This window comes from Rubripirellula lacrimiformis, assembly GCF_007741535.1.
In the GTDB taxonomy this organism is placed as follows: Bacteria; Planctomycetota; Planctomycetia; order Pirellulales; family Pirellulaceae; genus Rubripirellula; species Rubripirellula lacrimiformis.
Window position 1 is genome coordinate 1,268,773 of record NZ_CP036525.1, and the last position, 57,671, is coordinate 1,326,443.

35 protein-coding genes and 1 riboswitch (2 of these 36 only partly in view) are annotated in these 57,671 nt (G+C 57.8%); of the genes, 18 read left to right on the forward strand and 17 right to left on the reverse strand.

Features of this window, described 5'->3' with window-relative positions; genetic code table 11:
- The 4 genes in view from K227x_RS04460 to gatA are tightly spaced (at most 58 nt apart) and all read right to left on the reverse strand, a layout consistent with a single transcriptional unit that may run on beyond the window.
- On the reverse strand, positions 1-682 hold the 5' portion of the coding sequence (locus tag K227x_RS04460; protein WP_145168274.1) for a hypothetical protein. 152 nt of this gene lie to the left of the window's left edge; the window shows 682 of its 834 coding nt (coding positions 1-682); its start codon is at positions 680-682; its stop codon lies beyond the left edge, outside the window.
- A complete protein-coding gene (locus K227x_RS04465) occupies positions 679-1,176 on the reverse strand; it encodes a hypothetical protein (RefSeq protein WP_145168276.1) in 498 nt (165 codons plus the stop codon). Before K227x_RS04465 ends, K227x_RS04460 begins: the two co-directional genes overlap by 4 nt.
- Positions 1,177-1,183: 7 nt before the next feature.
- A complete protein-coding gene (gene gatB / locus K227x_RS04470; RefSeq protein ID WP_145168278.1) occupies positions 1,184-2,665 on the reverse strand; it encodes an Asp-tRNA(Asn)/Glu-tRNA(Gln) amidotransferase subunit GatB in 1,482 nt (493 codons plus the stop codon).
- Positions 2,666-2,723: 58 nt separating this feature from the next.
- Positions 2,724-4,208 (reverse strand): Asp-tRNA(Asn)/Glu-tRNA(Gln) amidotransferase subunit GatA, encoded by a 1,485-nt coding sequence (gene gatA / locus K227x_RS04475; RefSeq protein ID WP_145168281.1) that lies wholly within the window; start codon positions 4,206-4,208, stop codon positions 2,724-2,726.
- 275 nt (positions 4,209-4,483) lie between these two features.
- On the opposite strand from gatA, the gene K227x_RS04480 reads away from it, so the two are divergent.
- Positions 4,484-5,305: a dienelactone hydrolase family protein gene (locus tag K227x_RS04480; protein WP_145168283.1), complete on the forward strand. Its 822-nt coding sequence runs from the start codon at positions 4,484-4,486 to the stop codon at positions 5,303-5,305.
- Between the two features lie 6 nt (positions 5,306-5,311).
- On the opposite strand, the gene K227x_RS04485 is transcribed toward K227x_RS04480, so the two are convergent.
- The 3 genes from K227x_RS04485 to mnmG form a co-directional block, all read right to left on the reverse strand.
- Positions 5,312-6,541, reverse strand: coding sequence for a sensor histidine kinase (locus tag K227x_RS04485; protein ID WP_218933771.1), 1,230 nt, complete (start codon positions 6,539-6,541; stop codon positions 5,312-5,314).
- A 113-nt stretch (positions 6,542-6,654) separates the two neighbouring features.
- On the reverse strand, positions 6,655-7,242 hold the full coding sequence (locus K227x_RS04490; RefSeq protein WP_218933772.1) for a response regulator: 588 nt from the start codon (positions 7,240-7,242) through the stop codon (positions 6,655-6,657).
- 612 nt (positions 7,243-7,854) lie between these two features.
- On the reverse strand, positions 7,855-9,672 hold the full coding sequence (gene mnmG / locus K227x_RS04495; protein ID WP_145168289.1) for a tRNA uridine-5-carboxymethylaminomethyl(34) synthesis enzyme MnmG: 1,818 nt from the start codon (positions 9,670-9,672) through the stop codon (positions 7,855-7,857).
- Positions 9,673-9,845: 173 nt separating this feature from the next.
- On the opposite strand from mnmG, the gene K227x_RS04500 reads away from it, so the two are divergent.
- Both K227x_RS04500 and holA read left to right on the forward strand, forming a co-directional pair.
- Complete coding sequence (locus K227x_RS04500) at positions 9,846-12,197, forward strand: hypothetical protein (protein WP_145168291.1); 2,352 nt, start codon at positions 9,846-9,848, stop codon at positions 12,195-12,197.
- A 309-nt stretch (positions 12,198-12,506) separates the two neighbouring features.
- The gene (holA, locus tag K227x_RS04505; protein WP_145168293.1) at positions 12,507-13,550 is read left to right on the forward strand and encodes a DNA polymerase III subunit delta; all 1,044 of its coding nucleotides are present in this window, start codon (positions 12,507-12,509) and stop codon (positions 13,548-13,550) included.
- A 20-nt stretch (positions 13,551-13,570) separates the two neighbouring features.
- On the opposite strand, the gene K227x_RS04510 is transcribed toward holA, so the two are convergent.
- A complete protein-coding gene (locus K227x_RS04510; RefSeq protein ID WP_218933773.1) occupies positions 13,571-15,070 on the reverse strand; it encodes an alpha/beta hydrolase family protein in 1,500 nt (499 codons plus the stop codon).
- A gap of 396 nt (positions 15,071-15,466) precedes the next feature.
- Positions 15,467-15,698: riboswitch (cobalamin riboswitch) on the forward strand.
- A 261-nt stretch (positions 15,699-15,959) separates the two neighbouring features.
- On the opposite strand from K227x_RS04510, the gene K227x_RS04515 reads away from it, so the two are divergent.
- Complete coding sequence (locus tag K227x_RS04515) at positions 15,960-16,838, forward strand: PEP-CTERM sorting domain-containing protein (protein WP_145168297.1); 879 nt, start codon at positions 15,960-15,962, stop codon at positions 16,836-16,838.
- A gap of 714 nt (positions 16,839-17,552) precedes the next feature.
- Positions 17,553-17,885: an ArsR/SmtB family transcription factor gene (locus K227x_RS04520; protein WP_145168299.1), complete on the forward strand. Its 333-nt coding sequence runs from the start codon at positions 17,553-17,555 to the stop codon at positions 17,883-17,885.
- 19 nt (positions 17,886-17,904) lie between these two features.
- Here K227x_RS04520 and K227x_RS04525 read toward each other — a convergent pair whose 3' ends face one another.
- The 3 genes from K227x_RS04525 to K227x_RS04535 are packed head-to-tail and all read right to left on the reverse strand — an operon-like array spanning position 17,905 to position 21,681.
- A complete protein-coding gene (locus tag K227x_RS04525) occupies positions 17,905-18,843 on the reverse strand; it encodes an ABC transporter ATP-binding protein (RefSeq protein ID WP_145168301.1) in 939 nt (312 codons plus the stop codon).
- Positions 18,844-18,876: 33 nt separating this feature from the next.
- Entirely contained in the window at positions 18,877-21,279 is a 2,403-nt protein-coding gene (locus tag K227x_RS04530) for a hypothetical protein (RefSeq protein ID WP_218933774.1), read from the reverse strand.
- 57 nt (positions 21,280-21,336) lie between these two features.
- Positions 21,337-21,681, reverse strand: a complete 345-nt coding sequence (locus K227x_RS04535; protein ID WP_145168305.1) for a MazG nucleotide pyrophosphohydrolase domain-containing protein — start codon at positions 21,679-21,681, stop codon at positions 21,337-21,339.
- 202 nt (positions 21,682-21,883) lie between these two features.
- Between K227x_RS04535 and K227x_RS04540 the strand changes: the two genes are divergently transcribed.
- Together K227x_RS04540 and K227x_RS04545 are read left to right on the forward strand one after the other, a co-directional pair.
- On the forward strand, positions 21,884-23,032 hold the full coding sequence (locus K227x_RS04540; protein ID WP_145168307.1) for a sulfotransferase family protein: 1,149 nt from the start codon (positions 21,884-21,886) through the stop codon (positions 23,030-23,032).
- Between the two features lie 42 nt (positions 23,033-23,074).
- Entirely contained in the window at positions 23,075-24,334 is a 1,260-nt protein-coding gene (locus K227x_RS04545; RefSeq protein ID WP_246146502.1) for a 3-keto-disaccharide hydrolase, read from the forward strand.
- 165 nt (positions 24,335-24,499) lie between these two features.
- Here K227x_RS04545 and K227x_RS04550 read toward each other — a convergent pair whose 3' ends face one another.
- Together K227x_RS04550 and K227x_RS04555 are read right to left on the reverse strand one after the other, a co-directional pair.
- Positions 24,500-34,354, reverse strand: a complete 9,855-nt coding sequence (locus K227x_RS04550) for a tetratricopeptide repeat protein (protein ID WP_246146503.1) — start codon at positions 34,352-34,354, stop codon at positions 24,500-24,502.
- Between the two features lie 166 nt (positions 34,355-34,520).
- A complete protein-coding gene (locus K227x_RS04555) occupies positions 34,521-35,927 on the reverse strand; it encodes a pyridoxal phosphate-dependent decarboxylase family protein (RefSeq protein ID WP_145168311.1) in 1,407 nt (468 codons plus the stop codon).
- A 274-nt stretch (positions 35,928-36,201) separates the two neighbouring features.
- Between K227x_RS04555 and K227x_RS04560 the strand changes: the two genes are divergently transcribed.
- The 5 genes from K227x_RS04560 to K227x_RS04580 all read left to right on the forward strand — a co-directional run bounded on the left by K227x_RS04560 (position 36,202) and on the right by K227x_RS04580 (position 44,565).
- Positions 36,202-37,215, forward strand: coding sequence for an AAA family ATPase (locus K227x_RS04560; RefSeq protein WP_145168313.1), 1,014 nt, complete (start codon positions 36,202-36,204; stop codon positions 37,213-37,215).
- 79 nt (positions 37,216-37,294) lie between these two features.
- Positions 37,295-38,176, forward strand: a complete 882-nt coding sequence (locus K227x_RS04565) for a DUF58 domain-containing protein (protein ID WP_145168315.1) — start codon at positions 37,295-37,297, stop codon at positions 38,174-38,176.
- A 2-nt stretch (positions 38,177-38,178) separates the two neighbouring features.
- Positions 38,179-40,143 (forward strand): vWA domain-containing protein, encoded by a 1,965-nt coding sequence (locus K227x_RS04570; protein WP_145168317.1) that lies wholly within the window; start codon positions 38,179-38,181, stop codon positions 40,141-40,143.
- The gene (locus K227x_RS04575) at positions 40,140-42,857 is read left to right on the forward strand and encodes a VWA domain-containing protein (protein WP_246146505.1); all 2,718 of its coding nucleotides are present in this window, start codon (positions 40,140-40,142) and stop codon (positions 42,855-42,857) included. Before K227x_RS04570 ends, K227x_RS04575 begins: the two co-directional genes overlap by 4 nt.
- A gap of 262 nt (positions 42,858-43,119) precedes the next feature.
- Positions 43,120-44,565: a hypothetical protein gene (locus K227x_RS04580; RefSeq protein WP_246146507.1), complete on the forward strand. Its 1,446-nt coding sequence runs from the start codon at positions 43,120-43,122 to the stop codon at positions 44,563-44,565.
- A 145-nt stretch (positions 44,566-44,710) separates the two neighbouring features.
- Here K227x_RS04580 and K227x_RS04585 read toward each other — a convergent pair whose 3' ends face one another.
- Together K227x_RS04585 and ispH are read right to left on the reverse strand one after the other, a co-directional pair.
- Positions 44,711-45,430: a hypothetical protein gene (locus K227x_RS04585; protein WP_145168320.1), complete on the reverse strand. Its 720-nt coding sequence runs from the start codon at positions 45,428-45,430 to the stop codon at positions 44,711-44,713.
- Between the two features lie 89 nt (positions 45,431-45,519).
- The gene (ispH, locus tag K227x_RS04590; protein WP_145168322.1) at positions 45,520-46,467 is read right to left on the reverse strand and encodes a 4-hydroxy-3-methylbut-2-enyl diphosphate reductase; all 948 of its coding nucleotides are present in this window, start codon (positions 46,465-46,467) and stop codon (positions 45,520-45,522) included.
- 31 nt (positions 46,468-46,498) lie between these two features.
- On the opposite strand from ispH, the gene hpnC reads away from it, so the two are divergent.
- From hpnC to K227x_RS04615, 5 genes are all read left to right on the forward strand, one after another.
- The gene (gene hpnC / locus K227x_RS04595) at positions 46,499-47,458 is read left to right on the forward strand and encodes a squalene synthase HpnC (RefSeq protein WP_246146509.1); all 960 of its coding nucleotides are present in this window, start codon (positions 46,499-46,501) and stop codon (positions 47,456-47,458) included.
- A gap of 126 nt (positions 47,459-47,584) precedes the next feature.
- Positions 47,585-48,610, forward strand: a complete 1,026-nt coding sequence (locus tag K227x_RS04600; RefSeq protein ID WP_145168324.1) for a phytoene/squalene synthase family protein — start codon at positions 47,585-47,587, stop codon at positions 48,608-48,610.
- A gap of 5 nt (positions 48,611-48,615) precedes the next feature.
- A complete protein-coding gene (gene hpnE / locus K227x_RS04605; protein ID WP_145168326.1) occupies positions 48,616-50,172 on the forward strand; it encodes a hydroxysqualene dehydroxylase HpnE in 1,557 nt (518 codons plus the stop codon).
- A 90-nt stretch (positions 50,173-50,262) separates the two neighbouring features.
- Positions 50,263-52,764, forward strand: coding sequence for an FAD-dependent oxidoreductase (locus K227x_RS04610; protein ID WP_145168328.1), 2,502 nt, complete (start codon positions 50,263-50,265; stop codon positions 52,762-52,764).
- Between the two features lie 294 nt (positions 52,765-53,058).
- Positions 53,059-54,006 carry a PEP-CTERM sorting domain-containing protein gene (locus K227x_RS04615; RefSeq protein ID WP_218933775.1) on the forward strand — a complete coding sequence of 316 codons (948 nt, stop codon included), beginning with the start codon at positions 53,059-53,061 and terminating at the stop codon, positions 54,004-54,006.
- 136 nt (positions 54,007-54,142) lie between these two features.
- Here the strand turns inward: K227x_RS04615 and K227x_RS04620 are convergent, their stop codons facing one another.
- Positions 54,143-55,747 carry a glycine--tRNA ligase gene (locus tag K227x_RS04620; RefSeq protein ID WP_145177271.1) on the reverse strand — a complete coding sequence of 535 codons (1,605 nt, stop codon included), beginning with the start codon at positions 55,745-55,747 and terminating at the stop codon, positions 54,143-54,145.
- 268 nt (positions 55,748-56,015) lie between these two features.
- Positions 56,016-56,735 (reverse strand): tetratricopeptide repeat protein, encoded by a 720-nt coding sequence (locus K227x_RS04625; protein ID WP_246146510.1) that lies wholly within the window; start codon positions 56,733-56,735, stop codon positions 56,016-56,018.
- Positions 56,736-57,511: 776 nt separating this feature from the next.
- Here K227x_RS04625 and K227x_RS04630 point away from each other — a divergent pair.
- Positions 57,512-57,671, forward strand: partial view of a GEVED domain-containing protein gene (locus K227x_RS04630; RefSeq protein ID WP_145168334.1) — the 5' end (the start) only. 16,061 nt of this gene lie beyond the right edge of the window; 160 of the gene's 16,221 nt are visible here — the first part of the coding sequence; its start codon is at positions 57,512-57,514; its stop codon lies off the right edge, out of view.

Genomic DNA, 57,671 nt, shown 5'->3' on the forward strand with positions numbered 1-57,671 from the left:
CCCAGCGGGCTGGCAACATCCATAATCCGAGTCCTGCGACCGTTTCGACGATGATCACTTTTCGGCTGTACCAGGTCGCGACCTCGCGGAGTGTTTCCGCCGTCAGGTTGTCGCGTAGCAAATTGAACAGCCAGAAGTCGCGGTTGCGGAAATAGATGTCAAAGAACACTTCCCCCGACCAGTATTCGCCGGTCCATTTGCCCGCCGCACCGCCCAGCAGGATCATCGACAAGATCAGCCGCGATAAGAATGCGGCGCGACGCAAAAACGCATCGGCATCGGTGGAGGTCATCCCCGCGATGTACCACAGCGACCAAAGCGCGGTCCACCAAGTGGTGACAAACGTCATGTCGTTGTAGCTGCCCTGATGGATGCACAGAACCGTGCTGCCCAGAAGCGTCACCGCGCCGCACACGAGTTGTAGCGGGCGACTGGCTGTCACGATGTTCAAAACGATTGCCGCGCACGTGGCCATGAACGCAGCGATCAGGACATTGGTGGACTGCATCGCATCAGGAAAGAAGTCATCGCGCAGCGGAATCCGCCGGTACACTTCCATGGCAGCGACAAAATAGCTGATCTTCCATAGCAGGCCCGCCAGCATGCCTAGCTGCACGACGCGGTGAGCCAGTACAACGCGATCGAACGTCAGCGGCGGTGGTTCAGGGATTGCGTCCGTCATCGCGCCGCCTGATCTGGCAATCGGACAATCACGTAGCCGCCCTTGTGATCACCGTCCGGATCGGCATGAATGCGAGTCTGGATGGATTGGCCACGGTAGGACGAATTCAAAGTGAACCAGCGGTCGGTCCCGTCTTTCAGATTTCGATAGCGCGAGCTTACGAAGGTGATGATGCGAAACGGAAAGTGGTTGATGTAGCGCCGCGATCCGGAGGTGGCAGGGCTGATCTCACCAAGCGGATTTTCTAAGATCGGGTCGACGAAGCCCGGCGGAATGTTGGTCACTTCGACTTGGTTGGCGAAGTTGTACATCGTCGGGATCGGAAACTGGGTCACCCAGCAGGCGAACGACGAGGATCGGAGATGAAACCGATGCATGGTGGCCGACGCGATCGCGGGGACCCACGGCATCAGCACTAACCAGATCGAAATCGCGACGACGAACATCACGATCGCGATGAACCCGTAGTCGCGGTTTCGTGCGGCGTCGTTCATAGCGTGCTTACATCGCTTGCAGTAATTTGATCAACGTTTCGCGAACCACTTGTGGGTTCGCATTGGGGTTTCTTTTCTTGGCTTGGCCGATCAGGGATCCAACGGCTTGTTGCTTGCCGCCCTTAAAGTCTTCGACGACTTGCGGGTTGGCATCAAGCAATTCTTTGCAAAGTGATTCAAGTTCGTTGTCATCGACCGATTCGATCCCCAATGCCGTGATAGCCGCTTCGACTGTCACCTGATGTTCGATCATGTGGGCGAAAACGTCACGGGCGCGAGTGTTGTCAATTTCGCCTTTGGAAACCCGTCGCAGCAGTTCGCCCAATTCGTCGGCCGACACCGGGAACTGGTCGATATCGATTTCGCGGTCCTTGATCGTTCGCATCACATCCTGTTGGATCCACGAACTGGTGCGTTTCCCGTCGCCCGACTTGGTTCCGGCGGTTTCAAAGTATGCGATCAAGGCAGGACCTTGATTGACGATCACGTCGGCATCGTAGGGTTTGATTCCGTATTGGTTTTCCAAGCGAACTCGCAGCGCCGCTGGCAATTCGCCCAGGCTGGCACGAGCCGCTTCGATTCGATCGGCTGGCAAACGGATCGGCAGCAAGTCGGGATCGGGGAAGTAACGGTAATCGGCCGATTCTTCTTTTTCGCGTTGCAGGAATGTCTTGCCCGCGCCGTCGTCCCAGCCGCGAGTCGTCTTGGTTTCGTCTTCGATCGTCTTGCCTGTGTCTTCCCACAAATCGTATTGTCGGTCCACTTCGTGTTCGATCGCACGCTCGACGGCGCGGAACGAGTTCATGTTTTTGACTTCGACGATTGGCGTGGCGATCTTTTTGCCATCAACTTCGATATGCAAGTTCACGTTCGCGTCGACTCGCAAACTGCCTTCCTGCATTTCACAGTCCGAGATGCCCAGGTGAGTCATCCGCAGTTTCAGTTCTTGCAAATAAGCCTTGGCTTCGGCGCTGGAACGCAAATCGGGCTGGCTGACGATTTCCAGTAGCGGCGTGCCACAACGGTTCAGGTCGATCCGCGTGTCACCGCGTCCGGCCGCTTCGTCATGCATGCTCTTGCCCGCGTCTTCTTCTAAGTGAGCGCGGATGATGCCGATGTGACGGGTTTTTTCCGGGTTGGCCGGGTCAGGAATTTCCAGGAATCCATCGGCACAGATCGGCAAGTCGAACTGGCTGATCTGATATCCCTTGGGGAGGTCCGGATAGAAATATTGTTTGCGGTCCCACTTGGTCATCGGTGGGATCGAGCAATCGATTGCTAGCCCCGCGCGGATCGACAGCTCGATCGCCGCGTCGTTCATCACCGGCAAAGCACCCGGCAATCCCAGGCAGACCGGGCAGACCTGAGTGTTGGGGGCGGCGCCAAAGGTGGTGCTGCATCCGCAAAACAGTTTGGTTTCGGTCTTCAACTGGACGTGGACTTCCAGCCCGATCACCGTCGTCGTGGGATAGCCGTTGGAAAGCGTCATGTTGGGTTCGGTGGTAGAAAGCGGTTGGGTGGATGATTGCCAGTGACGGTGTCGTGCGTTAGTGGCGGGTGGCCGATGGTCGCCGCTGGTGGTGGTCGGTGGCCGTTTGGAAGGCTGCCCCGGCCATCAGTAGTCGTGATTCTTCCAACACCGGTGCTTGCAGTTGAACGGCGACCGGCAACCCGGACGCATCCAATCCCGCCGGCAGCGAGATCGCCGGAACGCCAGCCAAGTTAGCGCCCACGGTAAACAAGTCACAGAGGTACATTTGGATCGGGTCGTCGACCTTTTCGCCCAACGGAAAAGCAGGCGTCGGGGTGACTGGGCCCAACAGCAAATCGACTTGCCCGAACGCGGTGTCGTAATCACCTTTGATCAGTCGCCGGACCTTCAATGCCTGGCTGTAATACTGGTCGGCATACCCTTCGCTTAGCGCATAGGTTCCGACCATGATCCGGCGTTTGACTTCATCACCAAAACCTTCCGCTCGACTGCGACAGTAGGTGGTCACCAAGGGACCCAGTTCATCATCGCCGCTGATGTCGCTGGCACGGTGTCCGTAATGGGCGCCGTCGTATCGCGACAGGTTGCTGCTGGCTTCGCTGGGCGCGATCACGTAGTAGGTCGGTACCCAGTAATCATTGTGTGGCAGATCGATTTCGACGATCTCGGCACCTAGCGATCGAAATACATCGGCCGCGGTCAGCGTTGCTTGGCGGACGGATTCGTCGACGCCATCGCGATCCATCGATTCACGCAGCAAGCCGATTCGCATCCCCGTCAAATCTGCCGATTCCAAACCGTCACTGTACCGTGAAATATTCAGGTTCAACGACGTCGAATCACGGCGATCGAAGCCTGCGATGGTTTGCAGCAGCAACGCCACATCGGGAACCGACCATGCGATCGGGCCGACTTGGTCTAGGCTGCTGGCAAAAGCGATCAACCCATACCGGCTGACGCGACCATAGGTGGGCTTCAAACCGGTCACGCCACACATAGCGGCGGGTTGGCGAATCGATCCGCCGGTGTCCGTGCCCAGCGACAACGGGACGGTTCCCGCGGCGACACAGGCGGCCGCGCCGCCACTGCTGCCGCCGGGAATTCGGTCGGTGTTCCAGGGGTTTCGCGTGACGCCAAAAGCACTGTTTTCAGTGCTGGCGCCCATCGCGAATTCGTCCATGTTCGTTTTGCCGATGATCACTGCATCGGAATTTCGCAGTCGCTCGACCACTCCGGCGTCGTAGGGAGGCCGGAAATCTTTCAGCATCTTGGACGAACAGGTCGTTGGCATGTCGTGGGTGCACAGCACGTCCTTGACCGCCACGGGGACGCCAGCCAGCGGTCCCAGTTTTCCACCGGCGGCGCGTTTTGCGTCGACGACGGCCGCTGCAGCCAAGGCCACCTCGCGATCAACATGGGTAAATGCGTTGATTGTCGGCTGCGAAGCTTCGATCGCGTCCAACGCAGCGCTGGCGATCTCGACGGCCGTCGCTTCGCCATCGTTCTGCAGACGCAGGATTTCCAATGCGGAATCGAGCATATTGGGGGGATGCCAGAGAGTGGTTTCAGTGAGTCGTAGTCCAAATTATCGGGCATCGAGCCCGAATCGACCAGCGGGCCAAGTCGCAGACGACCTGATCGCTAAAATCATCCGATTCTGCCAGACGCCTGACTCGGATTTTCGTTCCCGCCGTCGGCCTGGCAGACCTTGCCGATCATGAAAGCGGCGCGTTCCAATGGGGGCGTCGAATGCTGTGCTTGGCATTCCCATCGATTCGCCAACTTTCCTGCTGTTGAATTCTCGCGAGACAAAACATGATTCGAACTCTTGGTGCATTTTTTCTAGTGATGGCCGCTGCGTGCGTCACCGGCTCGGGGACTGCCATGGCCGAAATTCAAACCGAAACAGTCGTCTATCATGACGGCGATGTGACTCTGGAAGGCTTCGTTGCCTGGGACCCCGAAAAGGTCCAAGGCGGTGCTCCCGGCGTGCTGATTTCGCACCAATGGATGGGACTGACCGATTACGAGAAAGGTCGCTGCCGGCAACTGGCCGATCTTGGCTTGGTCGCATTCGCGTTGGATATCTACGGGCAAGGCGTGCGTCCGGTCAACCCGGGCGAAGCTGGCAAATTGGCGGGCGTCTACAAAGCGGATCGCGATCTCTATCGCCGACGTTTGAACCTGGGCCTCGACCAACTGCGTGCCCGTGACGGAGTCGATGCGAAGCGAATCGCCGCGATCGGATATTGCTTTGGCGGCACCGGCGTACTGGAACTTGCTCGCAGCGGTGCCGAAGTCGCCGGCGTGGTCAGCTTCCATGGCGGCCTGGATTCCCCCAGCCCCGATGACGGCAAGCAAATCGCCGCGAAAATCTTGGTCTGCCACGGTGCCGACGATCCGTTCGTGCCCAAAGCCGACATCGAAGCCTTCATCGCGGAACTCAACGCGGCTCACGTGGATTGGCAAATGAATGTCTACGCCGGCGCCGTCCACTCGTTCACCCAGCCGATGGCAGGCAACGATAACTCCAAGGGAGCGGCCTACAACGAACAGGCCGATCACCGATCCTGGTTAGCGATGGAAGCTTTTTTCCAAGAGATCTTTGGAACCAAGATGCCGATGACCCAGCCGTAGTGCTGACTACGAACCGCCGGAGAAGTCGTTCAGCGAGATCGTTGCGACGCATCCGATCGGGCCGCCGGCCAGGGTGACATCACCAAGGTGCAAACGGGCCACGCGGTACGCGCGGCACAGTCCCAGTCCCAAACCGCGGCCAGCTTCTCGGCCGCTGAAATAGGGATCGAAGGCATGTTGGCGAGCGTTTTCGGATACGCCGGGGCCGCTGTCGGCAACATGGATCATGATTTGGCCGGACTCACGGACCAACGACACAACAATCGTTCCTTGGCATCCAACCGCATCGATCGCGTTGCGTATCAGTACTCCCACGGCTTCCGCGATCATGTTTTCGTCCAGGATCGCCGCTGTCGGTTCGTCGGGTGTGACGACTTCCAACCGGATGGATTGCCGGTCGGTTTCGCTGCGGAACGATTCTGCGACTCGGTGCAACACGCCGTTGACCTCGCATCGCGACCGGATGGCCGCTGGCGGGTTGGCGTAGAACATCAGGTCCGAAATCATTTCGTGTGCACGATAAACTTGGTCGACGATTCGCTGCAGGGTCGCGACCCGCGCCGGATCGCTTTCGCCTCGCTGCAATTGTTGGGCTCGCGTCGAAATATTGGCCAGCGGATTATTGATCTCGTGGCTAAGCCCGTAGGCAAGCTGTTTGATCGCCCCCAATTTGCTCTTATGCAGCACCCGATCGAAGGCGCCTTCCAGCGTTTCGGTTCGTTGCACCATCCGAGCTAGCTGAGCCAGCATGTCATCCGATGCGGTCGAATCGGCGGGAACCGCGCCGTTGGATGGGGCGGTGATTTGTGGCCACTGTTGTTGCCAGGCGGACGATACTTTGGGACCGGCCACTTCCAGCCAGGTCGCCGCATCGTCCATCCAGCGGTCGATCGGCAGCGTGCGGAAATGGCTGCGCAGCTTGTGCCATTGCGCCTGGGTATCGGCGGTGACCGCTTGCGCACCGATGAACGCATCACCGCTGGCAAAACGTCCCGACGCATTCTGGATCAGCCAGTCGGCCAAATCAGCGGGGTCGGCACTTTCCTCGGGCCATCCCAACGCCGCAAAAATCAACAGCGGTGGGTCCGCTGCGATGGTATGTGCAAGATCACTGCGCAGTTTCGCATCGACATGATGACCACGCAACAGAACACGACCGATCACATCGGTCGCTTCGGCACTGCGCGGTAACCACCAACGGTCCGAGCCGCGTCGCAAACAGGGCAGCAACCCCATCGGGATCGTCCTATCAATATTGCTGGAAGCGGTCGGCACGGTGATTGGGCGATTTTCCACGCGGTTGATCAAGTCCGCGCGATCATTGGATCGCGTCGACTTTCCGGCGAATGTCAGTTGACCACGCCTCGATCAATTTCTAGCAGATCGCAGGCACGGGAAACCAAGTCGTCGATTGAAAACGGTTTTTGCATGAAGTCATTGGCACCTGCCGCCTTCAATGCGTCCACCTTGCTGTGTTCAACCATCCCCGAGATGCACAGGATCTTGACCATGTCCATCGATGGGTCGTTGCGCACTCGTTGGCATACTTCTTTTCCGTTGATATCGGGAAGCATGACGTCCAAGACAACTAGGTCCGGACGAAACTCTTTCACGCCCATACCGGCATCAAAGCCGTTATTAGCCGTGCGAATTTCGAACCGCCCATCGCGATCGAAACCGTCTTTCATCAAGTCGACCAAATCCTGGTCATCGTCAACGATCAACAGTTTCTTTTTACCGTTTTCCAACGCATCCGTAGGGATGCCGTTGTCTTTCATGAACAGATAAAGCTGTTCACGAGGAATCCGCCGAAATTTACTTCCGGGGACACGAAAGCCCTTCAACGATCCGTTGTCGAAACAACGAATGATCGTCTGCTGACTGACTTTACAAATCTTGGCTGCTTCGCCTGTCGTGAAGACCGTTTTAGTGGTCATGGCAGAAACCATCCTCCCTGCATGACTAGCCGTTTTCCAGAGTGAATCTTGGCTTCGGTGCTGCGGCCCAGTGAAGCATGGCGAACCAATTTCGCCTAACCTTCAAAACGCTTTCTTACCGAAGCGGACAATCGGTGCGGTTGGGACCATCGATTGGTTCCCGTCCGACCTGCCCAGCCCACGCATCCACTGCGTATTCGCCTGGCCGGCCATTCACCGTAAGCCCTCATCTAGCACACTTGCCGTTCCTACCGCACTACCACTTACCCGCTTGGTTTAGCGGGAGGTGATAAATTGCGTGAAGAACGCAGGCGACAAGAAGCTCCGAGCCTCTCTGCCTTGCCAAGCTTGCCTCATCGCCGAATTCTATCGATTCAGCCCAGCGGGTCAAGATCGATTCTATCGCCGTAAGTTCCCAATACGATTGAAGTTATCGCAAAGACAGGGATCTCGACCAAAGTTTTTGCCGAGATTACCACAGGATCGGAATGGTAGTTTGGTTGCCGCAGCAGCAGTATTGATGGGGGGACACGTCTGTACCGCCAGGGGAATGCGGTGCTGGGACAGTGCGCTGATTGGCGATTTCGGGCAGGTATCCGTGATCCCGATCGATCAATGATCCAAGTGCGCCATCACCAACGCGATGTCGGCCGGTGTGATGCCACTGATTCGTTTCGCTTGATCGAGCGACAGGGGACGGATCTTGGACAGCTTTTCGCGAGCTTCGTTTCGCAGCGCGGAAATCTTGCCGTAATCAAAGGACGTTGGGATCCGTTTGCCGGCCAAACGATGTTGCTTTTCAACTTCCATCTTTTGCCGGCTGATGTACCCCTCGTACTTCACGTCATAAACCACCTGTTCGGCTGCCGAGGAATCGACCTTCGTCAACTCGGGCACCAATCCACACATCGTCGCCCAGTCGATCTCGGGACGTTTCAGGTACACGTCGCCAGGCGTGTTCTGGATCCGAGCCGCTTTCAGGATCGTGTTGGCCTGTTCGATCTCCGCTAACTTGCTTGCGAAACGATCGCGACGTTGGGCCGTGATCAGCCCCAATCGGTCGGCGTCGGGGGTTAGCCGCCGGTCGCAATTGTCTTGCCGCAATAGCAAGCGGTATTCGGCCCGGCTGGTAAACATGCGGTACGGTTCGTCGGTTCCTGCGGTGACCAAATCATCGACCAGCACGCCGATGTAGGCTTGATCGCGACTGGGGACCCAAGTCGGTTTTCCGGCCACGACCATGGCTGCGTTGGCGCCGGCGATCAGCCCCTGGCCGGCGGCTTCTTCGTAGCCGGTGGTGCCATTGATTTGGCCGGCAAAGAATAGTCCGTCGACCGATTTGGATTCCAGGTGAGGCCACAGCTGAGTCGGCGGACAGAAATCGTATTCGACCGCGTATCCGTATCGCATGATCGACGCGTTTTCGAGGCCGGCAATTCGCTTGAACATCTCGTCCTGGACATCTCGCGGCAAACTGGTCGAAATTCCGTTGACGTAAACTTCTTGGGTCTGATGCCCCTCGGGTTCCAGGAACAGCTGATGCTGCGATTTGTCGGCGAACCGGACCACTTTGTCTTCGATCGATGGACAGTACCGCGGACCACGCGTACTGATCTGCCCGCTGTACATGGGAGCCCGATCCAGGTTGGCGCGGATCAAGTCGTGAACAGCTTCGTTGGTGTAGGTGATGTGGCACGGAATCTGTTGGCCGACGATCTTGTCGGTCAGAAACGAAAACGCTTGTGGCTGATCGTCGCCAGGCTGTTCTTCGAGTTTGGCATAGTCGATCGTACGTGCGTTCAATCGCGGCGGGGTACCGGTTTTGAAACGATCCACTTCGAATCCCAATCGTGCCAACGCACCACTGATTCCCGACGTGGTGCCCTCCCCTCCTCTGCCGCCGGCGGTCTGGGCTTTGCCGGTATGCATGATCGCCTGCAGAAACGTGCCGGTGGTCAGCACCACGGCGGCGGCTCGGTACTGGGCGTCCCCGCGGACTTGCACGCCGACAACTCGGTCGCGGCCATCGACGTTTTCGGTCAACAGGTCTTCGACGGTTTCTTGACGCAGGTCCAAGTTGTCTTGGGTTTCGATCCGCATCTTGATGTGGCTTTGGTAGGCCCGTTTATCGGCTTGCGCACGCGGGCTGTGCATGGCCGGACCTTTGCGGCGGTTCAGCATTCGGAACTGGATTCCAGTCGCGTCGATCGCTTCGCCCATCAAACCGCCCAGCGCGTCAACCTCGCGCACGATCTGGCCCTTGGCCACCCCGCCAATCGCAGGGTTGCACGACATCTGTCCAACCGTGTCCAGGTTCGTCGTCAACAGCGCCGTCTTGGCACCCAGTCGGGCGGCCGCCGCAGCCGCTTCGGTGCCTGCATGACCGGCTCCGATCACGATGACGTCGTATTGATAAACGTTGGCGGTCATAGGGTTTCTTCGAATGAGAAGATTTTCGCGAAAAACGAGTTGGATTTCTTCAAGGCAGGTTTTTCTTCAAGAACCAGTGCCCGGAACGTCGAATCCGAGAGGGAGTGGCTGCGCCGGTTGGCACAGCCCAGTGAACCGACACAGTGTTTCCTACTAGGGGCTTGGACGACAAGATGCAAATCGCCAACAAAGCGAAGCTGATTGCCGTTCTGGCCGCCATGGGTGGCCCGGTATCCATGGTGGCCACACCCGACATGCTGATCGGCACTGCCGCGGCTGTCGAGGTGTTTGGATCGCCAACCGTGGATTCAGTGGCACCCGATGTCACCGATCCGACGTCGGATCCAGTCGGTCCCAGCCCAGACAGCCACGTTTTGGGATCGCGGACCTTCAATATCCCCTACACGGTGGATGCGGTCGGTACGCAACCGATCGAGGTCCAGTTGTTCGTCAGCCGTGGACCCACCGATCCCTGGACACTGATTCAAGCCAAACAGCCCAATCCAACCGAATCGCGTCAGTTCGAATTCACGGCCGACCGCGACGGCGAGTACTGGTTCGCCACCCGGACCACCGCTCCGAAAGGTTCGGCCCAACTATCCAGTGCGGTGTCACCGCAACTGAAAGTATTCGTCGACACGTCCAAACCGCACGCCGAAGTCGTCGCCGAAGCCGACGCGGATGGCCGCGTTGAAGTCCAGCTGATCATCCGTGATGCGACGCCTCTAAAATCGATGCAGCTTCGCTACATCACCGATACGGTTCGCACTTGGCATGACGTTGACATCAGCGGACTACCCGCCGATGGCCGCGTCGGGTTCACGCCCTCGGTTGCCTGGGGACAAATGTCGCTGCAGCTGATCGTGACCGATAAAGCCGGAAATCATAACGTCGCCAACCGGTTGGTCCAACTGCCACGCGTTGCCTCGGTTCCCCAATATCGATACGCGATGGGCCCTGGCAACGGGATCGATGCGCGGCAAACACCGTTTCGTGTCAGCGAGTCTGATGTGACCGATGCCCAAACGGCGTCCGGTCCCGTGATCGCATTGGATCGGCCCCGTCGACACCCCGATGCCAGCAACCATGCGGTCGCGCTTGGCCAGTTTCCTGCGAATACGCCATTTCCTTCCAATGCACCGGCACCGTCCTACCGTAACGGTCGCAGCGGTCTAGGCGGTTTTCGTGGTGCTGCATTCCCGGTTGGTACGCCCCCCGGTGTTTTGCCGGCACCGGCACCGACACCGATGCCGCAGGCACCTGGGCCCGAATACATTCCGCCGCCTGAACCGTCTAGCATGTACGATCGGTTGTTCGCGCCGGAACCAGCGGTTTCCAACAACACACGTCCCGAGCCGGGATCCGGTAACGCATCGCCCGGTCGCACATCGGTGCAGCGTTCACCGACGGAAATTCCGGCGCCAAGCGGCCAACCCGATCTATTCCCGTTGGCGCCATCGGCTCCTATCGATGCGCCATCGATCTATGCCTTGCCCACGCCCCCAGGAAAACCGGACCGATCCAGTGGCAAGCTGCCACCGCCATCGACGCCCGAACAAATTTCCAACGGCTTTGATCTATCGGCTCCCGCAAATCCGGCGGTTCCCGAAACGGTACCCGCACCCACCGGTTCGCCTGAACTGTTCGGCAAAAGCGGCCCACAACCCGATGACTCGGACGATCCGTCCCAACGCAAACCGTTGCCTCAGCGAACTCTGTCCGAAGCCCTGCGGCCGTTGGGCGAAAAGAGTGCGTTGCCACCGCAACGCGAAGAACCCGCTGCGTCCAAGCCGCCGCTGACCCCTGGCGAATCGTCCGCCTATCAAAGCAAACGACCCTCTGCATCGGAGATTCCATCGATCGCCGCGGGGGTCCCCGTGCGTTACAGCGATGGGTTGCGATTCAGTTTGGCCTATGAATTAGAAGCTGTGGGTAGCCAGGGGGTCAAAGGGATCGAACTGTACGGCAGCGTCGACGAAGGAAAGACTTGGAAGTTGTGGGGAAGTGACCCCGATCGGACCAGCCCGTTCGATATCGAAACCCGTGAACCGGGTGTCTTCGGTTACCGAATCGTTGTCGTCGGCAACAATGGCCTGACCAGCCCGCGGCCACAGTTCGGTGAATCACCCGACATTGTCGTAGTCGTCGACAATCAAGCACCAGAGGTTCGTGTGACCGGCGCCCGTTACGGTGAAGGCAATCGCATTGGCGCTTTGGTAATCCAATACGAGTGTTCCGATGCGAACCTGATGGCGCGACCGATCGCACTTTCCTTTGGTCCGAACATGGATGGTCCTTGGACTACCATCGCCGCCGGACTGGCCAATGATGGCGACTACGTTTGGCCAGCCGATCCACAGTTGCCTCGACAATTCTATCTGCGGATCGATGCGACGGACAAAGCGGGGAACGTCGGAACCTTTATCCTGGACCGACCCATCGACGCCCAAGGATTGGCGCCGCGAGCGAGAATTCGCGGATTCCAATCGATCTCAGGTGCCGAGCCCAAAGCGGCATTCAAGTAGCCGCGAGATCCCGCGGGGGCTGGTGATCGTTCGCCCTGTTGGGGCTCCATCGCTCTCAAGTTCGATTTCGGATTGTCGAATCCGTCTTCAGCCACCCAACTTAAACTCGAACTCGAACTCGAACTCGAACTTTTTCTTCCCCCCCCATCGCTCCACCTAGCACCCAAACCGGCTGCAATTCGGGGGCCCCTCATCGCTTTGCCCCCGATTTCGCCTCTCGCTCGATCCGACCACCCGCGATCGGATTCCTGCGATTCCGTCTGGTAGCCGTCATTCTGTCGCAATTCCAGCTCTGGTATCCTAGCGGCCATGACGCTGATCCACGCCTTCGAAATGTTGCCCGATCCGCCCACATCGGTGCCCGATGTGGTGGCGGTTTTTGGTGCCGATGCGACACTTCGGTCTTGGTCGATGCTGGCTTTATCGGCCTGCGGCGACGCGACCCAGTTCGATGGTGAAACGACCAAGTGGTCGGATTTGCGAGACGATTTGGCGACTGCGTCCCTGTTCGACATGGGCGGTGGCAAACGTACCATCATGGTCCGCAATGCGGACAAATTCGTCAGCGATCACCGTCCCGAGATCGAGAAGTACTTGGCCAAACCTGGGTCGGCTTCGCGATTGATCCTGGACCTGGAATCCTTGGCGTCAAATACGAAAATCTACAAAGCGATCCTGAAGGACCAGATGTTGGTCGCCTGTGGGAACACGACCGATGCCAAGTCGGGCGTGACCGCGGCGACCCGTCGAAAGTTCTTGACCGGTTACGTGGCCAAGCGTTACAAGACAAAGATCGACAAGACGGCCGCCGACGCTTTGCACGAAATGCTGGGCGACGAGATCGGGATGATGGATACCGAGATCGCCAAGCTGGCCTTGTACATCGATCCTGGCGGGAAAATCGACGAGGCGTTGGTGCGAGACGTTGTCGCCGGTTGGCAGGGGAAAACCGTTTGGCAAATCACGGACGCCATCGCAGCAGGCGACGCGGCCGAAGCCATCCGCCAACTGGACAAACTGCTTAGCGGTGGCCAACGCGCGATCGCCCTGTTGCCGCAAATCGCGTGGTCACTGCGCCGCTTGGGGATGGCCACTGCGATCGTCGAACAACGCGAACGATCCGGACGCCGCATTCAATTGGAAGACGCCTTGGCCTCGGCCGGCTGCCGTCGCCCCAGCGAGATCCAACAAGCCAAGAAACAGTTGATCGGTCTGGGCCGCGGTCGGGCCCGTCAATTGTTGCCCTGGTTGTTGGATGCTGACCTTCGATTGAAAGGGACGCACAGCGCCGAAGGACGCGACCGATTTCTGTTGGAACAACTGGTCCTGAAAATGGCCAAGACTAAAGCTTAGGTACGGGCCCTTGCCCAGCGTCACTTCGTCATTTGGGCGATCCATTCGCTGATCACCGCCAGCGTCTTGGGCGAAAACGTCTGCTCGATCGTCGCATAGTCTCCTGTTGCGCCGGATCCGTCGGTTTCTTGGAACAAGTGATTCTGGTTGGGCAGACGCACAACTTTGAAGTTTTGGTTTCCACCTTTCGTCAGCGCCCCTTCGATTGCATCAAGATTCAGATCCGCTAGCACCTGCATGTCCTTCGTTCCGTTGACGGCAAGAACCGGACATTGGACACGCTGCAAATTCGTGGACGGGTCGTACCGAATGAAGTACTGCATCCATGGTGTGCTAAACATCGCCCCGAGCGGGACGTCCAACTTCTTTCGCAGATCTTCGTCCTGGATCTCTTCAACCACGGATTTGCAAGCGGCATTGATTGCGGTGGCGGTGACGTCATCGTCCGACTTCATCAGGTCCAGAACCGCGGCGATCAGTTGTTGATTCGCGGTCACCGCTTCGGGCGATTCACCAGCCGCCTGCAGCATTGCTGACTGTTGCGTCTGAATGATTCTGGCACCATCGACCCCCGGCCCAGCCAACAGAACGATGAACGCTAGGTCATCTCGCCCGGCCGCGACCATCGGTGCAATCAGTCCTCCCTCGCTGTGGCCGATCAGGCCGATCTTGGCCGCATCGATCTTGGGGTCACGCTTCAGGAAATCCATGCCCGAGCGAACGTCTTCGGCGAAATCTTCGGACGTCGCTGTTGAAAAGTCGCCTGTGGACGCACCAACTCCGCGATCATCGAATCGCAATACCGCGATACCCTGACGAGTCAAATGGTCGGCAATGACCAGGAATGGTCGATGCCCCAGCAATTCTTCATCACGGTTTTGAGGGCCTGACCCAGTGATCAAGATGGCGGCCGCAAAGGGACCGTCGCCACGTGGAATCGTCAACGTGCCAGCGAGCGAAAGATCGTGCTTCTTGTTTTCAAAGGTGACATCAGATGAATCGTATGGATACGGAGTCGTCGGAGTCTGTGGCCGGTTCTGCTTCACTTCGTAGTTCAAGTCCGTCTTTTCGAATTCCAAATCCGTGGTGACGGGACCCTGCTTGAATACTCCTTTCAACATCGACTTGTCCGCGCTTCGCTGTGCTTCGTACTCCAGCCCCAACGCTTTGTTGGAAACCTTGTACTTGTCACCATCCCGCGAGAACTCTACCGGGATGCCCAACGCATTTTGCGTGTAGCTGTCCAATTTGGCGGACAGTGTTCCGTCGTTCTGGCGATAGACCTTCAGTCCGAGTTCCAGTTTGGCACCCAGGTTCAGCGTGCCCTTCCATGTCTCGATATGTTCCGCAACCGGCGCGACCTGAGCGGTGTCGGTTTGTGCCAGGCCAATGGGGATTGCCAAGGTTGTCGCGATGACGATGGTCATCACAAACGACGTAGCGCGGGCGATCGATCGAAGGTGCATTTTCTTCTCCAGAGGAGCCGTTTGCGAAATCACCGCGCCGAATTCGTTGGTCACCGGTGGACCTTCCAATCTTGGATCGGTGGCAGCCGACGGGGAGACCGTCATGAACGAAGTTAATGGTTTCCCATCACGCGGGCAAGTTTTTGCGTCACCGTCGGGCCATCAGGTTCGACATCAAGCCCAGCGTCGAACCGTACCGTTGGTGCACCCCTTCGGTCCGCCGTGTACCGAAGCCGTTTGTCGTACCGCGTTCAGCGAGCGTCCAGCTGACGACAGCCTCGGAGAGACGAAAGCATCCTGCCGGTTGGCTCTGCCACTGGCATTGGGCGTTGGCTTCCCAGTGGGCTATTCCACTGGCATGCACGGCTCCTGGTCCGATCGGCAGCAATCGTTCCCGGGGGGCGTTGGGGGGCACCGCGGGCCGGCGATTGACAGTTTGCGACGGCTTGTTAGTTTGTGGCCGTCCAAGGTGACTCGCGTGACTTCTGTCGGCGAGTGAACAGGGAACTCCGGTGAAATTCCGGGACGGTCCGGCCGCTGTGTGCTATCGGTGATTCTGAAATGGAATCCCATCCGTCGCTCCTTCTATCGAAGTGCCATTGCTTGCCCGAGGCGAGTGAGAAGGCTGTGAGCGACGGGAAAGATAGTGAGTCAGAAGACCTACCTTGGGCAAGACGTTTTCGTGCCTTCTCGGATTGAGGCGAGCGTTGCAACGCGTTGCGAGCGATTTTTCTTTGGGCCGTCCTGAGCCTCTTGGTGAGTTGTTTGGCTGTTCGCGTTGGTTGGTTTTTTACTTTCGTTCCGAGTGCCAACGGCTTCGATCGCTGACGTTTCCTTTTCGCTCTGATTTCCTTCGATGTCTCGCATCCAGGATTGGGCTAGAGGTGCGCCCCGCGAGCTGGGCCTGCACACTTGCGAACGGCAATTCCGAGGGTTCCCCCCGATGCCTAAAAACACTTCTTCCCTAACCGCGTTGTTCCTGTTGTTTGCTTGGTCGACCGCGCAGGCCGGGATCTATTCCGGACCCACCGATACTGCGAATTCGATCGACGGGGCCATCGCAAAAGATGATTCGCGAATCGTTCAGTGGGCCAATCTGATTGACGCTTCGCGGACGATGTTTGGACCACGCGGCAGTACGGCCATCAATCAAACCGGTGGCTTCAACAGCCTCGGTGATCTGGATGCCACTGAAATCAGCAATGATGATTCACCCGGATTCTTGACCGTCATGTTTCCAACCGGGATTTCCGATGCCGCAGGCCATGATTTTGCCATTTTCGAAAATGGGTTCACGTTGGGCAGCGCTGGCGGCGTTGCCGGATTGTTCGCCGAATTTGCCTATGTCGACGTGTCGACCAACGGCACCGACTTCGCAAGGTTTTCGAGCGTTAGTTTGAATGCCGGAGCATTGCCGGGCGGATTTGGTACCGCGTTTTCCGGGTTCGATGTAACGAACGTCCACAACTTGGCTGGTAAGCATGCGGCGGGCTTCGGTACCCCGTTTGATCTGGCCGAACTAGCCAGCGATCCGTTGGTCGCGGCCGGGCTGCTGGATCTAAACAACATCCAATACGTTCGCATGTTCGACATCCCTGGCAACGGTTCGTACACCGATAGTCTTGGCAATCCGATCTACGACAACTGGTTGACGTCGGGAAGTGGCGGATTCGATTTTCGACTGGGCGAAGGGTTGGGCGTCGGAGTCCTGAACGTAGCCGCGGTGCCCGAGCCGAGCAGTTTGGCGGCGCTAGCAATTTTGGCCGGGACGACAGTGTACATCCGCAAACGACGACAAGTAACGTCGCGCGGGAACCGATGATCGGTCGATTGGACGGTCGGTGATCCGGTCGTTTGGCCTCGTGGCCTGCGGGCTGTGCGATGGGGTGTGTGGACGCGCGGGGCGTTGCCCGCGCGGTTAAACGATTTTTGTTGGTGATGCGTTGTTTGGCCTCGTGGCCTGCGGGCTGTGCGATGGGGTGTGTGGACGCGCGGGGCGTTGCCCGCGCGGTTAAACGATTTTTGTTGGTGATGCGTTGTTTGGCCTCGTGGCCTGCGGGCTGTGCGATGGGGTGTGTGGACGCGCGGGGCGTTGCCCACGCGGTTAAACGATTGTTGTTGGTGATGCGTTGTTTGGCCTCGTGGCCTGCGGGCTGTGCGATGGGGTGTGTGGACGCGCGGGGCGTTGCCCGCGCGGTTAAACGATTGTTGTTGGTGATGCGTTGTTTGGACTCGTGGCCTGCGGGCCTGGCGATGGGGTGTGTGGACGCGCGGGGCGTTGCCCGCGCGGTTAAACGATTTTTGTTGGTGATGCGGTCGTGTGGGCTCGTGGCCTGCGGGCTGTGCGATGGGGTGTGTGGACGCGCGGGGCGTTGCCCTCGCGGTTAAACGATTGTTGTTGGTGATGCGGTCGTTTGGACTCGTGGCCTGCGGGCTGTGCGATGGGGTGTGTGGACGCGCGGGGCGTTGCCCGCGCGGTGAGACGATGGCGCTGGCGTCATTGATGGGAAGGTGCCGGGGGACCTATCATGGGTGGATGAGTACACCTGATGCACCCGACGAACTGCAATGCGCAGCCTACTTGAAGGCGCTAGCTGATCCGCTTCGGTTGCAGATTGTCCGCGGCCTGCAAGCGGGGCCGCTAAGCGTTTCCGATATCGCCCTGTTGTTGGAACAGGAGATCGGAACGGTATCGCACCACTTGCGTGTGTTGTTTCATGCCGGGGTGGTCACGACGCAGCGTGATGGAAAGTTCATCTACTATTCGTTGACGACCGGCCTATTGCCCGGCCGCGGATCGTCCCAGCGCAGTTCGCTAGACTTCGGCTGCTGTCGTCTCGAGTTGCAGCCAACAACGAAGTCCCCGTGAAGGGTGAAGAAAACGCGGTCTACATCCGGTTGCTGGTGCCCTTGGTCAGCGCCATGAAGGCGGATTCCAGGTCCAGTTCTTCTTCGCTGAATCGACGCAGATCGATGTCGTTTTGCATCAACAGCCTGGGCAAATCGCTGTAGTCCGTAACGCCGCTCTTCAGGATGATTCGCAACGCGTCGTCGCCCATTTCGCAGCCCTGCACTTTTTCGTGCTTGCGAAGCAGTTCGTCGATCGCGGACATCTTTTCGCGATCTTGTGGTTGAATGACCAGCACGGTGTGTTCGCGAACCATGCGGATCACTTCTGCCTTGGTGGCGTTCTGTTTCAGTTCGCCCTTGTCGATGATCCCGACCTTGTTACAGACATCGGCCAGTTCCGGCAGAATGTGGCTGCTGACGATGATCGTTTTTCCCATCGCCCCGAGTTTGCGAAGCAGGTTTCGCATTTCGATCCGAGCGCGTGGATCCAACCCGGAAAGCGGTTCGTCCAACAACAGGACCTGAGGGTCGTGAAGCAGCGTACGGGCCAGCCCTAGTCGCTGCGTTTGGCCGCGCGACAGAGTGTTGGCGTACGCGTCGCGTTTGAAATCCAGGTCGACCACGTCCAGCATCTCGTCCACGCGTTTGCGTCGCGCCTCACCTTTGATGCGATACGACGCCGCAAAAAATTCCAAGTATTCGACGACCGTCATATCGTCGTAGACACCAAAGAAGTCGGGCATGTAGCCCACCAGCCGGCGAATTTCTTTGGGCGCCGTGTGCACGCTATGGTTGCAAACGTAGGCTTCACCCCAGCTGGGTTCCAGCAACGTTGCGATGATCCGCATGGTCGTGGTCTTGCCAGCACCGTTGGGACCAATGAATCCGAACAGGTCGCCGGCTTGCAGGTCCAGGTCGATGGATTTGATGGCGAATGCATCGCCGTACTTTTTCGTCAGGTCGACAGTCTTGATCACGGGCTTGTTGTCTACCAATGGGTGGAAAGGTGATTATCGACGCGACGTCGTGGTGACCGGCAGGATCACGCGGATCATGGTCAACTGATCGCCGGTGGGCGTGAATGATTCGTCGGTATCCGAAACTTGGATGGATGTCAGCGGTTTGTCGACGCTGCCGAACAAGATACAGCGATCATCGCCCAGCGTTTGGCTGAGGTCCAAGTGGGCCAGCGGGCTGTTTTCTAGGTTCGTGTACTGGGAACCGCCGGTCGCGTTGTGGAACATCAACATCTCGGCGATCCGCTGCATGCTGTTCTTGGACGTCGGGTCCCAGGCCTGTGTTTCCGTTGAACTTTCCAACGCCTTTTGGCGGCTAAGCAGCCAGCGGAAATTCTTTTGTCGCAGTTTGTCCAACAGCGGGATGCGTTCGCCTGCACGCAATCGGGTCGGCAAAATGTAAGCCCAGTTACGAAACACGAGTTTGCCATTCAACAAATCGAATGGCAGCGGGTTGACCAAGCCACCCTGCAACAATTCGCTGCCGGGACGACGCTGGACTTCGACCGACGTTGTCAGTTCAGGAGTGAACGTCGTGTCGCTGAGGAACCCTTTGCTGCTGCGGGGCGCCAGCGGTAACTGTCGCAGCGAACTGGTTCGGCCCAGCTTGCTGCCCTGGAACAGCACCTGATAGATCGGCAGTCGCGAATCTTCGATCGATATCTGAATCCCACCAAAGGGTTCGCCCGGATATCCAAAGGGGGCTGTCAGCGATCGGCGAATCTGCGGGGCAATCGAATTCAGTTCGGCCGATGGGGTCACTGCGATGTCGAACAGGGACGCTTCGTGGGTGTACAAGTAGTTGACGGAGTAACCGCGGCCAACTTGGCTGATGGTGTCAACGTCGACGATTTCAATGCGATTGCATCGCACGGTGCGGCCGATTGGATCGGCGTTGGTGGGCGAGGCTGTGTTGTCGGGATCAACAGCCGACGACGCGTCGGTTGCTTGCGCCGTCATTGGCATCACGGTCGACTGCGACGCCAGCAGGACCGACAACCCGATCGCCATGACGGGGAAGCTGATCCATCCCAACATCGGTTTGCCAAACACACGGTTGATCAGAAAGTAATCCAGTGGACCAATCGCTGCGATCAAAGCCATCACCGCTAGCGATAACACCGAAAACTTGAACTGTCGTTGGATTGGGAATCGGTCCAGGATCGCTCGCGTCTGTCCGGCCAAATCGTTGTAGGCGGTCGCTTGGATCGCACTTTCTTGTGCGAGTTCATCGGGGTTGATCGTGGATCCGGTCAGTCGGCTGATCAAGTCCAGTCGTTCTGGCCAAGCAGCAAACGAAGGCGTTTCCAGATCAGCGACGACAACCGTAACTGTGCCGAAGCCGATGGAATAGCGAACCGCAACCGGCGTGCTGATTCTTCGTTGGTTGCGACCCAGGATCAACACTTCGCCCTGATCCTTTGGCAGCCGCACACCGTCGAACGGTTTCAGCGGTGTTTGGCTTGACGTGTAGGTTTCGATGCTGGCGGGGTCGATCTTTGTCAGGGCAATCGATTCCACTGGCAGCTGTTCTCGCAGCCAAGGTGCTGACCGAAGCAGATCAGCGGATTTTTGGCCCAAGGTCACAAAAACTTTTCCGCCACCGATGACCCAATCGGCCAGCGCCTGTTGTTGGTCGAGGTTCAATTGTCCTAGGAACTCGCTGCCGGCGGCGTTGATCACGATCATGTCGATGCCATCGAGGCCCAGAACCGATTCCGGCATCGACTCGGGTGACTTCGGCAACGTGACGGCAATCGAGGCGTCACGATCGAGGATTCGGTTGACGCCGATTTGATCGATGCCCATCGGGTCGCCCAGCACCAAAACCCACGGCATCGAAAGCGGGATCATCGCGGGGCCACGCGATGGAGCCCCGATCGTTGGCAAGCGAGTGCTTAAAATCGGTTTCGCATCGGTGCCATCGTCTTCCCCGCGTAGGACAAGCGGAGCCGCTTCGGATCCGGGAATGACGTACGTCCATTCGTATCCGGTGTCCGAAGTTCGGTCTTGGCGGTTGGGGGTGTATTCGACCTGAACACCGTCGCCATCGCGGGTTTCGATCGACGCGATCGCCAGTGAAGATGGAGTGCGAATTCCTACCCAGCGGCCAACGCGATAGTGGCCGTCGATGCCGACGTGGTGCTTGGATTCGGCTGGCTTGGATTCGGCGGATGACGAATCCGAGGATGCGGACGCTGCGTCGGCCGCCTTGGCTGCCAAAAGTCCAGACGTGGATCCCAGGCTTGCCAAGGCCACCATCATCAGCAGGAAGCGTGTGCAAGTTCGCCATGGGGCGATCGATCCATGCGAGGCTGGACGCGGGCCATGCGGAGCTGGACGCGGGCCATGCGGAGCTGGACGCGGGGTGGCGGTGATGGCGGGCAAAAGTGGCATCGCGTTAAAAATGGGTGACAATGTCGAATCGGTCAGGAATACTTTAGTCGATCAAGGCTACGGTTTTTCCGACGACGGGCATTCGCAGACCAAACGTTTGCAGCCTGGGCAGCCGTGTCCGTACTTGGCCGAGAGTGCCGCATTCAAATCCACGCCCGCCACGTTCGCGATGGTGGCCAACCAAGCGATGACGTCTGCGAATTCCTCGGCCAAATTTTCCTGATCGTCCCCGCGAAGGGCCGATGCTAGCTCGCCAACTTCTTCCATCAGCCACATGAAAGTGCCGTCGACGCCGCGGATAACGTCTTTTTCGTAATACATCTGATGGATGTGCCGTTGCAGGTCGGCAATGGACAGCTCGTCACTCGATCGAGGGGGCTGAGAAGAATCGCTGGATGGCATCGGGATCGCCTGGGCGGACGTTGAAAATGGATGGGGACGGCAAATGAGGCAATATTTGACGTGGTAACGTGAATACTTTGGCTGATTTTGGGCCAAACGCCCACAACCTATCCCGCTGCCCCATCCCACGGTAGTCAACTACAGTGTTTGCGGTCGTTTGGTTCCATCACATCTGTTCGCAACTCCGAAAATCTCTCCATCTATGACTGAATCCAAGCCTTCGCCGAGCGAAAAACCCGCCGGGAACGCTGGTTTTCATCGCTATCCCTTCTATTCACCCCGATTCTGGCACGGAATGCGTCCGGCGACATGGTTCGGGTTGCTACGCAGTGGGCGGTGCCGAATTCATCCCAGCCGAATCGGGATTCTGATCGGGGTCACCATCGCGACCCCCTTCAATACGCTGATGGCGGGCATCCAGTGGCTGATTTTTCGGCGTCAGCTTGCCGAAGCCGAATTGCACGGTCCCCCGGTTTTTATCGTGGGGCATTGGCGAAGCGGGACGACGTTGTTGCACGAATTGATGGTTCGCGACGAGCGGCTGAGCAGTCCGTCGACGTACCAGTGCTTTGCCCCCAGCCACTTTTTGATTTCGCAGTGGTTCTTTCGGCGGTTCGCCAACTGGCTGTTGCCGGGCAAACGACCGATGGACAACATGGCCGCCGGATGGGAACGCCCGCAAGAAGACGAATTTGCGCTGCTGACCTTGGGACTGCCATCGCCTTACCGCCGCATCGCGTTCCCCAATGAAGGGCCGGCGGATATGGATTACCTGGACTTCGAGGGTGTTCCGCCAGCGGATATCAAAACTTGGCTGCAAGGTTTGCGATCGTTTCTGCTGCGCGTCAGCATTTCGACCGGGCGTCCGCTGATCATCAAGAGCCCGACTCACACCGGCCGGATCGCCCAGTTGGCTGCCGAGTTTCCAGATGCCAAATTCATTCACATCACTCGTGACCCACGCGATCTGTATCCATCCACGATGCGTTTGTGGAAAGGGCTTGATGAAGTCCAGGCCTTGCAACAACCGGACGAATCGGATTTGGACCAGTACGTCGTCGATTGCTTTCAGCGGATGTACGGCGCGTTCCACCGAGATCGCGATCAACTGCCCTCTGGCCGCTTGATGGACGTCCGTTACGAAGACCTGGTTGCGGATCCCGTCGCCGTGCTGCGTAATATCTATCAGTCTTTGCACCTCAGTGACTTCGATGCCGTGTGCCCCGTCATCGAAGAGTGGGTGGAAAGCGAACACAGGGGCTATCAACCCAACAAGCACCAACTCGAACCGGCGACCGAAGCGATGATTCGCGGCGCATGGAAAGAGTATTTCGATCGGTACGGTTATTAAACGATGCGTCAACAACTTCGCTGCTGGATTCAAATTGGTTCGATGTCCGCACTGTTATTGGGCGTTGTGCCCGGTTGCAGTGGGAAGCCTGCCCCGGAATCGGCGGCCGTTCCCGTCGAAAAATCTGCGGAACAACCGCAGGTCGCCAAAGAACCGGCGCCGATCGCGCCGCAGGTCTACGAAGCCAGTGCCGACGAACTGCTGGCCGCCCGCCTGCCAGCAGACCAAGCCAGCGAAGGTTGGATTCGACTGTTCGACGGGCACACGCTGTACGGATGGGAGATTACCGGAGCGGCCAATTGGCGGATCGAAGACGGCAGCATCGTGGTCGATGAAGGCGCCAAATGCCTGCTTTGCACATCCATGCCCTGGCAAGATTTTGAATTGGAACTGGAATACCAGGCCGACGCCGATACCAACAGCGGCGTGTTCCTGCGAACGCCCCTGGAACCCGAAGATCCGGCGTTGGACTGTTACGAAGTCAATATCGCGCCGGCCGATAACCCCTATCCCACCGCCGGACTGGTCAAACGCCAGAAAGCTGACCCGGTCAGCGAACCCGAGTCGGCTGACGCGTGGCGGACAATGCGGATGGTCTTGGACGGGGACCACCTGACGGTTGCCGTCGATGGCAAAGTCGTCAACGACTATACCGACAAGGTCGGTTTGGAAACCGGCCGGATCGGGCTGCAACACAATGGTGGCCGGATCGCCTTTCGGAACATCCGACTAAAACCGATCGGGCTAAACAGCCTATTGAGCAAAGACTTGGACCAATGGACCAAGTACCCCGAAATGCCCGGCAGCTTTACCGTCACTGACGATGGTGATCTGCATGTCCAGGGCGGACGCACGCAACTGGAATCCAAGCAGTCCTTCGGCGACTTTGTCCTGCTGGCACAGTACCAATTGGCCAAACCCGAAATGAACTCGGGGATCTTTTTTCGTTGCATTCCAGGTGACGAAATGATGGGCTACGAATGTCAGCTGTCCAACGAAGTGAAAGACGGCAACCCGCTAGCGCCCGCCGATACCGGCACCGGTGGAATCTTTAAACGCCAAGACGCTCGCGTCGTCGCCGGTGATGCGGACAAGTTTTCGACTCTGGTCTTGGTCGTCCATCAGCAGAAGATTGCTGCCTGGGTCGAAGGAGTCCAAGTCAGCAATTGGTTCGACGACCGCAAAGCAGACGAAAACCCACGACGAGGCCTACGCTTGGAACCCGGCACGATCATGATCCAAGGTCACGATCCCACCACCGACGCCAAGCTAAAGCAAATCGCCATCCGCGCGATCGAGTAGCCGAAGCGGATACAGAAAGTCCATCACGCCACCCTGGCCCCGAAACCTGCTCAACCGTAGTGGACTTTGCTGGTGGGGGCCGTTTTCGGTTGGGGGGAATTCTGGCGAATCCGGTTACGAGGACACTGGGGGATTCTGACGAATCCCGTTTCGTTGTTTGGGAACTCATTCAACAGTCCGCTGCATTAGGTCCTTGGGGAACTCGGCTGGCCAGTCGCCGGTTAATTTCATGTCGCGAATTTTGACATCCCGTTTCACTTCTCTTAGCAATCCTGGACGCGATGATTCCGCGATTGGTATGTCCATCAGGGGTTTGTCATTCAATTGGACCTGAACGACTTCGCCTTCGCGTGTCATCGTGATGGTGTTCCATGACTCGTCATTGGGAACGTTGTCGGCGGCAATCGGTTCAGCCGGCGGATCCAGCTTGTCGTCACTGACAAAGTCCGTCGATGACAGATCATTGGTGATAGCGATCCAGGATGGTAGCGTGCCTTTGCGAGTCAGTTTCAGCGCCGTGCGTCCAATCGTAGGATGGACTTCCGTTTTATCCCACTGCCACCAGAACGAATATTCGATCGTATCGCCGTCCATCAACGGACGTAGATATTCGATATGGGATTTAGGGTCAGACGCGTTGCTGGTTTCTAAAGATTTGTAAATCAGTTGGCCGTCTTGAACGAGCCATCTGGTCGTATCGTTTTCAAGCCCTTTGCGACGTGCCTCGGCGATCTCGCCGGCGTCTTGGTCGTGTCCGATCGGCAATAGCGGGTCGGCTTGGTAGCGGCCGATGGTCAGAATCCCCCAGCCTCGCAGCGTCGCGTCGATTGGATTGATCTCACTTGGGATCACCGGATCGCCTTTCACGCGAATGTTGTTGAACTTGGTCGTGCGATCCATACGGTGCAAGATCGACAGCCAGGGAAACGACTCGGTTTTCAGGTCGGTGACGTAGTCATCACCGTTGCAGAAACCTACCACCTCGTTATCAGTCACTTTCAGCCCTTCGGTGTTCAGATGATTGCTTTCAATGTTGGGAACTTTGACGTGCACCGACCTACCACCCATCGAGGCAATCAACGCCTCTTTCTTCCATCCGTTGGGACGGTACAAGATGCCGCCATAGCCCATGTCCGATTCGCCCCAGTTGCCGTCCCAAATGTCGGCAGTGACTTCGAACGATCCCGTCACGGGAAAGCGAAGCATCAACAGCGTCAAGTTGTTGCCACTGGTGCCGCTGACCCATCCATCGTCATCAATCGCAAACATGGCCGGCAAACTCGGCATGTTGGATACTGTTCGCATCGGCAGGGTAACGGGAGCAAAATGTTTTAGTGGCGACTGAGTGCTCGCACCAGCTGCGCGTCCGACTCCGGCGAGGGCTCTGATGCGTCCCAATGCTGATTGGATCATGGGATGTTGCCCGCGAGTGGCAAACGGCAAAATTTTGTCCAACAGATCCGTGGTCTGTTTCTTGGATAGGCCTGCCGGGATCGATCTTGCGATGAGGTGAGTGGCCAACATCGGATAACGAAGCAGTTTGTCATTTTTCTCAGGCTTGTTCGCGGCCAAGTCCGCGTCGATGGCCGCAAACGTATCCGCTAGCGACGCGATCAGTTGACGTGATTGCGGTGTGCCGCCCTGCCCTGCCCCGCTCTGCGATTTCCGGATCTTTCGGTCGTCCAGTTCGATGGCAGCCAGACGAACCAGCGCTGCGGCGATATCAGCGTCGTCGCCTGGTTGCTTGCTGCGCGTCGCGATCGTTTCAGCGATTTGATCCGACTTTCCTAGTTCGGCGGCCACATCGGCCAGCATCAGCACGGTATCGACGGCGGGCAGGTCTGGCGAACAGGTCGGCAACGCTTGGATGTCGGCCAGACGCGGAGTTTGACGCTGCAGCATTTCCGGCGGCGTGTCGTAGCGAACAAACCCAGTCCAGTGGGCGATGGGATCATCAGCGGAATCGCCAAGTGTGATCCGTTGCAATACATCCAGCTGGTCCGACTTCGGAAGTTTTTGAATTCCCAAGCATAGTTTGCCGACCGTCAACGATTGCGGATCGGTCCCGTCGGCTTCGTCAGACGCGATCAATTGGCGAATGAACAACGGGATCTGCTGAGCCATGCCATCAGCCACCAATTCGTGCATGAATCCCTCCAACGCTCGCTGGACATATTCGTCGCGACGATCGTCGTCATAGTTGGCATATCTCGCTTCGATGGAATCCGATTCCATTTTCAAAATTTCGCCGAATCGGGTCGGTGATCCTCCTTGAGCGGAACTCTTTAGCATCAGCTTGCGCAGTTTGCTGGCGATACTGCGGTGTCGGTTGGACGTGTAGGAGTCCGATGCGATCAGGGCAACGGTGCGCTGCAACAGGTCGCTAACCTGGTCTGCGACTTCTGGTACCGGGATCACGGCATCTCCGGTTAACGGCCAAATGCATCCGAGCACCAGATTGATCGACTCGCTTTTACGGTACGAGTCTTGTTGCATCTGGGACGTAATCGATGTCGGGCCAGCCGCCTGCGGTGCGATGGCATCTTTGTCGGGCAATACCGAATCCATGGCTTCGGTGAAACTGTTCAAGGCGGTCTCCAGCGTGGCAAAGTCATTCGCCGCCCAAGATGCCTCCACGATCGCTCGTGCCACCACCGCTTTCTCGGTCGTCGTTTCGATTCGCTGCTGCAATTGCGCGATCAACGATTTCGATTGTCCCGACTTGGCGGCGGCACGCGCCATTGCGATCGACGCAGACTGGACCTCGCCGCTGGTTTGGCTGTTGTCGTATCCCGTCGTCGAAACCATGCCTGTGGCGTACGGGAACACGGTTGCCGGGCGATGCTGTGGCAGAACGATCGAACGCAGCGAGTCGGTAATCAAGGTCATGGTTTCCTTGGACGGTTCCTGCGGCGGTTCATCGCCGTCGGATTTTCCGTCTTTGTCTGTTGCCGGATCGCTAGTGCCCAGTTCGAAACCACTGGCATCGGAATACAGATCCACAATCTCGTTCACTCGTCGAACCAATTCACCCATCCCGCCGTCATCTCGGTTGTTCGAATTGACGTTCGATCGGGCGATCGTAAACGCGTCGCCCGTCGTGGCCATTTTTCGAAGTGGCGGGCCATTGCCCAAAGCCAGAGTCAATGCACGCGTGGAGACGGCGATGTCGCCTTGGATCGCGGTCGTGCGGGCGATGTTCAGCGCCGTGTCGCACTGCTCGGCTGATAGCGGTGCACCCTCCGTCGATGCCGCTTCGATCGAATCCAGATAGGTTGCAAACGTCTGGGACGTGTCGCCGATCAACTGGGCCAGCGCCAGGTCCAGCTGCGGTTCGTCGGCTGTTTTTGCCGCCGTTCGTAGATAGCGAACCAATGTCTTGCCGATTTCGTCGTGCTCCGCTTCCTGGGAATCGACGAGGGTCTTGGCGACCGGGTACAGGTCCAGCAGGTCGCGGTACTTGCTTGCTGTGGGTGTTCCTTCGGCGGCAGCCACATCGGCCATCGGTGGCAGTCGATCCGTCAGTCGGTCGGCCGCGGATGAAACGTTTGCCGGATCAGTCATCGACGCGATCAGCAGTTCGGCTGCGGGCAATGACCAGTCCTCGGTCTTCTTGGCGGCAAGGTCCGCAATCGCTGCCGCGAATTCCTCAACGGCGGCCTTGCCGTCATCGCTCTGGATCGCCGTTTCGATCGCTAGCGTCAGCCCCGGCTTCGTATCACCTGACAGCAGTGCATTGGCCGGCAGATCCATCAAGTCGATTTGCTGCTGCCCTGCCCTGTCGATGTCTTCACGGTCGGCCAGTGCTTGCGAGGTCCAACGCAGGTACTGAGTGCTGGATTCAGGAGTCACTGCATCCGCAGCCTTCTTGGCCGAATCGACGAACTTGTCGATCGACATCGATCCGCTCCAACGCTTCGATCGTTCGAACTTGGCGGGTTCCGAAATGGCACGCCGATAGATTGCCAGTGCATCGATGGGACAACCCATATCGATCAGTTTGTCAGCGATCGACTGGTACTCTCTCAGTTCTTGGTAGTCACCGTAGCCTGGATTGTATTGGTTTTGATCGGAATGATCGATCGACCGGTATCCATCCAACGCAAATTGCCTTGCCTTGTCGGATTGGTTGTTATCCGCGTAGGCATCGACCAAGCGAGCGGCGACGGAGTACCGAAAGTCCACTTTGGAAACGTTGGGGTCTTCGGTGGATGCTTCGTACAGTGCGATCAATAGAGCTGGCCGATCTGGTACGTCGCGGATTGTTTCGACCACCTGTCCCGCTTGCCACAACAATCCGCCGCTGATGTTCACTGTGGTGTTGTCCGCTGCGGAGTCATCGTCATTCGCCGCGGTGACGGCCTGTGCGGTGATTTCGTGAAGTCGTTTGGCGGCATCCGATTTCTGGTCGGCGGTCTTCAGGTCAACCAACGCGATCAAAAACTCGGCCGTTGGCTTCTGGATTTCCTTTGCCGCGGCCGCTTGGGCGGCATCGGAAAACTGCTTGCCGACTTGTTCGTCCGCGACGATCATGTTGATCAAGTCCGCTAGCGGGCCGCGGGCGGTGCCACCGCTGGAACGGCTGCGGACTTGCCACATCGTCGACGATGGCAAAAACGCGTCGTCACTGCAGATCGCCGCGATCATCGTGTCGCGAATCTCGGGGATCTTTTGGACTTCCGATTCCGGGATTCCGTCGATGATTGAATGAAAGTTCTGCTTTGCGTGGGTGCTTTTCATCGCATGCCGAATGAAATTACGTTTGGCGTCGCTGAACTTGGTTCGGTCGCCCATCGATACCAGTTCGTCCAAACGGTAGCCCGGCATGGCGTCCGCGTCGATTTTTAGCAGCCTTTCAAACATCGAATCTTCGGATTTGGCCTGCTGAACCGATCGGCGCATATCATAGTAGCTATTGCCCATCAGACTCGGCTGCTTCTCGAACGCATCCAAGTACAGGTCGGCGGCTTCCTTGTGCTTTTTGTTTCTGGCCATCGACGCAGCACGCGCGATCAGTTGGCGTGGGTCGGCGGGCCGATCTTCGCTCATGTCTGCCCATAGTTTTTCCGCGTCTTCGCCACGTCCAGCGGCGTTGTACAGTTCCGCCAATTCCAATCGCGCTCGGTTCGATGATGGTGACGACTTCAGCCGCCGCTCGGCGCGTTCAATCAATGGTTCCATGCGACCGGCCGACGTCAGGATTTCGACGGCTTGGCGGCGATAGTATTCTTGGTTGTTCTGGTTGCGGCTTCGGCCGCTGCCCAATTTACGCAAAATCGAATATGCCACTTCGGCTGCGGAATCTTTGTCTTCGCTAGCCATGAACGAGCGCGCGATCTGTAGTTCCACGCTTTCGTCGCGTGTTTTCCCGCCTCGCATCCGACGCAGTACCGCCGCCGCTTTGTCGTTCATGCCCAAACGCCGCAACTGGTCGGCGAGCGCCAATTGCGTGTTGGTATCCATTCGCATCCCGAATAGACGTTGGGCGGACTTCTTGGCGCGTTCGATGTCACCCAATTCGGCGGCTAAGTTCATCGCTGCCATTTCTTTGCGGACCAACATCCGACTGTCCAGCGGATCAAACGAATCGAGCGCATCCAACGCGACACGCGGTTGGTCCAGTTCGCTGGCCAGCCGAGCCCGTTCGATCTGTAAATCGACATCGTCGGGATACTTTTCGCACAACGCGATCAGGGCCCGGTAACAATCTCGGGGACGGTCGTCCCACCAATGCGCGAATGCGGCCAACGCACCACGTGACTTCAGTTCATAGATCGGTGCATCGGGCAGCGGGGTTTGCAGATGTTCGATGATGTCCAACGGCACACGCACGGATCGGTCGTTGCTGTTGCTTTTCGCCGACGGGTCGCTGGGCAGCAGACTGGACAATTCCGCCACCATCGATTGATTGATCAGGGAAGTCGACAACGGCGCTTTGATTTGAATCGATCGATACATGCCGGTGGACGTCTGATAGTAAGTTTGCAGAGTGCCATCGGACGGCGATGAACCTCTGCGGTTTGTTTGGAACGTCTTTCCAATGGCGGAAGCCAAGACCGCGTCCAAAAGCGCCAGCCGGTTTGCGGCAACGAACGACTTTCCACGCTTCGTTGTTTGTCCAATGCTGCTGGCCGATCCGGTGATGCTGTTGCTGCCGATCGTTGATTTTGTGTGGTTGCGGGCGGCTGGCAACAAACGATCAACCAATGCTTGGGCACGCTCGGAGTCGCGGAATTGGACGTGAAACGCAATCGTGGCCAGCAGTTCTTGGATCGATGCGTCAGGTTTCGGTGCCGGGATGTCGAACTCGTTGGCTCGTTCCGGTTGCTCGGCGATGGTGAACTCGTTCATCAACACCGTGCGCAGTGACAGTTGGCTGGACGCCGAACCGGTTGCATGTTTGTCTTCGATTCGGCGGAACTGCTGGACCAGAAGATCCAATTGTTCCGGGCTCAGAGGCTGGATCGGCTTGGAATCCGCCTTGTCCGGATTGTCTTGACCCGGATCGTTCTGGTCCGGATTGTTTTGGTCGGCGGCTGGATCATCTGCGGCATGATCCTCTTCGTCCTCGGGGACTTTGATCCGCTGCATCAGCGTCGGCAGAATGGCGGACAGGCCGTTTTCGGGGTCCAATTTTGCCAGTCGCCAATTCAGTGCTTCTTGACGCTGCTTTTCTTCTTCGGATGGTTCGGCGGCAGGTGTTGCTGAGGCGTATGGCGAGTTCGATGTCCCCGCCACGAGTGCAACAAACGATTGCAGAGAACGGTTTTCCCAGATGGCCATCGCATCATCGATCTGGTCGGTATCGGGCAATGCGAATGGGCCGTCCATCAGCTGGGCAAGGGAGGCGTCCAGTTCGTCCCCGGAAAGCTCCTTGGCGTGTCGAGCCAGCATCAGCATCCGGGCGATGACGCGAGCGTGGCCGAAGGTTCTGGGGCGGACAATCCCGACGCTGCTGCTGGAACCATAGTTTTGAGTTCCGTACCGCCCCAGCTTGTAATTGCGAGCCATCTGATAGCCGTCCTGTCCCCAATACAACGGGCTGGTGAGGTAGTTCGCCGGATAGTTCGCCAGCTGTGGACTGGGTTTGGATGGTTTCTGAGTCGGCGGACTAGCGTCCATGGCCAGATCCAGTTGACGAATCTCGTCGCACAGTTGGATCGCTTCATCGAACCATTTTTCGCGATCGTCGTCGTTTTCGTAAAGCAGCAGTTCGGCGAGCATCAGTTTGACATCCCACAGGCTGGAATCTCGCTTGATCGCTTCACGGCAGATGGCGATCGCGGTTGCGGATTCCCCGCGTGAAGCAGCTGACTGGATCATCGAACCTAAACGGACCGGATCCGAGGCCAGCGAGATTCGTTCGCTCAGCGCGGTGGCAACGTCGATCATTCCGGAATCCAGTTTTAGCTGGACCAACTTGAATCGATTTTCGGGCGTGTCGGCCAATGCGACGATGCGCTGCTGGAACTCCGCGGCGGTTGCGACCTCGTCCGCCAAGTCGCTCAACCGAACCATCGTTTCTAGCAGCGACACATCGCGCGGTTGTTGGGCCAGCAATCGGTCGATGGCTTGGCGAGCGGCCCCATAGTCCTCGATCGATTCGTAGGCGGCGGACGTTAGCAACAGCGTGCCACGCGTGTCGCCATCCTCGCGCCCAATCGCGTTGATGCGCTGAATCAGTTCGTCGACTTCGCCTTTGCGGTCATACAGAGGTGCAATTTGTTTGATAAGCGCGATGCGGTCATCGGATTGGCGTTCGTACTGCATCGCTTGCCAGTACAGTTCGATGGCTTCGTCGGTGCGATAACGATCGGCCAATTGGGAAGCCATCATTCGTCGCGGTGCGTTGTCGCGTGGGGCCACGTTCATCGCCCGGCGCAGTGCAGTGAACGCCTGGTCGTCGCGGTCGGCACGAAACGCCGTGCGAGCCATGTGCAGATAGGATTCAGGGCTGGCTGGGTTGGCATCGATCAGCGATTCGCACGTCGCCAGCGCTTCGTCGATTTGCCCCAGGCGAACCTGCAGGTCGACGAACTTCTGCAAATAGTTGGTGCGAAAACGCGTGTCCACTTTTGCCAAATGTTCGAACAACACTGCTGCGTCGGCGATCCGCGTTTGTCGTTCGGCAATGTCTGCGGCCACGATCAGGACATCGATGTTGTCGGGATCCGACTGCATCGCCTGTTCAATCGATTCGGCGGCCTCGGTCAGTTGTCCAGCCGCTTGCTGCATCATCGCCAACTGCCGCAGGTTCATCGGTGTCGACGGAAGCTGTTTCAAGTCCGCGATCTGCTGGCTTAGCGTGCCAGCCTGTTGGTAGGTCGTGATCAGGTCCTTCAACACCTGTTCTTGTTCGTCCGGGGTTTCTGCAATTTTCTGGGCGACTTCTAGCCGAGCAATCGCTTCGTCATGTTTTTTGGCATCACGCAGTGTCTTGGCGAAACGCAGTTCTTGAGCGAAGGTTAGGTCCAGTTTCGACGCGTCCCGCCATGCCGCCAATGATCGGTCATGCAGGTCGAACGTTCCGAAGACTTCGCCCAATCGAACCAGGGAATCGCGGCCACGTCGGTCTCCTTCGGCGATCGATTCCCAAGCTTGGATGGCTTCGTCTTGGCGGTCCAGCTTGTGCAGATATTCGCCCAGGTATTCGCGGTACTGCGGCGAATCTGGATCGATGTCGATGGCTTGTCGGTACAGTTGGATCGCATCGTCTTGACGTTCGATCCCACGCAATCGATCGGCAATCTGGGACAGCGTGACTGCATCGTCCGATCGCGCGTCGGCAAGCTTTTGCCATACCGCGGCGGCGGCACTGCGTCGTGCATCCAGTTCCGACTTGGGATCGTCCAGCAGCAGTTGTCCCCAACGCAGCAGGTAGTCGGGGTTTTCGGGATCGTCTTTGGCCAGGATTTCGTACTGTCCAGCCGCCGCCTTGGTATCGCCCAACGAAACCAGTACGTCCACCAACGCCAATCGCACATCGGCATCCTCGGGCGCTTTCGCGGCCGCCAACAGCAACGTTTCTTTGGCTTCGTCCAGACGCCCGGCCGAAACCAGGATTCGGCCCAATCGAGTTTGCATTGCCAGGTTGTCCGACGAATCAGCCAAGCGACTTTGGTAGTAGTCGGCAAGCGCGTCGTAGTCGCCCGACTTTAGGAACCCGTCTTCGATTCGATTGCGGACGTCTGTGTACAACCAACTTCCCGGACGCAGTCGAGCCAAGATGACTTCCAGGTCTTCGGTGGCCTGATCGGACTGGCCCAAACGACGCCTCATTTCTGCCGCTTCGACAGCGAACGAAATTTTGTCCTCTTCGTCTTTGGCTGATTTCGATAACGCAACGAATCGCTGCAGGGCCTCTTCGAGGTTTCCCTCTTCGGCCTGAGTCCGTGCGATCTGGCCTCCGACACGTCCGTCGCCTGGGAACATGGATTCCAATTGCGTCCACACGGCCAACGCTTTTTCGTTCTGGCCGGCGCGGCCGTAGATCCGCCCTAGTTCGGTAAAGATTGGCACTGCTTCGTTTCGCGCCGGGCCGCGATCGATCGCCCTCTGCATCGCTGCGGCGGCTTTTTCGGTTTCCCCAATCGCCAACAACGATTTGCCCAAATAGAAACTGCAGGCTGCGTCCTTCGGCAATCGTGTTTCGGCCGTCGCCAACGCTTCGGCTGCTAACGCGGACTTGCCTCGCTGTGCCTGAATCAGGCCTCGGATCATCGTTTTCTGACCCGCCGAATCTGCATCCGGTGGAACCGTCAGCGATTCGATCAAGTCGTCCAGCGACCCGTTTTGGACATGGAAACCGTACACGCGATCCAGTGCAGTCCCCGGGCGTGGCCGCCTCATCAAGACCTGCAGGAAACGATCGGCAGTGATCTGTTCCTTGCTGGATTCTGTACTGGATCCTGTGGGGGCTTGCGCGATGATGGGATCGCCGATCACGGATATGGAGACGCCCATGAACAAGGCGAAGCCCAAGCGGAAACCTGCGGTCAAAACACGGCGGGTATCTGTCACGGGAACCTCTGCGTCGATGAGGATGCCGAATCGAAAGAAATCGATTGGCAAATCGGAAAAGCGGTAGCGACCACCAATCTTAGCGGACCAGGACCGGCCGGGGGGGGAAGCGAAAACCAATCCTCGGAATCCGGCCTGAATCGCGTCCCGATTCACCGATGTGCTATCAATCGGTCATCGAATCGAGCGCCGCCATCATGCCCTTCCAAACCTGGCCGACGTGTTCCGGTGTGGTTCGCCAATTGGTAACGGAGATGCGAATCGCGGGGGTGGCGAAGTATTCGGTCGGTGTCATGTAAAGCTGTCCGCCCGCCTGAACGCGATGCAAATACTGCTGGACTTGCCTGTGTGTCGTCGGTTGACCTGCCAGCGTGAAGACGATGCCGTTCATCCGAACTGGGGCTAACAATTGGAATTCGTCCGCTTCGTCGATCCGCTGACCGATCTGTTTGGCGATTTGACAATTCCGCAGCACGATCTCTTGATATCCCTGACGTCCGTACGCCATCAACGTGAACCATGCTGGCAACGCGCGAAATCGTCGAGAGTTTTCAGGGGTCAGGTTTACGAAATTCGTCGGTGTCGGATCGGATTCCAAATAGGCCGCCGAGTTTTGGAAAACTTCAAGTTGCAGTCTCAGGTGACGGGTGAACACCATCGCCGAGTCGTACGGCACGTTCAGCCATTTGTGCGCGTCGATGGTGATGGAATCGGCTCGGTCCATCCCTGCTACCAACGATTGTGTTTCGGGGACACATGCGGCGAAGCCACCGAAGGCAGCGTCGACGTGAAACCAAGCGGTGAATTCTTTGCAAAGATCCGCCAACGTATTCAAGTCGTCGTAGTCGACGCTGTTGACGGTCCCCGCGTTGCCGACCACCAAGCAGGCTTCGCCCGAACCCCGGATTTCGATCAAACGTTTTCGCATCGCCTCCACGTCAACAGCCTCTCGACCGGGAAGCGTAGCGATGCGTTCCAGATTGTCGCGTCCGATTCCCAGCATCGCCAGCGCCTTGGACACGCTTGAATGAGGTGTGCCGCACAGCACTCGGACCGGGGGCAGCCCCGACAATCCTGCTTGCGCGATGTCGACACCGTGTTTGCGGCCAACCCATTGCCGCCCGGTCGCCAGTCCAACAAAGTTCGCCATCGTGGCGCCGGATACAAAAACGCCGCTGTGATCCTCGGAAAGACCAAATAGTTGGCGCAGCATGTGGATCGCGGCGAGCTCGATCTGCGGTGCGATCGAATCGTTGGAACCGGTCGCATTCTGGTCATAGACAGCGGTCAGCCAGTCACCGGCTAAGCTGGCCGGGGTTGCGCCGCCGGTCACCAGACCGAAATAGTGAGGCCCCGCCGAACCGCTGATCCAATCGGCGTACTTGGATCGAAAAAGATCCAACGTTTGGCTCGCGCCGATGCCATCATCCGGCAGCGTTTCAGGCACCATTGCCGGCGGCACGACCGCCGCTGGCCGGTCGCCGTCAGCACCCAAAAAACGTACTCCATCATCCAGTACGCTCGCTAGGATTTCGGCGATGTGTTGTTGATCGGATCGAAGTTGTTCGTACATCGGCGGTCTAAGAGGTTCACAAGGCGGCAGCGGGTCGGATCAACCAGGATGATACCCATCAACGCTGCGTTCGTAACGCATCCAAACGGCAATCCAACCCCACGTAGGGCGGCCTTTCCAGGCCGTCACTGACCTCGCGTCCATCCACCAACGGCCTTTCCAGGCCGTTCTACGAATGAATCCCACTGGCCTGTTGGGATCTGATAGTCTTGGTGGGCCCCCCCCACGCAGCGATTGCTGCGACGATGCCAGCGTTCGAAACACCGGGAACATCATGACTGAATCGATTGACAACGAATTGCGTGATCGGCTGGAACAATTTCGCGGTGACTTCGCGCGATTGCGCGATGAAGTGTCCAAGCGGATCGTCGGTCAGCAACCGATTGTTGACGGAGTCCTGACTTCGTTGATCGCTGGCGGACACGTGTTGCTAGAGGGCGTTCCCGGGTTGGGGAAAACGTTGTTGGTACGAACCTTGTCGGAAGTTTTGGAGGCACCGTTTGGTCGAATCCAGTTCACTCCCGACCTGATGCCTGCCGACTTGATCGGTACCAATATTTTGGTTGAAACCCAGGATGGACGAAAAGAGTTTCAGTTCCAACGAGGGCCCATTTTTGCCAACGTGGTGTTGGCGGATGAAATCAACCGTGCGACTCCCAAGACACAGTCCGCTCTGTTGGAAGCGATGCAGGAACACAGCGTCACGGTGGCTGGCGTTTCGCATCAGTTGGATGGCTTGTTTTTCGTGCTGGCCACGCAGAATCCGTTGGAAATGGAAGGCACCTATCCGCTGCCCGAGGCTCAGTTGGACCGATTCCTGATGAAATTGGTCGTGCCATTTCCGACGACGACCGAGATGGAATCGATCATGGATCGCACGACGGCCGGTGAAATCCCACCACCGGATCGAATCATGTCGGCCGATCGAATTTTGGAATTGCGTCAGCTGTCCCGTCAGATACCGATTGCCGACGAAGTCCGACGTTATGCGATCCTGATGATCATGGGGACTCACCCCACCCACGAAGCAGCGACCGACATGGTGCGCCGGTTCGTGCGTTACGGCAGCAGCCCACGTGGCGCGCAAGCTTTGATCTTATGTGCCAAGATCCGAGCGGTCCTGGATGGCCGGTATCACGTCGCCAAAGAAGACATCCGTGACATGGCGCACGCGACTTTGCGTCACCGCGTGATGCTGAACTTTGAAGGTCAGGCCGAAGGGGTCAGCGTGGATGCGATCATCGACAACCTGGTCGAAAATGTCCGCGACGAAGCGTTGGTCGGCTGATCGGGTCGCCAGCCACAGATGGCCAGATGTGCGGGCGAGCGGCTTTCACTTTCAATCTTGATGGTGCGGATGGACAAGAATGTTTGATTCGGAATTCCTGAAACAACTGGAATATTTGTCGTTGTTGTCCAAGCGGATGTTCAAGGGACAATTGTTGGCCCAGCGACGGACGATGCAAACCGGTGGCGGGATCGAGTTTGCCGACCACCGCGAGTACATCAGTGGCGATGATTTGCGCTACTTGGACTGGAACGTCTATGCGCGACACGGCGATCTGTTGCTGAAACGGTTTCAGGAAGAGGAGGATTTACACGTTTACGTTCTGTTGGATGCGTCGGCCAGCATGGATCGAAGTGACGGTGACGGGGGCGTGAACAAGTTCATGTTGGCACGTCAAATAGCGGCCTCGTTGTCATACATCGCGCTGGCCGATTTGGATCGCGTTTCGATTCTGTCCTATGACGATCGGCTGCGGGCGACGATGCCACTGATGCGAGGCAAGAACCAAGTGTTAAGCCTGCTGCGTTTTTTGGAAGGGTTGCAGTGCGGTGGCAACCAAACCAATCTGCAGGGCGTGGTCGGTCAGTTCGTCGAACGAGCGCCACGTACCGGTTTGGCGATCGTGATCAGCGACTTGTATGACCAAAAAGGGTTTCGGGAAGGCATCGATCGACTTCGCTACGCCAGGTTCGAACCGCACGTGATCCAGATTCACACGCCGGGCGAAGCGTCCCCCAGTTTTCTCGGTGACATGGAATTGGTTGATTGCGAAAGTGGCGTCGAAAAGAAGGTCACCGTTACCGAGCGGAAACTGCGTCAATACAAACAGTTGTTCGAAACGTTTCTGGCTGATATTGAAACGTATTGCCGAAACCATGGGCTCAGCCACACACGGGCGACCACCGACGTTCCCTTTGACGCGGTGTTGCTTCGAATGATGCGCAACGCGGCGGTGGGGTAATCATGCCGCTTGCTTCACCCGAACGAATGTGGTGGTTGTGGATCGCGATTCCAATCATCGGTTTCTATATTCTGAAGACGCGTTTGCGTCGTCGGTCAGTCGCCACGTTGCTGTTTTGGGACCAGTTGTTCGAAGAGAAACGACAGCGGTCGCTGTGGCAAAATCTGCGGCATTGGCTCTCGTTGTTGCTGCAGTTGGTCTTTGTGGCGCTGGTCGTATTGGCGTTGGCCGATCCGTTGTGGCGAAGCCAAGATGATTCCGGGCACGAATGGATTTTGGTCGTCGACAATTCCGCCAGCATGCAGGCGATCGATCCCGAAACCGGCCAGACTCGATTGCAATTGGCAATCCAGCGTGCCATCGGGGTCGCACGTGGTCTGCGACCGGGAGAACAGATGGCGCTCGTCACCGCGGGCAGCAGTGTCCGCGTGTTGGTGGGGATGTCGGATTTTGCGCCGGCGATCGAAGACGCGCTTGCCAGCATCGATTCGACGGATGGACCGACGCGAGTTCGCGAGGCGATCGAAGCGGCACGGCGTCTGGCCGACGATGAACAACGTCGACAGATCGTCGTTTTTAGTGACCTGGGGATCAGTGATCGATCCAACATCGATCAGACGCCGGATGTTCGCTGGGAAGTCATCGGGGCGTCCCAGTCGAACGTTGCGATCACACGGTTCCAAGTTCGTCGGTCGACCGTCGATCCGATCGGCTATGCGTTGCTGGTCGAAGTCCAGAATCTGTCGGACGAACCGATCCAGACACGGTTGACGTTGACCTTGAACGACGACCTTGTCGATGTGCTGCCGATCAAACTGGATGCCGACGGGCAGTGGCGCAGGACGATCGACGGTGCGTCACGCGTTGGAGGTGTGCTGAAAGCGGTGCTGGACGTTGACGATGGATTGGATGTCGACAACATGGCACATGCCATCGTCCCGGCGCGTCCGTTGGTTCCAGTCACTTTGGTAACGCAGGCGGATTCGCCATCCTTCTATTTGCGGACTGTGTTGGAATCGATTCCGTTGATCGAGTTGACCGTGATCGATGCGGCGCAAGGCATCGATTCAGCGGGGGGCGATGCAGGGGGCGATTTGGTTCCGGATGATACCAGCGGTCTGGTCGTGTATAGCGGAACGGTGCCCGGCCAAATGCCGCCCTGCCCTGCCCTGTTCATCGCCACGGCAGACGGGCCCGCGTCGGCTTGGAAATTGGGGGATTCGATCGCGACACCCCTGGTGGCAAAACAGGACAAGAATTCGCCTCTGCTGCGGCACGTGCAGCTGCAGAACGTCTTGTTGGCCGGGGGACGAGACATCGACGTGGACGAATCATTCGGGCAACCGACCACGCTGCTAGAAACCGCCGATGGGTCGCGCGTGTTGGTGTCCGTTGAACGACCGGAGGGCCGAGTCATTGTGTTGACGGCAAACCTGGACGATAGCGACTTGCCGCTGCGGATCGCGTTCCCGGTGATGATGACGAATGCGATGAACTGGTTCTTTCGGCAATCCGGTGATATGAATCCGGCATTGGGAACTGGTCAATTGACGACCGTGCCCTGGGACAGAGATGACGAGTCCGTCGTGTTGATGTCCCCCGACGGCACGACGCGAAAGGTAACCGTGTCACGCCAAAACGCTTCCATCAGTCCCGTTGATCGAACCGGAATCTACGGTCTGTTCGTGCCTGAATCGATCCCGGACCCTGGCCCTGGGGAAACAAAATCGCCCGGGGTTCTGGCATCGCCCCAAGACCTGAAATCATCGGGGGTGGTGCAAGGGGATCTGTTGGCTGTGAACGTTTGCGATGCAGGCGAAAGCGATCTGCGAGTCGCCGATGTTGCTGTGCCCCAACAGGCGATGGTGTCGCATGGCGGCGCACCGGCGTGGTTTTATTTGTTGATGTTGGCGATTGGTTTGGTGATCGGCGAATGGGCGCTGTTCAATCGGAGAACGGTGGCATGAGCGTGTTGCAATGGACACAGCCGCAGTGGGCTTGGCTTTGGATCCCCGCGATCATCTGGTTGGTCGGATTTCACCTGCGCACCCTCAGCGACTTTTCGCCTCGTCAGCGAATGGTGTCGCTGTTGATTCGAATCGTTGTTGTGACACTGTTGATCGCAGCGATTTGTGGTCCGGTGTGGTTGCGCCAAACCGATCGCAAGATGATCGTGTTCGCGGTCGACCAGAGCGAAAGCATCGACCAGGCCGCACGCGACGCAGCCAATCGGTTTCTGGAACAGGCCGCCGAACAGGCCGATGCGGACGGCGCCGATGTGCGGTTCCTGGCGTTTGACCGCACGCCTGGTCGATTGCAGTCGCAGTGGACACCGGAGGATACCAGCGAAGATTCCGAGCCAACCGCGGGCGACGATTCCATCGCTGTGGACGTTGCTGACGATCCGGACGCTGCTGACGATCCGGATGTTGATGCCGCTTCGCCGACGGATGCCGAGTCCGCGCAGATCCCGTCGGAAGATGCGCCAGCAACGCCAGCGAACGTTGACCCACCGGGGGCCGATTCAACGAAACGACTGGGGACGGACCTTGCCGCTGCGATTCGCACCGCGGTGGCGTCGATTCCACCATCGCGAGTGCCGCGAATCGTATTGCTAAGCGATGGGAACGCGACCAATGGTGGCGACGCCTTGGCCGCCGCCGATTCCGGGGTGCCTATTTGGACGGTGCCACTTCCGGTCCGAAGTGACCCCGAAGTCCAGATGGCTGGGGTCGAAGCTCCGACGCAAGTCCGCCAGGGGCAGCCGTTCTTTGTCGAAGTGATCGTCAATAGCAATCGCGAAACCGAGGGGCACGTCGACCTGTACCGTGGCGATATCCAGATCGGAGATGCCGATTCGCCGAAGGTCAAAATCAAGAAGGGAGAGAACCGGTTTCGATTTCAGCAGACAGTGTTGGGGCAGCGTCAGGAAACGTTTGCGGCGCGGTTGCGGCAGTTCGACGACACGTTGCTAGACAACAACGAAGCGTCCACGATTGTTTATGCCAGCGGAAAGCCGCGTGTGCTGTTGATTGACATCGATCCCGACGAAACCGATTCGCTGCGGTGGGCGCTGGACGAACAAGCGATCGATGTCGACGTTCGTCCGCCCGAGGGGATTCCCAGCCAATTATCAGAGCTGCAGGGATACGAATGTTTGATCCTGTCCAACGTGCCTGCCACGGCGATGACGATGCGGCAAATGGATTTGATCCGAATCTACGTCCAGGACTTGGGCGGTGGATTGATCATGTTGGGCGGCGACCAATCGTTCGGATTGGGCGGTTACTACCGAACCCAGATCGAAGAAATTTTGCCCGTTCGAAGTAACTTTGAAAAGGAACGCGAAAAGCCTTCGTTGGCGATGATGCTGGTGATCGATAAAAGTGGTTCGATGGGCGGCCAGAAGATCGAACTGGCCAAGGATGCTGCCCAGGCGGCTGTCGAACTGTTGGGCCCCAAAGATTCGTTGGGGGTGATCGCGTTTGACGGTGGATCGTATACCATTTCTGAACTGCGTTCGGTTTCGGATCGTGGTGCGATCACGGACGCGATTTCAACGATCGAAGCATCCGGCGGGACAAACATGTATCCCGCGATGATCGATGCCTACGACGCGTTGGTCGCCGCGACGGCAAAGTTAAAGCATGTGATCTTGATGACCGACGGTGTGTCGACGCCCGGCGACTTTCAAGGGGCGGCACAGGACATGTCGTCATCGCGAATCACATTGTCTACGGTGGCGCTTGGCCAGGGATCCAGCGAAGACCTATTGGAAGAATTGGCTCAGATCGGCGGCGGACGATACTATTTTTGTGATGACCCACAATCGGTGCCACAGGTGTTCGCCAAAGAAACGGTCGAAGCCAGCAAGTCGGCGATCAACGAACTGCCGTTCTTGCCACAATTGGTTCGGCCAACATCTGTCTTGGATGGAATCGAGTGGGATCTGTCGCCGTTGTTGCTGGGGTATGTCGTGACGCGGCCCAAGCCAACGGCCGAATTTATTTTGGCTAGCGAATCGGGAGACCCGTTGTTGGTGTGGTGGAGGTACGGTTTGGGGATGTCGGTCGCATTCACCAGCGATGCCAAGAATCGTTGGGCGGGCGAATGGTTGTCGTGGCCCGACTTTGGAACGTTTTGGGCACAGATCATCCGGCATGCGATGCGGAAAGACGATAACCGTGGGGTGTTTGTCGAAGTCCAGCGCGACGGTGATCGCACACGGATCGTCATGGACGCGATCGACGACAATGGCCGATTCATCGACGAAGCCGAATCGCGTCTGACCGTGATCGATCCGCGTTTGAAGAATGAAAAAATCGCGATGCAACAGACCGCCCCGGGCCGATTCGAAGCCGCGGTCGAAACGCCTCGCCGCGGTGCATACCATTTCGACATTGCTCAGAACCGCAGCGATGGGACGACCCAGCGGAGTTCTCGTGGTGTGACAATCGGCTACCCAGACGAACTTCGATTGTTGCCGCTGGGGGAACCGGCGCTGCGTCAGATTGCGGCGGTCAGCGGCGGATATTACGACCGACCGGCCTCTGCGGTGACCGAGGACGATGAACGGACGGCTCGCGATCCCGTGCCCATGTGGCCATGGTTGTTGATGGCTGGGCTTGCCATCTTTGTCGCCGATGTGGCGTTTCGGCGAATCGAAATCGGCAACCGATAGGCAAAACGCACCCCGGGCAGGCGTTATGTCGGCGTGCGTCTCGGCGAAGTTCAACGCCGATTCACGGGCGCCGATTCGGTGCCCGTGAACTGGGGGATGAACGGCGAAAAATGATTTGGCCCGATTTTTCGTCTAGAAGGTGGCTGCCTTATACCCCTAGAATGGCTGTGTCCGTCCATCTCTTCCGCTTCCACTGTTTGCGAAACGTATGATGCTGCACGAAATTCTTCGACCAGTCCAACGGCGTTTGTGGTTTGCTTCGATGACCCGTGGTGCATCGCGCGGGCTGTTGGTGGGGGCGACGGCGGCTTTGTTGGTGGCGTTTGTTCGGTTGGCAGCCGTGCCCACGATGCATTGGGGGTGGCCGCTTGCGATCGTGGTTGCCGGTGGAACGTTGGGGTGGCTGGTCGGCATGTTTCGGCGGCACAACGAACAGTCCGCCGCTCGATTGGTGGACCAGCACTATGGGTTGAAAGACCGATCGATCACATCGTTGCAGTTTGATCGCGAACGGACTGCCAAAGCGGATCCGGTGCGGCAGTTGCAATTAGCCGAAGCCGACCAGCAACTGCGACAAGTCGATCCGGTTCAGTGCGTGCCAATTTCGACGCCGCCTCAGCAGTTGCGATGGATCGGTGGATTGACCGCCGCCACCGCATTATTCTTGGTCTTGGGAAGCTGGATGGCACCGCGGGTCGAAGCTAAGTCGATCTTGCCGCTGGCTAAACAGCAATCGGGAGACCTGCGCGGCACCCTGCTGCAAGAATTGGAACAGATGGCGGATGAACAACAGGATCCCGAGATCGAGGCGCTGGTCGAAGAGCTAGCCCAAAAACTGGACAAGATGGAATCGGAATCCTTGGACGAAGCCGACCTGTTGGCAACGCTTTCGGAAATGGAGCAGTCATTGGCCGAAGCACGCGAATCGCTGCAGCTAGAAATGACGGACACGATGTTGCAGGCTTTGGCGGCGGCGATGAAACCGTCCGATGCGATGAGCCAAGCGGCCAAGGCGTTGGAAGCGGAAGACTATGACGAAGCAAGCGAAAAGCTAAAGGCGATCGATCCATCCCAGATCGGTGACAAGCAACGTCGTGCGGTCGCCGACAACCTGAAAAAGATGTTGTCGAAACTGAAACCTGCCCAACAAGGACAATTGAGCGATTCGATCAGCGAGTTGGCCGAGGGGCTGGATTCAAAGAATCCAAGCGAATGTAAAAAGTGTCTTTCGAAACTAGCGTCGGCGTGCAAGAAACAAGGTCAGTGCAAGAAGATTGGCAACTGTATGTCATGCCAACTGAACCGTTTGTCGCAGTGCAAAAGTGAGTGCCGAGGCCAATGCCAGTCCAACAGCGTCGCGAAATCCGATTCACCTAGTTCAAAGGCCGGCCAAGGGGCCAGTGGTCAACCGTTGGGGGATCAAGCAACCAAACTGGACAGCGTTCGCAACGAGGAAATGTTGACTGGCCAACAATCCGAAGGACCGAGCGAGACGGAGATTCTGCAGGCTCCCGAAGGCGAGCAGCAAGCCGTGCGACAGTTGACGGCGAAGTACAACAAGTTCAAACGCGAAGCCGAAGCAGTGCTGGATACCGAACCACTGCCAATGGGCCACCGCGAAACGGTTCGTAAATACTTCGAAGCGATTCGGCCAACCCATGAAACCGAATCCGAAATGGCAAACGATTCGGCGCCGACATCGCTCTGATGCAGGCGTTTGTGGGGCGTTCACGGAGCGTTCGGTATTCCGGTTACTGTTATTGGCTTCGGGAGCCGCGATCGCGTAAGCGGCCGGGAATTGCCCTGGGCCTCACGGCCAGCGGCTCACCATTGCCTTGCCTTCCCTTCGGGACTTAGGTCGCCGGGGGCAGGTCTTCGTCGATGTCGATGTCCAGTTCCGGATCGTCGGTCCACGATGTGCCGGCCATTTCGTCGTCGAGGTCAAAGGCTTCGTCGTATTCGACGATGTAATTCCCCTCACCGGCGGTGGCGGAAAGTTTTTCGATGATCTCGCCGATGCGTTGCTCGTTTTCTCCAGGGCCGGCGATATAGACCGGTTGTCCGTCGCGACCGAAGACAAAGTCCGTGCTGCATTCATTGGGATCGATATCGCCAAAGATGGCAGTCAGTTTGTCGTAGTCCGGGTGCGGCAAAATGTCGAACTGGCGGGCGTAGGCAGCGGCTTGTTCGACCAATCGACGCGCCGCTGGCGGCGTGATCGCCATCATCGTTTCGGGACTGTTTTCCAGAAGTTCGGTCAATTGCGATGGGAAGCAGAACATCGCGTTGCAGTTCTTGACACCCATGCAGAAACCGTCGATCAGGAACCGCACGGCTGCGACGCGGCCATCGGGCATTCGTCGGGTGATGAACACGGTGCCAAACTTGCTATCCGAATTCAGCAGATCCTCGGCGACCAAGCATCGTTCGATCGATCCTTCGATCGCAGATGAAAGCTGCCCCGAAAAGGATTGCATCCGATTCTTTTCGCGGGCGGCCGCCTTCTTTTTGGCCAGTTCCTTGGATCGCTTCTTGGCCAGTTTCTTTTGACGTTGCTGTTCTTTGGTCGCCACAGGACGCGTCCTTTCGCAATCGATGGTATGGAGGGGGGAATCTACCAGAGCGTTGTCGATCGACATCTCTGGCACACAGGTGGGGGCGGTTAGGACGATCGGGTCTCGGCCGCGAATGCTCGAAGTGGTTTGGGAAGCGGGAACTGGACCGATTCTTCGCGGATCGATGCCAGTTCGACGGTTGCACCGAATTTCTGAACTAGCCAATCGATGGTGGCCTGGACGACCGATTCGGGGGCACTAGCTCCGGCGGTGATCAGGACCGTTTGCGAAGCCGAGAATTCGTTGGGGTCAAGATCTTGGGGGCCATCGACTAGGAACGCCTTTTTGTGTTCATCGGCGGCCAGTTCACGAAGACGTTGGGAATTGCTGCTGTTCTGGCTGCCCAGAACAACGACCACGTCCGCTTGGTCGCTTAGCACGCGGACCGCTTCTTGGCGGTTTTGGGTGGCGTAACAGATGTCGGCCTTGGGCGGGCTTTCGATTTTGGGAAACCGTTCACGCAGTTTTGCGATGATTTGGTTGGCGTCGTCCACGCTAAGGGTGGTTTGTGTCAGATAGGCAAGTTTGGTTTCGTCCGCCACGTTCAGCTCGGCAACGCCCGCTTCGTCTTCCACCAGCAGAATCGCTTCGGGTGCTTCGCCCATCGTACCGATGACTTCGTCGTGTCCTTCGTGGCCAATCAAGATGATGGTGTAGCCGGCTTTGGCGTACTTGATCGCTTCCAGGTGGACTTTGGTGACCAACGGGCAGGTCGCGTCCAGGGCGTTCAGATTTCGTGCTCGAGCGGCCTCGCGGATGGCCGGGGAAACGCCATGAGCCGAGAAAAGGACGACGCTTCCCTCGGGGATCTCGTCGATTTCGTTGACAAAGACAGCGCCTTTTTCAGAAAATGTCTGCACCACATACTGGTTGTGCACGATCTCGTGGTACACGTAGACCGGGGCACCGAATTTCTGCAGCGTCAGGTCCAACGAGTCGATCGCCATGTTGACGCCGGCGCAGAAGCCTCGCGGTGCGGCCAAGATAATCTTCATTCGTTTCGCTGACAGGAAGGATGTGTGAGGTTTGAACCGTCTTTCCAACGAGAGCCAGTCTCGCGCGGACGCTCTTTCCCAGGATAACCGCGAGCCTACCGAGGCGCCTAACCCAGACCCCTTGGTTGCCGGTTCCCCGTTGGCTCGTGGGCGATCCCACAACGCAGCGATCGCGAAGTCTCACTACGAGAATTTCCTGGTCGCCAGCGTCCTGCTGCCCCGGCGGCTACGGCAGCCATTTTACGATGTTTACGCGTTTTGCCGAACTGCCGACGATTTGGCGGACGAATCGCCCTCCCCCGCCGTGGCTACCGAACGTTTGGCGGATTTTCAGCGGCAGCTGGACGCGACCTTTGCTGGCACTCCACCGTCGGACACTTTCGTCGCCCTGGCCGACACGATCGCTCGATTCTCGCTGACACGCCAACCTTTTGATGATTTGATGTCCGCGTTTGGCCAGGATCAGGTGGTCCACCGGTATGAAGATTTCGATCAGTTGATCGGCTATTGCCAGCGATCGGCCAATCCCGTCGGCCAGATCGTGTTGCAATTGGCGGACTGTTTTGATGACGACCGCATCGCGCTGTCGGACCACATTTGTACGGGCCTGCAGTTGGCCAATTTTTGGCAAGATGTGGAGCGTGACTTTGCGATTGGGCGGATCTATTTGCCAGCCGATGCGATGCGAAGCCACGGGATCACCGAAGTCGACTTGGCGGATGGAATTGCCGCCAAGTCAACGCCGCCTGGATTGCGGGCTGCACTTTACCAACAGTGTGACTTGGCCGAGCGGTGCCTGCGCCGGGGGTTGCCACTGGCCGATAGTGTGCCGCGATGGTTGGCGTCTGATGTTCGGCTGTTCGTGCATGGTGGTCTCGCCACGATTTCGGCGATCCGCAAGATCGATTGTGATGTGCTGCGGATTCGTCCCAAGGTGTCCAAGACAAAACAGATGACGATGTTGGCGCGGGCTTGGGCTGGCTGGCTGTAGGCGAAAGATCGGACTTCGACCATGCCCATTCCTCCATGACTCGTCCCGCCATGACTCGTCCACCATCATCCATCCATCACGACGGTCGGTATCAATACGGTGTCCCCGCGGATATTCTTCGGTGCAATGAACTCTTCTGCTCGCTCTACCGCCGACTATTCGCCCGTTCGCCGGATCGCTAGGCAAAGCGGAAGCAATTTCTATCGGTCGTTCTGGCTATTGCCACGTCCCAAACGTTTGGCGATGTATGCCGTTTACGCATTCGCACGAATCACCGACGATTTGGGGGACTGCGATCAGCCGACTGCGCTGCGAACGCTTTGGTTGAAATGGTGGCGAGAAACAACCGAAGCGAACTTGGACGACGATAGCGGTGCCAATCGACTGATTTTGCCCGATGGTTTGTTTGATCCACAAGTGGCCCAGGATGCCGGCGGGGATGCCCGAGCCAGCGGCAAGTTGCCGATCGATCTGCATCGCCGTGCGACTGAGATCATGCCGGCCCTGCGGGATGCCTGCTGGCGTTATCAGATTCCGACGCGGTATTTGTTAGAGATCATCGATGGTGTTTTGGCTGATCAACAGAAGACGCGTTTCGATACTTACGAACAGTTGGAACATTACTGTTATTTGGTTGCCTCGGCTGTTGGCTTGGCCTGTCTGCACATCTGGGAATACGACGGTCCGTTGCCGACGGCGGTCGCGATCGATTGTGGCTTGGCGTTTCAGTTGACGAACATCCTGCGGGATATTTCCGAGGATGCATCGCGGGGCCGAATCTATTTGCCACGTCAACACTATGAACAACATGGTCTAACGGAAGACGATCTGCTGAAGCCTCGGCCGGATGATCGGCTGCGTTGCTTGGTCGAAGACGAGATTGACCGCGCCAAACGCTTGTTCGAATCTGGTTGGCAGGTTTGGGATTCGCTGCATCCCGATGGGCGGCCGATGTTCAGCATGATGTGGCGAACCTATCGACGTTTGCTCGATCGCATCGCCAGTGATCCTGGGGCGGTGGTGCTGCATCGTGTCCGGCTTAGCCAAGGCGACCGGTGGGAATTGGCATCGCGTCACTTCGTGTCGCCGTTGTTTCGACGTTTGCCAGTCCCACCCATCGAAGTGGTTGATGGGGGAGCACGGCGATCGTGACTTCCATGACGTCCTGCACGACTAGCGAACAGGCGAACTCGCAATCGGCTGGCGATCGAAAGCGCAGCGTGGTGATCGTGGGTGGTGGATTGGCCGGCTTGTCGGCTGCCGATGCATTGGTGGCTGCAGCCCCCGGTGAATTGGACATCACTGTGATCGAGGCCAAACGCAGCCTGGGCGGTCGGGCTGGATCGTTCACCGATCCGCAATCGGGGACAGTTGTCGATTATTGCCAGCACGTGGCGATGGGATGCTGCACGAACTTTATAGCGTTGATGAAACGGCACGGACTGGCCGATCAGATGAAACGCTTTGATCGTTTGACGTTCCTGCACCCTGGGCATCCACCGAGTCCTTTTCAGCCGTCGCGATGGTTGCCGGCGCCCCTGCATCTGATGTCGGCGCTGGCGGGATTGCGTTACCTTTCCGCAGCCCAGAAACGCCAGATCCGCCGCGGGCTATGGAAGTTGATGCGGACGAAGCCCGCGGTGATCGAACGATTGACGGCGTCACAGTGGTTGACCCAGGAAGGACAAGATCCCGCGACGATTCGTTTGTTCTGGGACGTGATCTTGGTCAGTGCCCTGGGGGACGAATCGAATCGTGTTTCGATGGCAGCTGCCCGAAAAGTTTTCATCGATGGCTTTGCCGCCGCCCGCGGGGCCAGCGATGTGCACGTGCCGACGCGGCCGCTGTCAGAGTTGATCGGGCAAAGCCTGGCTTCGTCGATCGCCCAGCGGGGCGTGCGGTTGGTCTGTCATTGCCCGATCGATCGGCTGGAACCGTCCGAAACCAGCGAAGTGCCAACCGATGGCATGCACGGTGGTGTGGCTTGGTCCGTCGACGGACACCCGTACCGGGCCGATGATGTGATCGCGGCAGTTCCCTGGTATCGGATCGAATCGTTGGTCCAGTCGCTTGATGATTCGATTCAGCAGGGGGATCGATCCAAAGGCCAGGATCCATCCGTGGTCGCTGGTTCGTCGAACGATGGCGGCAGGTTGGACCGATGGGGCCAGTTTCCATCGTCACCCATTACCGGGCTGCATCTTTGGACCGATCGCCCGATCATGACTCTTCCCCATGCCGTGATGGTGGGGACCTTGTCCCAGTGGGTTTTTCGCAGTCCCTGCGATTTTGACCGTTCCTCGGAATCGAGCAACGATGACCGATACTACTATCAGGTTGTTGTCAGCGCTTCGCGACAGACGCGATCGATGTCCCAGCAAGACCTGGTCGATACGGTATGGGCGGAATTGGTGCACGCGTTTCCTGCGGCGGCGTCGGCCCAATGCTTGGCTCATCGTGTCGTGACCGACCCCCGATCGGTGTTCTCGGTTACTCCCGATGTCCAGCGGTGTCGCCCGCCGGCCCGCACTGCCCTGCCCTGGCTGCACTTGGCCGGGGACTGGATCGACACCGGTTGGCCGGCAACCATGGAAGGCGCGGTCATCAGTGGCCGATTGGCGGCGTCGGAAGTGTTGTTGCGACTGGGATTGCCGCCCTGCCCCGTCGATGCTGGCCTGCCGCGGGGATGGTTGGCACGACGTTTGATTCGGTAGGTATCCACAGTTGCAAACGATGTAATCGCACACAGAGTTGACATTGGCCACCGCACGGGTTGGTCGGAATAGGTACAGGAGGCGGCGAGTTTGGATCATTCATTACCGACTCATTTGGACGAACGATTGCGTTGGCTGGTCCGTCCAGACCAGACGAGGCACGGTCCCGGTGAATTTGTCCTTTACTGGATGCACAATGCACTGCGCGGCCACGACAATCCGGCATTGGATGTAGCGATCTGCTTGGCCAGACAAAACGGGTTGCCGCTGCTGGTCTATCACGCGCTTTCGGAAGACTATCCCTACGCGTCCGATCGATTCCATTCGTTCATGTTGCAAGGCCATCGCGATGTGCAGCGTGAACTAACCGATCGCGGCATCCAATCCAATTTTCATTTGCAGCGTGACGGGGCGCGTGGCCCGCATCTACGTGACCTCACGCGCCGGGCGGCGGTGCTGGTGACCGAAGAAATGCCCGTTCAGCCACTGGTCGGTTGGATGCAGCGGTTGACGGTTCGGACCACCACGCCGATTGCGATGGTCGACGCTTCGTGCATCGTTCCGGTGCCATTGGTCGGGCACGCTTATGCCAACGCAAACGAGTATCGCGATGCGACGGAGCACTTCTACCATCAACGTGTGGGGGTGCCGTATGCGGACCAACCCTTGGATGTTGACCTGTTCGACGGATCGATGCCGTTCCCTGCGTTCGATCTGCAGGATGCCTGTTTGACATCTCTGATCCGAAAGTGCAGAGTCGATCACTCGGTCGCCCCGGTGATCGACACGCCGGGCGGTTCGAGGGCCGGTTACGCACGTTGGGACGAATTCAAAGCAAACGGTCTGGCCGACTATTCCAAGCGGCGATCCAACGCAGCCGATCATCGTGGTTCCAGTCGGATCAGCAGCTATCTGCACTTCGGCATGGTCAGCCCGTTTCGGATTGCTCGCGAAGCCGATCGGGCAGGCGCCCAAGATTACTTGGACGAATTGCTGGTCTGGCGAGAAATGGCGTTTCACTATTGCTTTCACCATCCCGACGCGATCGATTCGTTGGACGGGATCCCGGTTTGGGCCAAAGAAACTCTGTTGCAGCACGTCGACGACGATCGCCAGAAATCGTGCAGTTGGGAAACCCTATCGCGTGCGAACACGGGACAACCGTTGTGGGACACCTGTCAGCAGAGTCTGCTGAAACATGGCGAACTGCATCACAGCGCTCGGATGACATGGGGGAAGTTATTGTTGCCTTGGGTACCGACGCCGGGCCGCGCCTTGCAGTTGGCGATCGATCTGAATCACCGCTACGCGCTCGATGGCGGTGACCCCAGCAGTTACGGTGGCATCCTGTGGTGTTTCGGCCAATTCGACCAACCTGTTGAACCGGAATCCAAGGTGTTCGGGCGAGTTCGCGCTGCTGATCCCGATCACGCCGAGGCCAATTTAAATCTGGCCCAGTTCCAGCAGATCGTTGACCGACCCATCACGCCGCTGGCCCCTCGAATCGCCATCGTCGGTGCCGGGATGGCTGGATTGACCGCCGGACGCACTCTTCATGACTACGGTTTAGACGTGACCGTGTTCGAAAAATCGGACAAGGTCGGTGGGCGGATCGCGACGGTAAAGGCAGTGGCGGACGCTGACGCAAAGTCGGACCGGGATGGGAAGACTTCGATCGAAGGTCTGCACCCTGCCCTGTCCTTTGATCATGGTGCCCAGTACTTTACCGCCCGAGATTCACGGTTTTGCCGCTACGTGCAAAGTTGGATCCAAGACGGATTCGTCCAGCCTTGGCTGGGACGGATGGTCGAATTGGGGCTGGGCGGAAAAGTGATTGCCGAAAAGATGGACACCGGCCGTTATGTGGGCGTGCCAGGAATGGACCAAGTCGCTAAGCACCTAGCGGCGGATTTGAACGTTCGGCTAGAGACGAACGTGGTGGATCTATTGCGTCGCGGTGATTCGCAGTGGGCCTTGGTCGACGCTGCCGGAGAAACGCATGGCGAATTCGACTATGTCATCGTGAACGCGACTCCGGTGCAATCGAGTGCTTTGATGAGTGGGCATTCAGCGATGGCCACGCAAATAGCGGCGTGCGATATGAAACCGACATGGGCATTGATGATCCAGACCGACGGTTTGAAGAGTCTGGATTTTGATGCGGCGTTCATCAACGACGGCCCGCTGTCTTGGATCGCACGCGACAGCGCCAAACCGGGGCGAATGAATTTTGGTCAGCCAGACGGTGGCGATACCAGCGGGACAGAAGCTTGGGTGCTGCATGCGTCCAACCTGTGGTCGATGGCGCATATCGATGATCATCCGGAAATGGTTACCGACGAATTGTTGGCTGCACTGCAACAGGTCACTGGATTGGCACCGGGCAATGTCGTGCACGCACTGGCCTGTTGTTGGCGGGATGCAGTGCCGGTGGATCCCATCGATCGCGAGTGTTTGTGGGACGCGGCGGCCCGCTTGGGGGCATGCGGCGATTGGTGCGGCGGCCCCCGCATCGAAGGTGCATTTCTAAGCGGCGTATCGATCGCCGGCGAAGTCCTCCGGCACCTGACCATCGATCGCCGGGCGACGTAAAGAACCGCAGGCAGCTGTACGGTTCAGTGACAAAAAATGGATCGGCTGGCCCGTGTGAGGGGGTGCAGGCGGGCTTGTGGGGTTGGTTTGGGGCGATGTGTCCGTTTTTAGCGAGCTTTCATGGGGGGGAAGTTCGGCTTTGCTTATTCCGAACGAGTAGGATCGCTGGCAAGCTTTTCCAGTCGCGGTGGGCAGTGCCTTCGTGCCTTTCTTCTCTTTCAGGACGATATCTTGTTCCGATCCAATCGTTGCTACCCATGGTTGTTAGGCACGCTGTTATTTGGCTTTGCGGCATTGTCTCCCACTACATCTCAGTCCGCTCTGATCATTGATTTGGACTTTAGTGATTTCGCTACGGCCGCTCCCGCCGATGGTGGTACGGTTCTAGGCGGGCGAACACTGGCCGATGCACGTGCTGTGGTTGAAACAGCAGCCGCGTATTGGGAAACGGCTTTTGCCAATAGCTCCACATCGATTGGTTGGTCAAGCAACCTTGGTGGCACGATCACTCAAACCATCAGCGTCGGTTGGGGAGGCCTGGGGGGCAGCACGCTCGCAACCGGCGGTACAGGATGGTTTGGGAGCGATGGACGCTGGTCATCCGGTAGTTTGACCTGGGATAACGACACCAGCAGCAGTTTCTTTGTCGATAGCACGCCAACAGCAAACGAAGAGTGGCAGCAGTACAGCGAGCGAGACTTGACTTTGGGTGGCGTCGATGTGAATGTCGAACGCGTGCACTACGATGCGCCTGCAGGACTTGCACGCAGCAACAGCGACATGTTGTCGGTCGCCATCCACGAAGTGGGACATGCCTTGGGGTTCTTGGGAACACAGTTTCCTGCGTTTGCCGATGCCGATCTGGGTTCCGACAATGACATTGACGTCGTGGGCGGTGTGCTTGATGGAGCCGAAATCCCATTCAGCGGCGGGCACACTAGTTTCGCCATCGAGTCGCCGTCCGATGAATTCCCGTACGACCCGGGCGGAGGCGGTTTCTTTCCTCCTTTCGACTACGGTCCGAACGCCCTAAGTCCATCGATCGTAACCGGAACACGCAAGCTGCTTACCGAGGCAGACATCGCATCGGTCGGCGCCTTTTTGGGATTCGATCAAAGCACGATCAACTTCAACCCGAGCGTGGCAGCAGTTCCCGAGCCCAGTACATGGGCATGTTTGCTGGCTACCGGTGCACTCGTCGCAGTACGCCGGAAGCGATCACGAGCAGCAGCGTCCGCATAGCCCTTGGTTCCAGGCTCGCTGTGTGCGAGACCATCCGGACAGCTCGCAGCGTCCTTCGCTGGCGAGCTGACCGTGTGCCTCATGGGGTGATTGTGAATCGCCCATCTGTTGTGACGAATCGGTCCAGAAGCTTCGGCTAAACGTTGATTCGCTTGGTCAATTCGGTGGTCAGGTCGTCGATTTTGACTCGCCATTGTTCCAGCGTGTCACGGTCGCGGATGGTGACCGTTTGGTCGCTCAGCGAATCGGTATCGACCGTAATACAGAACGGTGTGCCGGCTTCGTCTTGGCGACGATAGCGGCGACCGACGGCTCCCTTTTCGTCATAGAAAACGTTGAAGTGCTTTTTCAGCGTTCCATAAATCTGTTGAGCCAGTTCGGGCATGCCGTCTTTCTTGACCAACGGGAAGATGGCCGCTTTGATCGGCGCCAAACGCGGGTGCAGTTTCAGCACCGTACGCGTTTGCATCTTGCCGTTCTCGTCGGGTGCTTCGTCTTCGGTGTAGGCTTCGCAGATGAATGCCAACACCGCACGGTCGGCACCCGCCGAAGGTTCCACAACGTGCGGGACAAACTTTTCGTTGGTCGTTTCGTCGCGGTACGTCAAATCTTTTCCGCTGCCGCGGTACTTGGGTTTGCCGTGTTCGTTCAGTTCAACCGTCATCGGGCTGGTTTTCGGATCCAGCTTGCCTTCCATGTGGCTACGCAGGTCGAAATCGCCACGGTGGGCGATGCCTTCCAGTTCGCCGTATTCGCCTTCGGGCAGAAACGGGAATGCGTATTCGATATCCGCGGTACCGACGCTGTAGTGGGCCAGTTCGGATGGATGGTGTTCTCGCATGATCAGCGATTCGTCGGACAGACCCAACGACTTGTACCAAGCCAGTCGTCGGTCGCGCCAATAGCGGTACCAGTCATGCGATTGGTCCGGTGCACAGAAGAATTCGATTTCCATCTGTTCGAATTCGCGCGATCGGAACGTGAAGTTTCGTGGCGTGATCTCGTTTCGGAAACTCTTGCCGACCTGGCCAATCCCGAACGGGACGCTGATGCGGCTGCTGTCCAAGACGTTCTTGAAGTTGACGAAGATGCCTTGCGCGGTTTCCGGACGCAGGAAGGTCGTGTCGTCTTCGCCGCCCAACGCGCCCAAGGTCGTCTTGAACATCAGGTTGTATTCGCGCGGCACGGTCAACGTGTCCAGCGTTTTGGAATCGGGGGCCAACACCATTTCGGTGGATTCGAGTTTATCGATCGTCAGCGATTCGTCCGAAACGGTCAATTTGTCCGCGTCTTTGTTCCGCAGTTTAAAAAACTTCATGCCGCGGCGGCGAACTTCGTCCAGTTCTTGTTCCTGTTCGGCCATCGTGGCGACGAAGATCTTTTTGTCTTGATATTCGACCCAGCGACCACGGACCTGGTCGAACCGGTATCGTTTTTTCGATTCACGGCAATCGACCATGAAATCGTGGAACAGGTCAAAGTGACCGCTGCACTTCCAAACTTGGGGGTGCATGATGATCGAGCAATCCAAGCCCACCATGTCAAACGTACCGGGGGCACCTTCGGGGGCGGCCAGTTCGTTGTGGCCGGTGATCATGTCGTGCCACCAAGCTTCTTTCAGATTTCGCTTCAATTCCACGCCCAGCGGGCCGTAATCCCAAAAGCCTTGGACGCCGCCATAAATTTCGCTGGACTGAAACAGAAAGCCACGTCGCTTGCATAGCGACACAATTTTTTCCATCGATTTCATGGCAGAAACGTGCTTTGGGTGGGGGACTGGATGGGGAGAACTGCGAGTCAAAACGCAGAATGTAGGTGTTTTGATGAATGTCCGCGACCAGAGTGGCACGCAGGGAATGGCAGGTCAGCCATCGTCGATTTTGCGAAAACTCCCTTGCTTCGGCTTTCGCCTGGAAAACAAGGGGGACGTGGTTTTCGGGATAGCGGAACTCGTCAAGAGTTTCGGCCTGGCTGAGATTCACGAAAGTCTTGACGACTTCCGCTACGCCCTAGTACTGGCGAACCATACCGCTGTTGAAGTTCGGCTGGGTCGCCACTTGCGTGGTCCCGTTGGCGACCGAAGCTTCGTAGTTGGCCGAGATTTGCCGTGTCAGAACAGCGACACGTTCGGCTGCCATCGGTTGCATTCCGTTCAGTGCCAATGACCGTTGGTAATTTTGGACGGCTTGGTTCAAATCGCCTGATTGTTCGCGAAGGCGGCCCAAGGCCAACCAGGCGCGTGAATTGTTGGGATCTTTTTGAACGGCGTCTTCCAGGTACTTCAGGGCCGTGCCGGGGTCGCTGACCTCTTCGTAGAGTCGAGCCAGTTCGATGCGGGGTTCCGAGAATTCCGGGTTCTGGGCCGCCCAGTTCTTCATCAGAGCGAAAGCTCGGTCCGGACGTCCGGTATCAACCAACAGCACCGCCAACCCGCGGTGGCATTCGACATGGTTGGGATCGTGATCGAGGCACTGGTTGTAGAGTGCTTCGGCTTGAGTGATCTGCTGTGGATCGTTGCGCTGGTTGCCAAGTCGATGATTGGTGGCGGCCAGGTTGTAGTAACCGTCGGCGTTGTTCGGGTCAGTATTAATAACCTTTTGAAACTGCTGCAAAGCTGCCGAATATTGACCTTGTTCGTAAAGTCGTGCGCCGGTGGAATTTTGACCACTGGCAGCCCACTGGCATCCGCCGGTCGGCAAAACGGCGGCGACGATCAGCAGCCATCCCAACAGCGCAGAGGGGCGATTAGCCCCCCGTTGGTGCTGGGCAAGGTTGTTCGAGCGCGCACCGATTTGGCGACGATTGGTTTCACACCGTTTCGTTTCACAGTGGCAGCTGGCGGTCTTGGAACAGCCGACAGCGATGGAGGAAATGACCGCAGAACGATCAAAACAGTGTTTTTTAGGGGCCATTAGACGAGTCTTCCGTGACGCGGGAGGCGTTGGACCGCCGCAGGGGGGGCCGCAGATCGGCATCGTCTTTGCGATGGGCCGTCGGCTGCCTGGCAAACCCTTTGGAATCGGTCGCGGTCGGCCGGACGGTATCAACGGAGCACCAAACCACGCAATACCGGAACTTTTCCCTAGCTCGATTCGTCAAACGGGGCTGCCGAAGCTTACCCACTGCGAATATCGGGTGGATTAGCTGGGGTTGGCCGGACGATGATTATAACCGCGTCAAGTATACCTAAACCCCGTCCCCCAGACGATTTTCGTTGCCATCGCAATCGACCCGATTACACTCCGGAGCTGGTTCTCGCTTTGGAATTGCAGCGCCTAATCTCTGATGTGACGAGCTACTTTTTCACCTACATCCCGGCTCGCCGGTCGCAGTTATGTCGGCAAACGAGCTGAAAACCATTCCAAAACGAACGTTGATCTGGCCTTTCCGGGCTGGAGGCGATTGATCCAGAAATCGCTACCGACCCGGCCGATCGTCCGATCGAGCGGAATCAAAATAAACAATTTGCCAACATTGGTTGGCACCTGAATACGAGGCCTTCTTGATGACTCTTCGTGACTCGCTTGCTCGCACTGGTAACCGTATGATTGCTTCGGATAATGGTGACGACCAATCCATTCGCAACGCCAAGAACCAGGTCGGCCGACTTCGTCAGAAGCGTCGCCGCAAGGATCGACGTTTGCTTTCCGAGTCGCTGGAGCAAC

Excerpts from the sequence above, each read along its gene's own strand:
- K227x_RS04465 (WP_145168276.1), bottom strand. The coding sequence starts at position 1,176 with ATGAACGACGCCGCACGAAACCGCGACTACGGGTTCATCGCGATCGTG.
- gatB (WP_145168278.1), bottom strand. The coding sequence starts at position 2,665 with ATGACGCTTTCCAACGGCTATCCCACGACGACGGTGATCGGGCTGGAA.
- gatA (WP_145168281.1), bottom strand. The coding sequence starts at position 4,208 with ATGCTCGATTCCGCATTGGAAATCCTGCGTCTGCAGAACGATGGCGAA.
- K227x_RS04480 (WP_145168283.1), top strand. The coding sequence starts at position 4,484 with ATGATTCGAACTCTTGGTGCATTTTTTCTAGTGATGGCCGCTGCGTGC.
- K227x_RS04485 (WP_218933771.1), bottom strand. The coding sequence starts at position 6,541 with ATGGGGTTGCTGCCCTGTTTGCGACGCGGCTCGGACCGTTGGTGGTTA.
- K227x_RS04490 (WP_218933772.1), bottom strand. The coding sequence starts at position 7,242 with ATGACCACTAAAACGGTCTTCACGACAGGCGAAGCAGCCAAGATTTGT.
- mnmG (WP_145168289.1), bottom strand. The coding sequence starts at position 9,672 with ATGACCGCCAACGTTTATCAATACGACGTCATCGTGATCGGAGCCGGT.
- K227x_RS04500 (WP_145168291.1), top strand. The coding sequence starts at position 9,846 with ATGCAAATCGCCAACAAAGCGAAGCTGATTGCCGTTCTGGCCGCCATG.
- holA (WP_145168293.1), top strand. The coding sequence starts at position 12,507 with ATGACGCTGATCCACGCCTTCGAAATGTTGCCCGATCCGCCCACATCG.
- K227x_RS04515 (WP_145168297.1), top strand. The coding sequence starts at position 15,960 with ATGCCTAAAAACACTTCTTCCCTAACCGCGTTGTTCCTGTTGTTTGCT.
- K227x_RS04520 (WP_145168299.1), top strand. The coding sequence starts at position 17,553 with ATGAGTACACCTGATGCACCCGACGAACTGCAATGCGCAGCCTACTTG.
- K227x_RS04530 (WP_218933774.1), bottom strand. The coding sequence starts at position 21,279 with ATGCCACTTTTGCCCGCCATCACCGCCACCCCGCGTCCAGCTCCGCAT.
- K227x_RS04535 (WP_145168305.1), bottom strand. The coding sequence starts at position 21,681 with ATGCCATCCAGCGATTCTTCTCAGCCCCCTCGATCGAGTGACGAGCTG.
- K227x_RS04540 (WP_145168307.1), top strand. The coding sequence starts at position 21,884 with ATGACTGAATCCAAGCCTTCGCCGAGCGAAAAACCCGCCGGGAACGCT.
- K227x_RS04545 (WP_246146502.1), top strand. The coding sequence starts at position 23,075 with ATGTCCGCACTGTTATTGGGCGTTGTGCCCGGTTGCAGTGGGAAGCCT.
- K227x_RS04555 (WP_145168311.1), bottom strand. The coding sequence starts at position 35,927 with ATGTACGAACAACTTCGATCCGATCAACAACACATCGCCGAAATCCTA.
- K227x_RS04560 (WP_145168313.1), top strand. The coding sequence starts at position 36,202 with ATGACTGAATCGATTGACAACGAATTGCGTGATCGGCTGGAACAATTT.
- K227x_RS04565 (WP_145168315.1), top strand. The coding sequence starts at position 37,295 with ATGTTTGATTCGGAATTCCTGAAACAACTGGAATATTTGTCGTTGTTG.
- K227x_RS04570 (WP_145168317.1), top strand. The coding sequence starts at position 38,179 with ATGCCGCTTGCTTCACCCGAACGAATGTGGTGGTTGTGGATCGCGATT.
- K227x_RS04575 (WP_246146505.1), top strand. The coding sequence starts at position 40,140 with ATGAGCGTGTTGCAATGGACACAGCCGCAGTGGGCTTGGCTTTGGATC.
- K227x_RS04580 (WP_246146507.1), top strand. The coding sequence starts at position 43,120 with ATGACCCGTGGTGCATCGCGCGGGCTGTTGGTGGGGGCGACGGCGGCT.
- ispH (WP_145168322.1), bottom strand. The coding sequence starts at position 46,467 with ATGAAGATTATCTTGGCCGCACCGCGAGGCTTCTGCGCCGGCGTCAAC.
- K227x_RS04600 (WP_145168324.1), top strand. The coding sequence starts at position 47,585 with ATGAACTCTTCTGCTCGCTCTACCGCCGACTATTCGCCCGTTCGCCGG.
- hpnE (WP_145168326.1), top strand. The coding sequence starts at position 48,616 with ATGACGTCCTGCACGACTAGCGAACAGGCGAACTCGCAATCGGCTGGC.
- K227x_RS04620 (WP_145177271.1), bottom strand. The coding sequence starts at position 55,747 with ATGGAAAAAATTGTGTCGCTATGCAAGCGACGTGGCTTTCTGTTTCAG.